This window comes from Pseudomonas arvensis, from assembly GCF_056688935.1.
The window spans coordinates 575,315-632,985 of record NZ_CP162038.1; the positions used below are offsets into that span (position 1 = coordinate 575,315).

Annotated in this window: 48 protein-coding genes, 2 tRNA genes and 1 pseudogene (2 of these 51 running past the window's edge); 38 read left to right on the forward strand and 13 right to left on the reverse strand. The window is 60.7% G+C overall.

Going from position 1 to position 57,671, the window contains the following annotated elements:
• Positions 1-424, reverse strand: partial view of an HDOD domain-containing protein gene (locus AB3G88_RS02535; RefSeq protein ID WP_480453086.1) — the start only. It extends 1,112 nt beyond the left edge of the window; the window shows 424 of its 1,536 coding nt (coding positions 1-424); its start codon is at positions 422-424; the stop codon falls past the left edge of the window.
• 167 nt (positions 425-591) lie between these two features.
• On the opposite strand from AB3G88_RS02535, the gene motA reads away from it, so the two are divergent.
• The gene (gene motA, locus AB3G88_RS02540; protein WP_099583685.1) at positions 592-1,443 is read left to right on the forward strand and encodes a flagellar motor stator protein MotA; all 852 of its coding nucleotides are present in this window, start codon (positions 592-594) and stop codon (positions 1,441-1,443) included.
• 3 nt (positions 1,444-1,446) lie between these two features.
• Positions 1,447-2,463: a flagellar motor protein MotB gene (gene motB / locus AB3G88_RS02545; RefSeq protein WP_099583684.1), complete on the forward strand. Its 1,017-nt coding sequence runs from the start codon at positions 1,447-1,449 to the stop codon at positions 2,461-2,463.
• Between the two features lie 62 nt (positions 2,464-2,525).
• Here motB and AB3G88_RS02550 read toward each other — a convergent pair whose 3' ends face one another.
• The gene (locus tag AB3G88_RS02550; protein WP_480453088.1) at positions 2,526-2,921 is read right to left on the reverse strand and encodes a type II toxin-antitoxin system PemK/MazF family toxin; all 396 of its coding nucleotides are present in this window, start codon (positions 2,919-2,921) and stop codon (positions 2,526-2,528) included.
• A 284-nt stretch (positions 2,922-3,205) separates the two neighbouring features.
• A complete protein-coding gene (gene rsgA / locus AB3G88_RS02555; protein WP_003171340.1) occupies positions 3,206-4,237 on the reverse strand; it encodes a small ribosomal subunit biogenesis GTPase RsgA in 1,032 nt (343 codons plus the stop codon).
• Positions 4,238-4,345: 108 nt separating this feature from the next.
• Here rsgA and orn point away from each other — a divergent pair, with 108 nt between their 5' ends.
• The gene (gene orn / locus AB3G88_RS02560; RefSeq protein ID WP_099583682.1) at positions 4,346-4,888 is read left to right on the forward strand and encodes an oligoribonuclease; all 543 of its coding nucleotides are present in this window, start codon (positions 4,346-4,348) and stop codon (positions 4,886-4,888) included.
• A gap of 180 nt (positions 4,889-5,068) precedes the next feature.
• A complete protein-coding gene (locus AB3G88_RS02565; RefSeq protein ID WP_170827587.1) occupies positions 5,069-5,686 on the forward strand; it encodes a trimeric intracellular cation channel family protein in 618 nt (205 codons plus the stop codon).
• Here the strand turns inward: AB3G88_RS02565 and queG are convergent.
• Positions 5,683-6,747, reverse strand: a complete 1,065-nt coding sequence (gene queG, locus AB3G88_RS02570) for a tRNA epoxyqueuosine(34) reductase QueG (protein WP_112193117.1) — start codon at positions 6,745-6,747, stop codon at positions 5,683-5,685. The genes AB3G88_RS02565 and queG overlap by 4 nt on opposite strands.
• Before the next feature lie 63 nt (positions 6,748-6,810).
• Between queG and AB3G88_RS02575 the strand changes: the two genes are divergently transcribed.
• From AB3G88_RS02575 to AB3G88_RS02630, 12 genes are all read left to right on the forward strand, one after another.
• Positions 6,811-7,671, forward strand: a complete 861-nt coding sequence (locus tag AB3G88_RS02575) for an NAD(P)H-hydrate dehydratase (protein WP_099583680.1) — start codon at positions 6,811-6,813, stop codon at positions 7,669-7,671.
• Positions 7,659-8,129, forward strand: coding sequence for a tRNA (adenosine(37)-N6)-threonylcarbamoyltransferase complex ATPase subunit type 1 TsaE (gene tsaE / locus AB3G88_RS02580; protein WP_400530418.1), 471 nt, complete (start codon positions 7,659-7,661; stop codon positions 8,127-8,129). The genes AB3G88_RS02575 and tsaE overlap by 13 nt, the downstream gene beginning before the upstream one ends.
• A 15-nt stretch (positions 8,130-8,144) precedes the next feature.
• Positions 8,145-9,566: an N-acetylmuramoyl-L-alanine amidase gene (locus tag AB3G88_RS02585; RefSeq protein ID WP_099583678.1), complete on the forward strand. Its 1,422-nt coding sequence runs from the start codon at positions 8,145-8,147 to the stop codon at positions 9,564-9,566.
• Complete coding sequence (gene mutL / locus AB3G88_RS02590; RefSeq protein WP_112193121.1) at positions 9,566-11,479, forward strand: DNA mismatch repair endonuclease MutL; 1,914 nt, start codon at positions 9,566-9,568, stop codon at positions 11,477-11,479. Before AB3G88_RS02585 ends, mutL begins: the two co-directional genes overlap by 1 nt.
• On the forward strand, positions 11,479-12,450 hold the full coding sequence (miaA, locus tag AB3G88_RS02595) for a tRNA (adenosine(37)-N6)-dimethylallyltransferase MiaA (protein ID WP_099583676.1): 972 nt from the start codon (positions 11,479-11,481) through the stop codon (positions 12,448-12,450). Before mutL ends, miaA begins: the two co-directional genes overlap by 1 nt.
• 94 nt (positions 12,451-12,544) lie before the next feature.
• Positions 12,545-12,805: an RNA chaperone Hfq gene (gene hfq, locus AB3G88_RS02600; RefSeq protein WP_071482778.1), complete on the forward strand. Its 261-nt coding sequence runs from the start codon at positions 12,545-12,547 to the stop codon at positions 12,803-12,805.
• Positions 12,806-12,817: 12 nt separating this feature from the next.
• On the forward strand, positions 12,818-14,119 hold the full coding sequence (gene hflX, locus AB3G88_RS02605; RefSeq protein ID WP_099583675.1) for a ribosome rescue GTPase HflX: 1,302 nt from the start codon (positions 12,818-12,820) through the stop codon (positions 14,117-14,119).
• A 96-nt stretch (positions 14,120-14,215) separates the two neighbouring features.
• Positions 14,216-15,391, forward strand: coding sequence for an FtsH protease activity modulator HflK (gene hflK / locus AB3G88_RS02610; protein ID WP_099583674.1), 1,176 nt, complete (start codon positions 14,216-14,218; stop codon positions 15,389-15,391).
• On the forward strand, positions 15,391-16,257 hold the full coding sequence (gene hflC / locus AB3G88_RS02615) for a protease modulator HflC (protein ID WP_010213607.1): 867 nt from the start codon (positions 15,391-15,393) through the stop codon (positions 16,255-16,257). The genes hflK and hflC overlap by 1 nt, the downstream gene beginning before the upstream one ends.
• A gap of 293 nt (positions 16,258-16,550) precedes the next feature.
• On the forward strand, positions 16,551-17,738 hold the full coding sequence (locus AB3G88_RS02620; protein ID WP_099583673.1) for an ATP phosphoribosyltransferase regulatory subunit: 1,188 nt from the start codon (positions 16,551-16,553) through the stop codon (positions 17,736-17,738).
• A 54-nt stretch (positions 17,739-17,792) separates the two neighbouring features.
• A complete protein-coding gene (locus AB3G88_RS02625; RefSeq protein ID WP_032890489.1) occupies positions 17,793-19,082 on the forward strand; it encodes an adenylosuccinate synthase in 1,290 nt (429 codons plus the stop codon).
• Between the two features lie 139 nt (positions 19,083-19,221).
• Positions 19,222-21,156: a methyl-accepting chemotaxis protein gene (locus AB3G88_RS02630; RefSeq protein ID WP_112193125.1), complete on the forward strand. Its 1,935-nt coding sequence runs from the start codon at positions 19,222-19,224 to the stop codon at positions 21,154-21,156.
• A gap of 84 nt (positions 21,157-21,240) precedes the next feature.
• Here the strand turns inward: AB3G88_RS02630 and AB3G88_RS02635 are convergent, their stop codons facing one another.
• The 4 genes from AB3G88_RS02635 to AB3G88_RS02650 all read right to left on the reverse strand — a co-directional run bounded on the left by AB3G88_RS02635 (position 21,241) and on the right by AB3G88_RS02650 (position 24,289).
• A complete protein-coding gene (locus AB3G88_RS02635; protein WP_480453093.1) occupies positions 21,241-22,794 on the reverse strand; it encodes an ABC transporter permease in 1,554 nt (517 codons plus the stop codon).
• Positions 22,794-23,819 carry an iron ABC transporter substrate-binding protein gene (locus AB3G88_RS02640; RefSeq protein WP_112193129.1) on the reverse strand — a complete coding sequence of 342 codons (1,026 nt, stop codon included), beginning with the start codon at positions 23,817-23,819 and terminating at the stop codon, positions 22,794-22,796. Before AB3G88_RS02640 ends, AB3G88_RS02635 begins: the two co-directional genes overlap by 1 nt.
• 144 nt (positions 23,820-23,963) lie before the next feature.
• Positions 23,964-24,050 (reverse strand) — tRNA-Leu (locus tag AB3G88_RS02645).
• Between the two features lie 152 nt (positions 24,051-24,202).
• Positions 24,203-24,289, reverse strand: a tRNA-Leu gene (locus tag AB3G88_RS02650).
• Positions 24,290-24,513: 224 nt separating this feature from the next.
• Between AB3G88_RS02650 and rnr the strand changes: the two genes are divergently transcribed.
• The 13 genes and pseudogenes from rnr (at position 24,514) to AB3G88_RS02715 (ending at position 42,771) form a co-directional block, all read left to right on the forward strand.
• Entirely contained in the window at positions 24,514-27,147 is a 2,634-nt protein-coding gene (gene rnr, locus AB3G88_RS02655; RefSeq protein WP_112193131.1) for a ribonuclease R, read from the forward strand.
• Positions 27,144-27,899, forward strand: a complete 756-nt coding sequence (gene rlmB, locus AB3G88_RS02660; protein WP_099583668.1) for a 23S rRNA (guanosine(2251)-2'-O)-methyltransferase RlmB — start codon at positions 27,144-27,146, stop codon at positions 27,897-27,899. The genes rnr and rlmB overlap by 4 nt, the downstream gene beginning before the upstream one ends.
• A gap of 309 nt (positions 27,900-28,208) precedes the next feature.
• Positions 28,209-28,631 (forward strand): 30S ribosomal protein S6, encoded by a 423-nt coding sequence (gene rpsF / locus AB3G88_RS02665; RefSeq protein ID WP_003171371.1) that lies wholly within the window; start codon positions 28,209-28,211, stop codon positions 28,629-28,631.
• Positions 28,632-28,660: 29 nt separating this feature from the next.
• The gene (rpsR, locus tag AB3G88_RS02670; protein ID WP_003171373.1) at positions 28,661-28,891 is read left to right on the forward strand and encodes a 30S ribosomal protein S18; all 231 of its coding nucleotides are present in this window, start codon (positions 28,661-28,663) and stop codon (positions 28,889-28,891) included.
• A 36-nt stretch (positions 28,892-28,927) separates the two neighbouring features.
• Positions 28,928-29,821, forward strand: a complete 894-nt coding sequence (locus AB3G88_RS02675; RefSeq protein ID WP_099583667.1) for a YybS family protein — start codon at positions 28,928-28,930, stop codon at positions 29,819-29,821.
• Between the two features lie 18 nt (positions 29,822-29,839).
• Positions 29,840-30,286: a 50S ribosomal protein L9 gene (rplI, locus tag AB3G88_RS02680; RefSeq protein WP_003171376.1), complete on the forward strand. Its 447-nt coding sequence runs from the start codon at positions 29,840-29,842 to the stop codon at positions 30,284-30,286.
• 110 nt (positions 30,287-30,396) lie between these two features.
• Positions 30,397-31,791, forward strand: coding sequence for a replicative DNA helicase (gene dnaB / locus AB3G88_RS02685; protein WP_064450415.1), 1,395 nt, complete (start codon positions 30,397-30,399; stop codon positions 31,789-31,791).
• 98 nt (positions 31,792-31,889) lie between these two features.
• Entirely contained in the window at positions 31,890-34,193 is a 2,304-nt protein-coding gene (locus AB3G88_RS02690) for a YgiQ family radical SAM protein (protein ID WP_099583666.1), read from the forward strand.
• A 209-nt stretch (positions 34,194-34,402) separates the two neighbouring features.
• Positions 34,403-35,323, forward strand: coding sequence for an Ssp4 family T6SS effector (locus AB3G88_RS02695; protein ID WP_112193135.1), 921 nt, complete (start codon positions 34,403-34,405; stop codon positions 35,321-35,323).
• Complete coding sequence (locus AB3G88_RS02700; protein WP_480453098.1) at positions 35,320-35,769, forward strand: hypothetical protein; 450 nt, start codon at positions 35,320-35,322, stop codon at positions 35,767-35,769. The genes AB3G88_RS02695 and AB3G88_RS02700 overlap by 4 nt, the downstream gene beginning before the upstream one ends.
• Positions 35,770-35,956: 187 nt before the next feature.
• A complete protein-coding gene (locus AB3G88_RS02705) occupies positions 35,957-39,247 on the forward strand; it encodes a transglutaminase family protein (RefSeq protein WP_480453100.1) in 3,291 nt (1,096 codons plus the stop codon).
• A 148-nt stretch (positions 39,248-39,395) separates the two neighbouring features.
• Positions 39,396-41,882, forward strand: a complete 2,487-nt coding sequence (locus AB3G88_RS02710; protein ID WP_099583662.1) for a circularly permuted type 2 ATP-grasp protein — start codon at positions 39,396-39,398, stop codon at positions 41,880-41,882.
• Positions 41,882-42,771, forward strand: a pseudogene (locus AB3G88_RS02715) (transglutaminase family protein). The gene AB3G88_RS02710 and the pseudogene AB3G88_RS02715 overlap by 1 nt, the downstream one beginning before the upstream one ends.
• Positions 42,772-42,817: 46 nt before the next feature.
• Here AB3G88_RS02715 and AB3G88_RS02720 read toward each other — a convergent pair.
• The gene (locus AB3G88_RS02720; protein ID WP_099583660.1) at positions 42,818-43,000 is read right to left on the reverse strand and encodes a hypothetical protein; all 183 of its coding nucleotides are present in this window, start codon (positions 42,998-43,000) and stop codon (positions 42,818-42,820) included.
• 332 nt (positions 43,001-43,332) lie between these two features.
• Here AB3G88_RS02720 and azu point away from each other — a divergent pair, with 332 nt between their 5' ends.
• Entirely contained in the window at positions 43,333-43,779 is a 447-nt protein-coding gene (gene azu / locus AB3G88_RS02725) for an azurin (RefSeq protein ID WP_158879120.1), read from the forward strand.
• Between the two features lie 135 nt (positions 43,780-43,914).
• Here the strand turns inward: azu and nadE are convergent, their stop codons facing one another.
• The 3 genes from nadE to AB3G88_RS02740 all read right to left on the reverse strand — a co-directional run bounded on the left by nadE (position 43,915) and on the right by AB3G88_RS02740 (position 47,058).
• The gene (gene nadE / locus AB3G88_RS02730) at positions 43,915-44,742 is read right to left on the reverse strand and encodes an NAD(+) synthase (protein ID WP_480453103.1); all 828 of its coding nucleotides are present in this window, start codon (positions 44,740-44,742) and stop codon (positions 43,915-43,917) included.
• A gap of 3 nt (positions 44,743-44,745) precedes the next feature.
• A complete protein-coding gene (pncB, locus tag AB3G88_RS02735; protein WP_480453105.1) occupies positions 44,746-45,960 on the reverse strand; it encodes a nicotinate phosphoribosyltransferase in 1,215 nt (404 codons plus the stop codon).
• A gap of 207 nt (positions 45,961-46,167) precedes the next feature.
• Positions 46,168-47,058 carry a LysR family transcriptional regulator gene (locus AB3G88_RS02740; protein WP_480453107.1) on the reverse strand — a complete coding sequence of 297 codons (891 nt, stop codon included), beginning with the start codon at positions 47,056-47,058 and terminating at the stop codon, positions 46,168-46,170.
• A gap of 153 nt (positions 47,059-47,211) precedes the next feature.
• Between AB3G88_RS02740 and amaB the strand changes: the two genes are divergently transcribed.
• From amaB to AB3G88_RS02780, 8 genes are all read left to right on the forward strand, one after another.
• Positions 47,212-48,702 carry an L-piperidine-6-carboxylate dehydrogenase gene (gene amaB / locus AB3G88_RS02745; RefSeq protein ID WP_191959633.1) on the forward strand — a complete coding sequence of 497 codons (1,491 nt, stop codon included), beginning with the start codon at positions 47,212-47,214 and terminating at the stop codon, positions 48,700-48,702.
• Between the two features lie 170 nt (positions 48,703-48,872).
• Entirely contained in the window at positions 48,873-50,156 is a 1,284-nt protein-coding gene (gene amaA, locus AB3G88_RS02750; RefSeq protein WP_480453110.1) for an L-pipecolate oxidase, read from the forward strand.
• 374 nt (positions 50,157-50,530) lie between these two features.
• Positions 50,531-51,667, forward strand: coding sequence for a branched-chain amino acid ABC transporter substrate-binding protein (locus AB3G88_RS02755; protein ID WP_099583653.1), 1,137 nt, complete (start codon positions 50,531-50,533; stop codon positions 51,665-51,667).
• A gap of 183 nt (positions 51,668-51,850) precedes the next feature.
• The gene (locus tag AB3G88_RS02760; RefSeq protein WP_003188099.1) at positions 51,851-52,765 is read left to right on the forward strand and encodes an ABC transporter permease subunit; all 915 of its coding nucleotides are present in this window, start codon (positions 51,851-51,853) and stop codon (positions 52,763-52,765) included.
• A 2-nt stretch (positions 52,766-52,767) separates the two neighbouring features.
• Positions 52,768-54,045 carry a high-affinity branched-chain amino acid ABC transporter permease LivM gene (livM, locus tag AB3G88_RS02765; protein ID WP_099583652.1) on the forward strand — a complete coding sequence of 426 codons (1,278 nt, stop codon included), beginning with the start codon at positions 52,768-52,770 and terminating at the stop codon, positions 54,043-54,045.
• Positions 54,042-54,917, forward strand: coding sequence for an ABC transporter ATP-binding protein (locus AB3G88_RS02770; protein WP_099583651.1), 876 nt, complete (start codon positions 54,042-54,044; stop codon positions 54,915-54,917). The genes livM and AB3G88_RS02770 overlap by 4 nt, the downstream gene beginning before the upstream one ends.
• Positions 54,914-55,630: an ABC transporter ATP-binding protein gene (locus AB3G88_RS02775; protein ID WP_078740437.1), complete on the forward strand. Its 717-nt coding sequence runs from the start codon at positions 54,914-54,916 to the stop codon at positions 55,628-55,630. Before AB3G88_RS02770 ends, AB3G88_RS02775 begins: the two co-directional genes overlap by 4 nt.
• A gap of 727 nt (positions 55,631-56,357) precedes the next feature.
• Complete coding sequence (locus tag AB3G88_RS02780; protein WP_112193157.1) at positions 56,358-57,122, forward strand: SDR family oxidoreductase; 765 nt, start codon at positions 56,358-56,360, stop codon at positions 57,120-57,122.
• 310 nt (positions 57,123-57,432) lie between these two features.
• On the opposite strand, the gene AB3G88_RS02785 is transcribed toward AB3G88_RS02780, so the two are convergent.
• On the reverse strand, positions 57,433-57,671 hold the 3' portion of the coding sequence (locus AB3G88_RS02785; RefSeq protein ID WP_480453113.1) for an AGE family epimerase/isomerase. It continues 871 nt past the right edge of the window; only the last 239 of its 1,110 coding nucleotides appear in the window; the start codon falls outside the window, past its right edge; its stop codon occupies positions 57,433-57,435.

Here is a 57,671-nt window from a genome sequence, read left to right on the forward strand (position 1 = left end):
GCCAGAGCCGCGCCAGACGGCTGCCGAACAAGCCGTTGGCCTGCTGCGACGCGTGCTGGCTCACCAGCAGCAGCTGGCGCAATGCCACGGGAATTTCTTGAGCGGGCAACGAGGGCAGGCGTGCGAGCAGTTCTTCGGCGCGCTTGAGGCCCAGGCGGTTAAGCGCCACTTCAAGGTTTTCCGCCGGTTCCGCCAGGCTGCCATGGGTGTGGCTGTTGGCCTCGCGCATCACGCTGAGCACCAGGGCGGGGCTGTTCTGCATCAGTTCGGCAATATCTCGCAACGAACTGCGACTGTCGCGGATGGCTTTGCACACTCGGTCATGGCTGGCCTGAGGAACGGGCAGCAGTACGTCGTCCAGACGCTTGATCCAAGCGGCGAGAGAGGAAGGTCTTACAGATGGGACTGTCGTTTCATTAGCCATGATTGGGGCGCGATCATCACTTGCGGTCAACACGCCCGGAGCGGGCCGAACTGGCTTTTCGCCTTAACGGGCTATAGTCTGGCGCAGTTTTGCCGATAAGAGGAACAAGAGTTTTCCAGTTCCCCCAAATATGTCCATGAACCCGACGGCGCAAGTACTCATCTCCTATGGCTAAAATTATCGGCATCATCGTCGTCTTCGCGAGCGTGCTCGGCGGGTACGTCCTGTCCCACGGTAAAATTGCGGCACTGATCCAGCCTTTCGAAGTGCTGATCATTGGTGGTGCGGCACTGGGCGCCTTCCTGCAGGCCAACCCCGGCTACATGACCATGCACGTGGTCAAGAAATCGCTGGCCATGTTCGGTTCGCGCTTTACCCACACCTTCTACCTGGAAGTGCTGGGCCTGGTGTACGAGATCCTCAACAAGAGCCGCCGCGAAGGCATGATGGCCATCGAGGCCGACATCGAGGACGCCGCCGCCAGCCCGATTTTCGCCAAATACCCGGCCGTGCTCAAAGATGAGCGCATGACCGCCTATATCTGCGACTACCTGCGCATCATGTCTTCCGGCAACATGGCCCCCCACGAGCTGGAAGGCCTGTTCGACATGGAATTGTTCAGCCTTAAAGAAGAGCTGGAACACCCTTCCCACGCCGTGACCGGCATCGCCGACGGCATGCCTGGCTTCGGTATTGTTGCGGCGGTGCTCGGTATCGTGGTGACCATGGCATCCCTGGGCGAAGGTGACCAAGCGGCCATCGGCATGCACGTAGGTGCGGCGCTGGTGGGTACGTTCTTCGGTATTCTCGCGGCCTATGGTTTCTTCGGCCCGCTGGCCACCTCCCTGGCTCACGATGCCAAGGAAGAAATCAACCTGTACGAATCGATCAAGGCCAGCCTGGTAGCGTCCGCGTCCGGCATGCCGCCATCGCTGGCGGTCGAGTTCGGTCGCAAGGTGTTGTACCCGAAGCATCGCCCAAGCTTCGCCGAGCTGGAACAAGCGGTTCGCGGTCGCTAAGCCATGGAAAACAACCAGCCGATAATCATCAAGCGCGTCAAGCGCTTCGCTGCGGGGCACCATGGTGGCGCCTGGAAAATCGCCTTCGCCGACTTTGCGACGGCGATGATGGCGTTCTTCCTGGTGCTGTGGCTGATGTCTACCGCCACGCCCGAACAGAAGATCGCCATCGCCGGCTACTTCAAAGACCCGATTGGCTTCTCGGAAAGTGGCACGCCGTTTGTGATCGACCTGGGCGGCTCGCCGCAGTTGGCGCCTGAGCGCACCATCAACCCAGAGGTCAAGACCGAGGCCCCGCAGGAAAAAATCCCGATCGAGCGTGACACGGTCGAGAGCATGGCCGAGCAGGTCGAGCAGGAACGCCTGGAGTTGTTGCTGCAAGAGTTGCAGACCAAGGTGGATGAAAATCCGCAGCTGCTCAAATTCAAGGATCAGATCTCGTTCGAGATCACGCCCGAAGGCCTGCGCATCCAGATTACCGATGCCGCCAACCGGCCGATGTTCGATTCCGGCAGCGCGCGGCTCAAGCCTTACTTCGAAGACATCCTGCTGGCCATGGCTGACACCATCAAGGCGGTGCCGAACAAGATCAGCATCAGCGGCCACACCGACGCCAAGCCGTATGCCGGCCAGGGTGATTTCGGCAACTGGGAACTCTCGGCCAACCGCGCCAACGCCGCCCGCCGTGCGTTGGTGGCAGGCAGCTACCCCGACCCGCAAGTGGCGCGCGTGGTGGGTTTTGCCTCCTCGCAGCTATTCGAGCCCAAGGATCCGTTCAATCCGATCAACCGGCGTATCGACATCGTGGTGCTGACCAAAAAGGCCCAGCGTGCGATTGAAGGTGATCAGCCGCCCGTTGTGCCAACCCCAGGCGCGGGCGCACCCGGCGAAGTGCCGACTGACCCGAACGCCATCCCGCCGGGGCAGGAGCCGTTGCCGGCCCACGAACTGCGGCAGAAGCTGAACCTGTTTGATGATGGTGGGATGAAGGATCCTACGGTGCCTAAGGCGGGTTCCTAAGGTTCATGCCGTGCGCCGCACCAATGAAAACGCCCCGATGAACGGGGCGTTTTCATGTGTGCTCAGAGTGGCAGGTACGCTTTAACACCGCTGATCACCCCCCGCATATCGTCGGAGCACAATCGAGGTACGAAGTACTCTCGCCCTTTGGACCGAGTCTTTCTGTGGAGTTTGTCGAGCCGTTCGAAGCTGACTGTGTAAATCATGTCGCACTTCACCCACAGCTCTTTGTAGCCGTCGGATTGAAGCGGATTGGTGCGTAGCAAATGATGCCAGTCGTGTTGAATTTCTGGTGCGGTAGATGAGATCGGTACGACGGTGCACAGTTTTCGATTGTGAGTGGCGGTAGGAGATATCACGACGACTTTACGGATTTTCAGCATTTCCGGTGCCACGAAGCCTCGGGTGAAATCGCACAGAAGAACATCGCCTTGTTTCGGGTGATAGTAGAGAGCCACTCGTGAATGTCCCACAAAAAGCAAAGCCGCCCGAAGGCGGCTTCATTCGACACGCAGTGGAGCTTGCTTCGCCCCTTCTGCGCCGCTGGATCAACCCGAAAGGATCCAGACTCCTGCCAGCTTTCGCTGGTGACGGAGCGATTATGGGCATCAGAAATTCCGAATTCAAGCTGGCTTGTGTCGACGAGCCACCCAGTTATGCTGAATTCTTGATGCCAACTCCCATTAAATCAATGGAATAGGGCGCTCTGCATTGGCATTTATATGTATCAAGGCATGCCTGCTCAGTAACTGCTCTCCGGGAGACTCGCAATAATCGACCGATAGCTGTTCATCCGCTGCTGCTGCACGCGCCCATCTTCCAAGGCCTTGAGCAACGCACAGCCCGGCTCGCGATCATGCTTGCAATCGCGAAAACGGCATGTACCGATCAGGTCGTTGAATTCGATGAAGCCCGCTTCCACATCGCTGCGGCTGACGTGGCCCAAGCCGAATTCACGGATGCCAGGGGAGTCGATCAGCTCACCGCCGCCGGGGAAGTGAAACAGTCGCGCGGTGGTGGTGGTGTGGGTGCCCTGGCCGGACAGTTCCGACAGCGGGCCGACACGGGTGTCGACTTCCGGCAGCAAGCTGTTGACCAGCGATGACTTGCCTACGCCGGACTGGCCGACAAACACACTGATGCGCCCGTCCAACTGCTGTTGCAGCTGTTCCATGCCGTTACCGTGGTGAGCCGAGACTTCCAGCACCGGGTAACCCAGGGTTCGGTAGACCGCCAGCAAGGCATTGAGCGCCGGAGCGTTCTGCTCGTCGATCAGGTCGAATTTGTTCAGCAGCAGCAGCGGGCGAATGCCGGCGTGCTCGGCGGCTACAAGGTAGCGATCGATCAGGTTGGCATGGGGCTCGGGCAGCGGCGCGAACACGATCACGATCATGTCGACGTTGGCCGCTACCGGCTTGAGCTGGCCGCGGCTGTCGGGCCGGCGCAGTTCGGTGGTGCGCGGCAGCTGGGCGACGATCACGCCGATGCCCTGGTTGCCTGCACGCCACACGACCTTGTCGCCGGTGACCAGCGCCGGCAGGTTGGCGCGCAAATGGCAGCGGGACACAGAGCCTGCCAGTTCGCCTTCCAGCGCCTCGACTTCGACCTGCACACCAAAGTGCGCGATCACCAGGCCCGTTTGCTCGGGGCCCAGGTCGCCGCCCTCAAGCGCTTCCACGGCGGAGGATTCACGTTTGGCGGCGCGAGCGGCGCGTTCGCCTTGAATCTTTTCGATGCGCCAGTTTTGGCGACGGTTGAGCTGGCGTTTGGCCATTGGTGTTCCGTGTTGATAATGCAAAGGTTGGGTAAAACGGTCGCGAGTCTAGCACGGCCCCGCCTGCTAAACTGCGCAGCTACGCCAAGGTGCCAAGAGAATCAAGCCATGCAAAACCCACAGAACCTGATTTGGATCGATCTGGAAATGACCGGTCTGAACCCCGACACCGACGTCATCATCGAGATGGCGACCATTGTCACCGACAGCAACCTCAACACCTTGGCCGAAGGTCCGGTGATCGCCATCCACCACAGCGACGCCGTTCTCGCCACCATGGACGAGTGGAACACCCGCACCCACGGTAACTCCGGCCTGACCCAGCGTGTGCGCGACAGCCGCATCAGCATGGCCGAGGCCGAAGCCGAAACCATCGCCTTCCTGGAAAAGTGGGTGCCCAAGGGCAAATCGCCGATCTGCGGCAACAGCATCTGCCAAGACCGCCGCTTTCTTTATACCCACATGAAGGAGCTGGAAAGCTACTTCCACTACCGCAACCTGGATGTGTCGACCTTGAAGGAACTGGCCGCGCGTTGGGCGCCGGAAGTCAAAGACAGCTTCCACAAAGGCAGCACCCATTTGGCGCTGGACGATATTCGCGAGTCGATCGCCGAGTTGCAGCATTACCGCAAGCACTTCATCAAGGCTTGAAACGGTTTCTTACCGTGTCCGGGCTTCCTGTGGTGAGCGGGCTTGTCCCGCGTTGGGCTGCGTAGCGGCCCCACTACCGTCGCCGCATTCCTCCCGATAAATATCATCGCCAACTATTTGGGGCTGCTGCGCAGCCCAGCGCGGGGCAAGCCCGCTCACTACAACTTTACAAGGATCGCCATCATGCTGCTGATGCTTTACCTGATCGCCATCACCGCCGAAGCCATGACCGGTGCCCTCTCTGCGGGGCGTCGCGGCATGGATTGGTTCGGCGTGGTGCTGATTGCCTGTGTAACGGCGCTGGGTGGCGGTTCGGTGCGGGATGTGTTGCTGGGGCATTACCCGCTGACATGGGTCAAACACCCGGAGTACCTGGTGCTGACCTCGGTGGCGGCGCTGGTGACAATCTTTATCGCGCCCCTGATGCGCCGCCTGCGCTCGTTGTTCCTGGCGTTGGATGCCTTGGGCCTGGTGGCCTTCACGCTGATCGGTTGCATGACTGCCCTGGAAATGGGGCACGGTATGTTGGTGGCGTCAGTGAGCGGCGTGATCACCGGGGTTTTTGGCGGCATCCTGCGGGATATTTTCTGCAACGACATTCCGCTGATCTTCCGCCGCGAGCTCTACGCCAGCGTGTCGTTCCTAGCCGCTTGGTTCTATTTGCTCTGTTTGTATCTGCAATTGCCCAGCGAGCAAGCGATCCTGCTGACCCTGTTCAGCGGCTTTCTATTGCGCCTGTTGGCGATCCGTTTTCACTGGGAAATGCCCAAGTTCGTCTACAACGACGACGTGCACTAGCGCGTAGCGTGCTGGTTCAGCGCCCATTCCACATGCTCGCGTACCAGCTCCGAGGGGTAATCCCGGCGCGCCTTCAAGGCTTCCAGCACCGGAATGCTCGACGGCGCATTGCCCAGGCCCACCGCCAGGTTGCGCAGCCAGCGCTCGTAGCCGGCGCGGCGCAGGGGCGAGCCCTCGGTGCTGCTCAGGAATTTATCCTCGTCCCACATAAACAGTTCGGCCAGTTCTGCGTTATCCAAGTTATGCCGAGGCTTGAAATCGCCCTCGGTGGTGGCGCGGGCGAAACGATTCCACGGGCAAACGATCTGACAGTCATCGCAGCCGAACACGCGGTTGCCAATCAGCGGGCGCAGGTCTTCAGGAATGGCGCTCTTGAGTTCGATGGTCAGATAGGAAATGCAGCGCCGGGCGTCCAGCACGTAAGGGCCGACAAAGGCGTTGGTCGGGCAAATATCCAGGCACGCCGTGCAACGGCCGCAGTGTTCGGTGCTATGGGGCTCATCCACCGGCAGCGGCAAATCGACAAACAGCTCGCTGAGGAAGAAATAACTGCCAGCCTTGCGGTTGAGTACCAGGGTGTTTTTACCGATCCAGCCCAGGCCGGCCTTTTCGGCGATGGCTTTCTCCAGTACAGGAGCGCTGTCGACAAAGGCGCGGAAGCCAAACGGGCCGATCTGCGCCTGAATTCGGTCGGCCAGTTGCTGTACGCGCTTGCGGATCAGCTTGTGATAGTCACGGCCCAGGGCGTAGCGCGAGATGTAGGCTTTTTCCGGCTGGGCCAGTAGTTGCGCCATTTGAGTGTCGCCGGGTAGATAGTCCATGCGCAGCGAGACCACGCGCAAGGTGCCGGGAACCAGCTCGTCAGGGTGCGAGCGTTTGCTGCCATGGGCGCCCATGTAGTCCATTTCGCCGTGGTAGCCCGCGTCGAGCCAGCGTTGCAGGTGCTGTTCATGCTCAGCCAGGTCCAGGCCGCTGATGCCGACTTGTTGAAAGCCCAGCTCGCGGCCCCAGTCTTTGATCGATTGGGCGAGGGCGGGCAGATCGGAGGTAATAGCGGGCATGAGACACGGGAAACCACAGGTTAGATGCGTATAATTCTGCCAGACATCGGAGCTTGAAGACGCATGCCGCAGACAAAACACGAAATAACCGACGTTCAGTCCTTGTTGCACGGCCATTTGCCGCAACTGGCTGCGCGTTCCCCGGACGCCCATAAAGGCCAGTTCGGCCACTTGCTGGTCATTGGTGGCGATCGCGGCTTTGGCGGCGCAGCGCTGTTGAGCGCGCAAAGTGCCTTGCGCAGCGGGGCGGGCATGGTGTCACTGGCGACTCGCCTTGAGCACGTGCCTGCCGCGTTGGCTCGCATGCCGGAAGTCATGACCGTAGGCGTGAGCTCAGCCAACCAGCTTATGGGCTTGCTGGAAAAAATCTCGGTCATCGTCATTGGTCCGGGCCTGGGTGAGGCGTCCTGGGGTAAAAGCCTGATATCGGTTGCCGCCAACGCGCAGCTGCCGCAGGTGTGGGACGCAGACGCGTTGAATCAGTTGGCGGCCGGTACTGTGAGTCTTCCGAGCGGTAGTGTGATTACGCCGCATCCGGGCGAGGCCGCGCGCTTGTTGGGCATTTCGACAGCCGAGGTACAGGCCGACCGCCTTAAGGTAGCGCGCGCGTTGAGCCAGAAATTCAAGGCAGTGGCTATCCTCAAGGGTGCTGGCAGTTTGATTGCCAGCCCCGATGGCCGTGTTTCCCGTTGTGATCAGGGCCATCCGGCAATGGCGACGGCAGGTTTGGGCGACGTATTGGCCGGCCTGGTGGGTGCGCTGATGGCCCAAGGCATGCCGGCTTATGAAGCAAGCTGCCTGGCCGTGTGGTTGCACGCCACGGCGGGGGATCGCCAGGGCAGCCTGGGGCGCGGCCTGGCGGCCAGCGACCTGATACCGGCCATTCGTCAATTGTTGGAGGAGCAGTCGCCGTGCCTGAAGTAATCCTTTTCCTGGCCGATGAAGACGCCATGGTCGCGTTCGGTTATCGCATTGCGCAGGTCACGGGCGGCGCGGGATTGATCTTTCTCGAAGGCGATCTGGGGGCGGGCAAGACCACGCTGTCACGGGGCATCATTCGTGGGTTGGGCCACACGGGGGCGGTGAAAAGCCCGACGTTCACCTTGGTCGAGCCTTACGAGATCGGTGCGGTGCGTGCTTTTCACTTCGACCTCTATCGCCTGGTCGATCCTGAAGAGCTGGAGTACATGGGCATCCGTGATTACTTCGATGATGACCCACTGTGCCTGATCGAGTGGCCAGATAAAGGCACAGGCTTTTTGCCAAAGCCGGACCTGACCATTACCATTACGCCGCATGAATCAGGACGTCAGCTGAAGTTGTTGCCCCAGAGCCCACGCGGTGAATCGTGGTGTGCTGCTCTGGTATTGGAATTCAAATAATTGGTGGGGTTAGGTATGCGCTTTCGCGCGTTGGTTGCTGTCGTAGGGGTGTTGCTTGCGGCAATGACTGTCAATGCTCTGGCTGCTTCACAGGTGAAGAGTGTTCGCCTGTGGCGAGCGCCGGATAACACGCGACTGGTGTTCGACCTGTCTGGCCCGGTCCAGCACAGCGTCTTTACCCTCACGGCGCCTGATCGCCTGGTGATCGACATCAACGGCGCGACCCTGGCCGCGCCGCTGAAGGTGTCCACCGCCAACACCCCGATTACCGCCATGCGCTCGGCCCAGCGCACACCGACCGACTTGCGTGTGGTCATCGACCTGAAAAAAGTCGTGACCCCGAAAAGCTTCTCCCTCGCGCCGAATGCCCAGTATGGCAACCGCCTGGTGGTCGACCTGTTCGACAACGCCGCCGATGCCGCACCGCCGCCTGCGCCGACACCGGCCGTGGCGACTGTGCCCGCCGTGCCGGTCAACCCGTCGCAGCCCCAAGTCAAGTTGCCGCCACCGCCGCCTGCCCCGGCGGGCAAGCGCGACATTATCGTAGTGATCGACGCCGGCCACGGCGGTGAAGACCCCGGTGCATCCGGCTCGCGGGGCCAGCATGAAAAAGACGTGGTACTGGCCATCGCCCGTGAACTGCAACGCCAGGTCAACGGCATGAAAGGCTATCGCGCCGAGCTGACCCGTACTGGCGACTACTTCATTCCGCTGCGCGGCCGTACCGAAATCGCCCGCAAGAAGGGGGCTGACCTGTTCGTGTCGATCCACGCTGATGCGGCGCCCTCGACCGCTGCGTTCGGTGCCTCGGTGTTTGCGTTGTCGGATCGCGGCGCTACGTCCGAGACCGCTCGTTGGCTGGCCGACAGCGAAAACCGTTCCGACTTGATCGGCGGTGCCGGCAACGTGTCCCTGGACGACAAGGACAAGATGCTCGCGGGTGTATTGCTCGATCTGTCGATGACGGCCTCGCTGACCTCCAGCCTGAACGTCGGCCAGAAGGTCCTGAGCAACATCGGTCGCGTGACTTCGCTGCACAAACAGCGTGTTGAACAGGCCGGGTTCATGGTGCTGAAGTCACCGGACATCCCGTCGATCCTCGTGGAAACCGGGTTTATCTCCAACGCAAACGAAGCGTCCAAGCTCGCCAGTGCCAGCCACCAACAGGCCTTGGCGCGCTCCATCAGCGCCGGTGTGCGTCAGTTCTTCCAGCAAAACCCGCCGCCTGGCACCTACATCGCCTGGCTGCGGGACTCCGGCAAGATCGCCCAAGGCCCGCGTGACCATCGTGTGCAGCCCGGCGATACCCTGGCGATGCTGGCGGTGCGCTTCCAGGTCTCGGCCGCGACGTTGCGCAGTGCCAACAACCTGAAGACCGATGAGTTGAAAGTTGGCCAGGTGTTGACCATCCCAGGCACTGAATTGGCGGCGCAGTAATGAGCGAATCTACCTTGAACAGCGGGTCGCGCATTGAGTTGCTCAGCCCGCGCCTGGCTAACCAGATTGCAGCGGGCGAGGTTGTTGAGCGCCCTGCATCGGTGATCAAGGAGCTGCTGGAAAACAGCATCGACTCCGGTGCCAAGCGCATTGATGTCGACGTGGAGCAGGGGGGCGTCAAGTTACTGCGGGTACGTGACGACGGCAGCGGCATTTCTTCCGATGACCTGCCGCTGGCCCTGGCCCGTCACGCCACCAGCAAAATCCGCGACCTGGAAGACCTCGAACGGGTCATGAGCCTGGGCTTTCGCGGTGAGGCCTTGGCTTCGATCAGTTCCGTGGCCCGCTTGACCCTGACTTCCCGCACCCGTAATGCCGAGCAGGCCTGGCAAGTGGAAACCGAAGGCCGGGACATGGCGCCGCGGGTCCAGCCGGCGGCACACCCGGTGGGCACGTCGGTGGAAGTGCGCGACCTGTTTTTCAACACCCCGGCGCGGCGCAAATTCCTCAAGGCCGAGAAAACCGAATTCGATCACCTGCAAGAAGTCATCAAGCGCCTGGCCTTGGCCCGCTTCGACGTGGCATTCCACCTGCGGCACAACGGTAAGACCATCCTCAGCCTGCACGAAGCCCATGACGACGCCGCGCGCGCTCGGCGAGTGTCGGCGATTTGCGGCGGTGGGTTCCTGGAGCAGGCGCTGCCGATCGAGATCGAGCGCAATGGCTTGCGGCTCTGGGGCTGGGTTGGCTTGCCGACTTTCTCTCGTAGCCAGGCGGACTTGCAGTACTTCTTTGTGAATGGCCGTGCGGTGCGCGACAAGCTGGTGGCCCACGCGGTGCGCCAGGCGTATCGCGATGTGCTTTTCAACGGGCGGCATCCGACATTTGTCTTGTTCTTTGAGGTTGACCCTTCGGTGGTCGACGTCAACGTGCACCCGACCAAGCACGAAGTACGCTTCCGTGACGGGCGCATGGTGCATGACTTCCTCTATGGCACCCTGCACCGCGCGCTGGGCGACGTGCGCCCGGATGATCAATTGTCGGCGCCGATAGTGACGGCGGTGGTGCGTCCGAGCGGTCCCGAAGCTGGCGAGTTTGGGCCTCAGGGCGAAATGAGCCTGGCGGCCAACCTGCTGCAATCGCCGCAGTCGCAACCTGCGTATACCGCGCCGGGCTCCGGTGCGGGCGCGGGCTATCAATACCAATACACACCGCGACCGCAGTCGACTGTGCCTGTGGCCGAGGCCCAGGCGGCCTACCGCGAATTTTTCGCGCCGCTGCCGGGTGCCGAGCCGGGCGCAGTGGCCTTGCCGGAAGGTGGCGGTGATATTCCGCCGCTGGGTTATGCGCTGGCGCAGCTCAAAGGTATCTATATCCTCGCGGAAAACGCCCACGGCCTGGTGCTGGTGGACATGCACGCCGCGCACGAGCGGATCATGTACGAGCGCCTGAAGATCGCCATGGCCAGCGAAGGCCTCAGCGGCCAGCCGCTGCTGGTGCCGGAGTCCCTGGCCGTCAGTCAGCGTGAAGCCGATTGCGCCGAAGAGCACCACAGCGTGTTCCAGAAACTGGGCTTCGAACTGCAACGCCTGGGGCCGGAAACCCTGGCAATCCGCCAGATTCCGGCGCTGCTCAAGCAAGCCGAAGCCAACCGGCTGGTGGCCGACGTGCTGGCAGACCTGATGGAGTACGGCACCAGTGACCGTATCCAGGCGCACATCAACGAGCTGCTCGGCACCATGGCCTGTCACGGCGCCATTCGCGCCAACCGCCGTCTGGCCCTGCCGGAAATGAATGGCCTGCTGCGTGACATGGAAAACACCGAGCGCAGCGGCCAATGCAACCATGGCCGACCGACCTGGACCCAAATGGGCCTGGACGATCTGGACAAACTGTTCCTGCGCGGCCGTTGATGAGTATCTTGCCCCCCGCGATTTTTCTGATGGGCCCAACGGCCGCCGGCAAGACCGACCTGGCCATCGAGCTGACCAAGGTGTTGCCATGCGAGCTGATCAGTGTCGACTCTGCCCTGGTTTACCGGGACATGGACATCGGTACGGCCAAGCCGTCTAAAGCGCTATTGGCTGAGCATCCGCACCGTTTGATCGACATCATCGACCCGGCCGAGAGCTATTCGGCCGCGGATTTTCGCACCGACGCCCTGGCCGCCATGGCCGAGATCACCGCACGGGGCAACATTCCGCTGCTGGTGGGCGGCACGATGCTCTACTACAAGGCTTTGCAGGAAGGTCTGGCGGATATGCCGCCGGCTGATGCCCAAGTGCGTGCCGAACTCGAAGAAGAGGCTGCACGCCTTGGTTGGCAAGCCTTGCACGACCAGTTGGCGGCGGTGGATCCGGTCTCGGCCGCGCGCATTCACCCCAACGACCCCCAGCGTCTCAGTCGTGCTCTGGAAGTCTGGCGTGTCAGCGGCCAGACCATGACTGAACTACGCCTGAAACAAAGTGCGCAAAGTGCTGACGCAGGCGCTTCTGGACAGTCACAATTGCCCTATACTGTGGCGAATCTGGCCATCGCTCCGGCAAATCGTCAGGTGCTGCATGAACGAATTGCACAAAGATTCACAATTATGTTGGAACAGGGGTTTATCGACGAGGTCGTAGCACTGCGTTCCAGAGGTGACCTGCATCCAGGGTTACCTTCGATACGCGCTGTAGGCTATCGCCAAGTCTGGGATCATCTGGATGGCAAGCTGACGTCAGCCGAAATGCAGGAGCGCGGCATCATTGCCACGCGCCAATTGGCGAAACGCCAGTTCACCTGGCTGCGCAGCTGGAGCGATTTGCACTGGTTGGACAGCCTGGACAGCGACAATCTGTCACGCGCCTTGAAATACTTGGGAACGGTCTCCATATTGAGCTGAGTCCTTGCAATTGCCGTCTATCCTTGGGGGTGTGACGGCCATGAGCTATCTATTTTCCGATTTTTTATTATTGATCCTTAAAGGAGTGCGGCACATGTCAAAAGGGCATTCGCTACAAGACCCTTACTTGAATACTTTACGTAAAGAGAAAGTGGGGGTTTCCATCTATCTGGTCAACGGTATCAAGCTGCAAGGCACGATCGAGTCGTTCGACCAGTTCGTGATCCTGCTGAAAAACACCGTCAGCCAGATGGTTTACAAGCACGCTATCTCGACAGTCGTTCCAGTTCGTCCAATCCGTCTGCCTAGCGCAGCAGGTGACGAAGTCGGTGACGCTGAGCCAGGTAACGCCTGATAGGAGTCTCCTTTGTTCTTTGAGCGCCACGGTGGTGGTGAGCGGGTAATCCTCGTTCACTTGGATGGACAGGACCCTGAGGCGCGCGAAGATCCGCAGGAGTTTCAGGAGTTGGCAAATTCGGCCGGCGCCGAGACCGTTGCGTTTTTTAACGTGCCGCGTCATCGGCCAACCGCCAAATTTCTGATTGGCAGCGGCAAGGTCGAGGAACTGCGCGACCTGGTCCACGCCGAAGAAGCCGATCTGGTGATCTTCAATCACACCCTCACGCCCAGTCAGGAACGTAACCTCGAACGTGTTTTCGAGTGTCGCGTGATCGACCGTACCGGCCTGATCCTCGATATTTTCGCCCAACGCGCCCGTACCCATGAGGGCAAGCTCCAGGTAGAACTGGCCCAGCTTGACCACATGAGCACCCGGCTGGTTCGCGGCTGGACTCACCTTGAGCGTCAGGGTGGTGGCATCGGCATGCGTGGCCCGGGTGAAACCCAGCTCGAAACCGACCGGCGCCTGCTGCGGGTTCGCCTGCGCCAGATCAAGGGCCGCCTCGAAAAAGTACGCAGCCAGCGCGAGCAATCGCGACGCGGGCGTTCTCGCGCGGATATCCCTACCGTGTCCCTGGTGGGCTATACCAACGCCGGCAAGTCAACGCTGTTCAACAACGTGACCCAATCCGACGTGTACGCCGCCGATCAACTCTTCGCCACTCTCGACCCGACCCTGCGCCGCCTGGACATTGGCGACCTCGGGCCGATCGTCCTGGCCGACACCGTGGGTTTCATTCGTCACTTGCCCCACAAGCTGGTCGAGGCATTTCGGTCTACGCTCGAAGAGTCGAGCAATTCCGACCTGTTGTTGCACGTGATCGATGCGGCTGAACCGGATCGCATGTTGCAAATTGAACAGGTGATGGTGGTGCTGGGCGAGATTGGCGCCCAGGACTTGCCGATCCTTGAGGTCTATAACAAACTCGATTTGCTTGAAGGCGTTGAGCCACAAATCCAGCGCGACGAGAACGGCAAACCCCAGCGGGTATGGCTGTCGGCGCGAGATGGCAGTGGCTTGGAGCTGCTTGAACAAGCCATCGCCGAGTTGCTCGGCAGCGATTTGTTTGTCGGCACCTTGCGCTTGCCTCAGCGTTTTGCTCGACTGCGTGCACAGTTTTTCGAGCTGGGCGCGGTACAGAAAGAAGAACACGACGAAGAAGGTGTCAGCTTGCTGGCCGTTCGGTTGCCGCGCTCGGAGCTCAATCGGCTGGTCAGCCGTGAGGGTGTAGTCCCGACAGAGTTCATCGAACAACACACTTTGCAATAAAAGCCTCCGAAAGCGGTTGTGCCGCAGTAGCAGGCATTCTGTAGCATTGGTCGGCGCGCCGTGGGTGCGTCTTTGCTTTATCAGATGGAGAGCGCTATGGCTTGGAATGAGCCGGGTGGCAACTCGAATAATCAGGATCCTTGGGGTGGTAAGCGCCGCAATAATGGCGACCGCAAGGGGCCACCAGATCTCGACGAGGCCTTCCGAAAGCTGCAGGAAAGCCTGAATGGGTTGTTCGGTGGTGGAAAAAAACGTGGTGGTGACGACGGTGGTCGTACCAGCAAGGGCGGTGGCTATGGCCTGCTGGGCCTGGGTCTTGTCGTGCTGGCGTCGGTATGGCTGTACAGCGCCGTCTACGTCGTGGATGAGCAGGAGCAGGCCGTGGTGCTGCGCTTCGGCAAGTACTACGAGACTGTCGGCCCGGGCCTGAATATCTACTTCCCGCCGATCGACAAGAAGTACATGGAGAACGTCACGCGTGAGCGTGCCTACACCAAGCAGGGCCAGATGCTGACCGAAGACGAGAACATCGTCGAAGTGCCGCTGACCGTGCAGTACAAGATCAGCAACCTGCAGGACTTCGTGCTGAACGTTGATCAGCCGGAAATCAGCCTGCAGCACGCGACCGAAAGCGCCCTGCGCCATGTGGTGGGTTCCACTGCGATGGACCAGGTACTGACCGAAGGTCGTGAATTGATGGCCAGCGAAATCAAGGAGCGCCTGCAACGGTTCCTCGATACCTATCGCACCGGTATCACCGTTACCCAGGTGAACGTACAAAGCGCAGCGGCACCGCGTGAAGTGCAGGAAGCCTTCGATGACGTGATCCGCGCCCGTGAAGACGAGCAGCGTTCGCGCAACCAGGCTGAAACCTATGCTAACGGCGTCGTGCCGGAAGCCCGTGGTCAGGCCCAGCGCATCATCGAAGATGCCAACGGTTACCGCGATGAAGTGGTCTCCCGCGCCAAGGGTGAGGCAGATCGCTTTACCAAGCTGGTCGCCGAGTACCGCAAGGCCCCTGAAGTCACCCGCGAGCGTCTGTACCTGGACACCATGCAGGAAGTCTTCAGCAACACCAGCAAGGTCCTCGTGACCGGCAGCAAGGGTGGGCAGAACAACCTGCTGTACCTGCCGCTGGACAAGATGATCGAAGGTGGTCGTAGCAGCACCAGCGCCCCGGCCTCCGGCTCCAATGCCGCTGCCAACGAAGCGAGCGCTCGTGCAGCCGCTGACTTGCTGCAACAGCAATCACGTACCAGGGAGAGTCGTTGATGAGCAATAAATCGCTGACCGCCCTGATTGTGGGCGTCGTCGTGGTCATCGCTGCCTGGAACTGCTTCTACATCGTGGCTCAGACCGAGCGTGCGGTGCTGCTGCAATTCGGTCGCGTGGTCCAGGCAGATGTCCAGCCGGGCCTGCATGTGAAAGTCCCCTACGTCAACCAGGTGCGCAAGTTCGACGCCCGCCTGATGACCCTGGATGCACCGACACAACGCTTCCTGACCCTGGAAAAGAAAGCCGTGATGGTTGACGCCTACGCCAAGTGGCGCGTCAAGGATGCCGAGCGCTTCTACACCGCGACCTCCGGCCTCAAGCAGATTGCCGACGAGCGTTTGTCCCGTCGTCTGGAATCGGGCCTGCGTGACCAGTTTGGTAAGCGCACCCTGCACGAGGTGGTATCCGGTGAACGTGATGCGCTGATGGCTGACATCACGCGTTCGCTGAACACGATGGCGGAAAAAGAGCTGGGCATCGAAGTTGTCGATGTGCGGGTCAAGGCCATCGACCTGCCGAAGGAAGTGAACCGCAGCGTGTTCGAGCGCATGAGTACCGAGCGTGAGCGTGAAGCCCGTGAGCACCGCGCCAAGGGTAACGAGCTGGCTGAAGGTATCCGTGCGGATGCAGACCGTCAGCGTCGCGTACTGCTGGCTGAAGCCTATCGCGAGTCTGAAGAGGCGCGTGGTGATGGTGATGCCCAGGCTGCGGCGATCTACGCCAAGGCTTACGGCCAGGACCAGGAGTTCTATGCGTTTTACCGCAGCCTGCGCGCCTACCGTGAGAGCTTCGCGAACAAAACCGACGTCATGGTGCTGGACCCAAGCAGCGACTTCTTCCGCTACCTGGAAAAGTCCAAGTAACCAGCCTGTGATTCTGTAGGGCGCACTCCGTCGGGCGGCTAAAATGCCTGGCGGGGTGATCCTTTCAGAAAACGGGTGTATGATGCGGCAGCCGGGAAATTCCCGGCTTTTTTGCGTCTGCATGTTTGATTCGGCAGGCGTGACAGGTTTTTCGAGGAAAGTGCCCGACGAGGCCGTTTGCAGGCCGTTCGTCACGTCGCTCTTGCGCGTGGTTTATGCAGGGGGCGGGTGTTTTCTGCTTCACTCAAGGCTCGGCCGAGGGCTGGCCGCCCGGATCAAAGGGGAATGGCGTAATGGCAACGGTAGACCGCTGGCTGCTGCCAGATGGCATCGAAGAAGTACTGCCACCAGAAGCTGCGCGCATTGAAGTAGCGCGTCGCCAGGTGTTGGATCTGTTCCAGAGCTGGGGTTACGAGTTTGTCGTAACGCCTCATATCGAGTACCTGGAATCCCTGCTGACCGGCGCGGGCCAGGACCTGGATCTGCGCACCTTCAAGGTTATCGACCCGCAATCGGGTCGGCAAATGGGCTTCAGGGCAGACATCACGCCACAAGTGGCGCGCATCGATGCGCACACCCTGCGCCGCGAAGGTCCGAGCCGCCTGTGCTACGCCGGCAGCGTGCTGCATGCTCAGCCGCGGGCCTTGTCGTCCTCCCGGAGCCCGATCCAGTTGGGCGCCGAGTTGTACGGTGATGCCAGTCCGAGCAGTGACGTTGAAGTGATCAGCTTGATGCTGGCCATGCTGCAACTGGCTGACGTGCCCGATGTCCACATGGACCTGGGTCACGTTGGTATCTACCGTGGCCTGGCCCGTGCGGCCGGTTTGTCTGGTGAGGTCGAGCAGCAGTTGTTCGATGCCCTGCAGCGCAAGGCTATCGATGAAGTCATCGCGTTGACCGACGGCGTGCCTGCGGATCTCGCCGGCATGCTGCGCGCGCTGGTGAACCTGTGCGGCGGTCGTGAAGTGCTGACGGCTGCGCGTGAGCGCCTGGCCAATGCGCCAGCGCCGGTATTGGCTGCGCTGGATGACGTGCTGGCGATTGCCGAGCAGTTATCGGCGCGCTTCCCCGATTTGCCGCTGTACTTTGATCTGGGCGAGCTGCGCGGTTACCACTATCACACCGGTGTGGTGTTCGCAGTGTTTGTCCCGGGTGTTGGACAGGCCATCGCCCAAGGCGGTCGTTACGACGATATCGGCGCCGACTTCGGTCGCGCCCGTCCGGCGACTGGCTTCTCCACCGATTTGAAAACCCTGGTGACCCTGGGGCGTGCTGAGGTCGAGCTGCCGTCTGGTGGCATCTGGATGCCCGACAGTACGGACGCCGCACTCTGGCAGCAGGTATGCCAGTTGCGCAGTGAGGGTCAGCGTGTTGTCCAGGCTTTGCCTGGCCAGCCATTGGCCGCCGCCCGTGATGCGGACTGCGACCGGCAATTGATTCTGCAGAACGGGCTTTGGCAAGTATCGCCACTGGCTTCTTGAGTTTTCCTGCCGGCCATCGCCGGCACCAAGTTTGCGCGAATGAGGACAAGTGTTATGGGTAAGAATGTCGTAGTCCTGGGCACCCAATGGGGTGATGAGGGCAAAGGCAAGATCGTTGATCTGCTGACCGAACATGCTGCCGCCGTAGTGCGCTACCAAGGTGGCCACAACGCTGGCCATACCCTGGTCATCGATGGCGAAAAAACCGTCTTGCACCTGATCCCGTCGGGCGTCCTGCGCGAAGGCGTGCAGTGCCTGATCGGCAACGGCGTGGTAGTTGCACCTGACGCCCTGCTGCGCGAGATCATCAAGCTGGAAGAGAAAGGCGTACCGGTGCGCGAGCGCCTGCGTATCAGCCCGTCCTGCCCGCTGATCCTGTCCTTCCACGTTGCGCTGGACCAGGCCCGTGAAAAGGCCCGTGGCGAGCTGAAGATCGGTACGACCGGTCGCGGCATCGGCCCAGCCTACGAAGACAAGGTTGCGCGTCGTGGCCTGCGTGTGGGCGACCTGCTCAACATGCCGCGCTTTGAAGACAAGCTGCGTGAGTTGGTGGATTACCACAACTTCATGCTGGTCGGTTATTACAAAGAGCCAGCCATCGAGTTCGACAAGACCCTGGCCGAGTGCAAGGAATACGCCGAGCTGCTCAAGCCGCTGATGCTGGACGTCACGGCCGAGCTGCACGACCTGCGTCGCGCTGGCAAAGACATCATGTTCGAAGGCGCCCAAGGTTCGTTGCTGGACATCGACCACGGCACCTACCCGTACGTGACCAGCTCCAATACCACCGCTGGCGGCGTTGCGACCGGTTCGGGCGTTGGCCCGATGTTCCTGGACTACATCCTGGGCATCACCAAGGCTTACACCACCCGCGTAGGTTCGGGTCCCTTCCCGACTGAACTGTTCGACGAAGTCGGTGCGCACCTGGCCAAGCAAGGTCACGAGTTCGGTGCTACCACCGGCCGTGCCCGTCGTTGCGGCTGGTTCGACGCCGTTATCCTGCGTCGCGCTATCGATGTGAACAGCATCTCGGGCATCTGCTTCACCAAGCTGGATGTGCTCGACGGTCTGGAAACCATCAACATCTGCGTCGGCTACAAAGATGCAGAAGGCAACGATGTTGCTCCGACTGACGCTGACAGCTACGTAGGCCTGCAGCCTGTGTACGAAGAAGTGCCGGGCTGGACCGAATCGACCGTGGGCGCCAAGACCCTGGAAGAACTGCCGGCCAACGCCCGTGCCTACATCAAGCGTGTCGAAGCACTGATCGGTGCGCCGATTGACATTATTTCGACGGGTCCTGACCGCAACGAAACTATCGTTCTGCGTCATCCGTTCGCTTAATAAGCTGTTGATGTAAAAAGAAAAGGGCTCCTTCGGGAGCCCTTTTTCGTTTCTGTTCGCCAAGCGGCACGACCCTTGCTGTGTTTCTTTCTTTCGCGGTGCCATCAAATTAATGGCACCCGTGGTGGAGGGATTCTTGATGTCTGCCGTTCTTTCGTTGTTACAAAGTCGTCTGTTGCGACCGGTGTTCGTTACCTTGGGTATCGCCCTTTTGGTGCAAGTGCTGGTGGCCGTCGCTCTAACCCGGAGCACTGTCACTGCGCTGGAGGCTGATTTGGGCAGTCGCCTGGGGATCGATAGCCAGAAGCTGTCTGGTGAGTTGGCCCAGGCAGGCAAGGAAGTCACTTCAAGCCTCGACAGTTTGTCTGCCAGCACCCGCCAGCGCCTGACGGCAGGCCTTTCCACACGCCTGCAGGAAGAACAGAAGCAGCTGCGTGCGACCCTGGAAAAAGACCTGAAGGACTCCGCCAATGACATGGCGCAACTGCTGGCCTCGGTGGCGCCCCGCGCCATGTGGGACAGCGACGTGCCCACATTGTCCGAGTTTGCTCGGCGCGCCCAGCGCAATCCCAACGTGCTGTTTGTGGTCTACGACGATGCGGCGGGTGAGCACCTGACCCGTTACCTGAACCGCGAAAATCCGATCAACAAGGCGCTGCTGGAAAAAGGCCAGGGCGACCGCGCCTTGGACAAAGTCCTGAATGCCGCGAAGAACGATCCTTCGGTGTTCTACGTTGAGGCCTCCATCAGCCCCAATGGCGTAGAAATCGGCAAGGTGCTCATGGGCGTATCGACTGCGTCGGTCGAGGCTGACCTGCAAGCACTGGACAAGCGTTTTGCCGCGCTGATTGCCAGCGGTGATCAGTTGGTCGGCGACAGTCTCAAAGGCGCAGCTGCGGACAGCGCTGCGGCAATGGGCGCGCGCCTGCAGTCGGCGCAAGCCACCGCAACCGAAATGACCGCCAACACCACTGGCGCCGTGCAGGAGGCTGCGGGCACGCTGCGCTGGCGTATCGGCATGGGACTGGCGCTGGTTGGTTTCGGCGTATTGGCATTGATCGCGGTCGTGCTCGGTCGCCGTGTGGTCAATCGCCTGAAGCTGCTGATTGCGGCCATGGACGACCTGGCTGCGGGGGAGGGCGACCTCACCAAGCGTGTGCAGATAAGTAGCAAGGACGAGATTGGCGACATGGCCTCGGCGGTCAATCGCTTTGTGGATAAGTTGCAGCCCATCGTGCGCGAGGCCGGGGACGTGGCCCAGCGTACCGGCGTGGAAATCGGCGCCATGACCTTGCGCAATGCCGGTGCCGATGCGGCCGCTGGCTTGCAGCGCGATGAAGTGGCCGAGAGCTTGCGTGCGCTGTCCCAAATGGCCGACGAGGCCCAGGCCGAAAGCCATGCCATGCAAGCGGCATTGCAACAGGTCGTTGATATTCGCCAGGCCACCGATGAAAACTCGCGAACGTCGGCCGAAGTCGGCAGTTTGATTGAGGCGCTGGCGGGGCAAGTCCAGGCCGGCTCCCAGGTGATCGAGCGGCTGGCTCAGCAAAGCGAGCAGATCGAGGTGGTGTTGACGGTGATTCATGGTATCGCCGAGCAAACCAACCTGTTGGCCCTCAACGCGGCCATCGAGGCGGCGCGTGCCGGCGAGACCGGGCGCGGCTTTGCCGTGGTGGCGGACGAAGTACGTGCGCTGGCCAGTAAAACTCAAAGCTCCACCGGGGACATCCAGGCGCACATCGTGGCGTTGCAGCAGGGCGCGCGTGAGGCGGTGGAAACCATCGGCAAGGCCGGGCGCCAGGCGAATGAAGGGTTGCTGGTGCTGCGTGACAGCGTGCGCTTGCAGCAGACGGTCCAGGCTTCGGTTGAGCAAGTGCACGCAGCGATTGGCCTGGCCACCCGTGCCGCTGAGCATCAGGCCCAGGGCGCCCATGCAGTGCGTGGGCGGGTGGAGGTGATTCATGCCCAGGCGGAGCGTGCCGCGCAGGCGGTGGTTGAAACGACCGCCAGTGGCAAGGTGCTGGATGGGTTGGCGGCGCAGTTGAAGGCGAGTTTGGGGCAGTTTCGGGCCTAGTGTCGACTGTTCGGGCCTCATCGGGGGCAAGCCCCCTCCCACCTGTTGACTGTATTTCAACCTGTGGTGGGGGCGATAGCGATCTCAGCGGCTCAAGTACATCCGAGTGGTTAACAGATAGACCGGCAGCCCCGACACCAGAATCAACAACGCCGCATAAGGCGCCGCGGCCGCGAATTCCACATTCGACGTATGCGACCACACTGCCGTGGCCAGTGTGTTCAGTCCCGTCGGACTGAGTAGCAGGGTCGCCGTCAATTCCTTCATCGCATCCAGGAACACCAGCGCAAACGCGGCCCCCAGTGCCGGGAAGATAATCGGCAAGGTCACCCGGCAAAACGCGCTGAACGACGAAGCGCCCAGCGTGCGCGCAGCCTCTTCCAATTGCGGCGCGGCCTTGTTCAATGCGGTGCGGATCGGCGCCTGGGCCAACGGCAAAAACAGCAACGCATAGGCGATCAGCAGCAGGGCCGACGTCTGGTACAGCGCGGGCACGTAATGCAGGGCGAAATACACCAGCGTCAGCGCAATTACCAGGCCGGGCAGGGCGTGCAGCAGATACGGCAGGCGCTCAGCCCAGATCGCCAATTGACCTTTGTAGCGCACCACCAGCAACCCGACCGGTACGGCGAGTACCAGACACAATGCTGCGCCGCCGAGCGACAGGGCCAGAGAAGACAGCAGCGCCTCACTGATCTCGGCCACCGGAAACGCTGCCGACGAACCGACGGCCAACCAATAAGCGAGCATTCCCAGGGGGATGCCGCTGCCAATGATTGCCAGCGCCAGGCAATACACCTGGCCCAGCGGTGCCCATTTACCCAGCTTGACCTGCTCGGCATGCCGCGCCGCGCCCTGGCCGATACGTACGTGTCGGCCCTTGCCGCGCACGCGCAGCTCCAGCCATAGCAGGGTCAGGCACATCACCAGCAGCACTGCTGAAAGCATCGCGGCGTTGGCGTTACTGAATTCCAGCTCGAATTGCTGGTAAATCGCGGTGGTGAAGGTTTGCAGGCCGACGATCGACAAGGCGCCGAATTCCACCAGCATATGCAGCGCAATCAGCAATGCCCCCGCCAGCAGCGATGGCCACAGCAGCGGCAGCGTGACGCGCAAAAACACACCCCAGCGATTGAGTCCCAGCGTGCGAGCGGACTCTTCCAGGGAAGGGTCAAGGTTGCGCAATGTCGCCGCCACAGGCAGAAACACCAGCGGGTATTTGGACAGGCTCATCACCAGGATCGCTCCGCCCAGCCCTTCGAAGTTGGCGCTCAGCGACACCCAGGTAAAGCTGCTGACAAACGCAGGCACCGCAAACGGCAGGCACAGGATCACGCCCCAGATGCGTCGTCCAGGCAGGTTGCTGCGTTCCAGCAGCCAGGCCAGGGACAGGCCGATCACGCCGCAGGTCACCGTCACCCCAACCATCAGCGCCAGGGTGTTGCGCAGCAGCCCGAACACATAAGGCCGCCACAGCAGATGCACAGCCTCCGCCCACCCGGCCTGCCAGGCTTTCAGGCCGACATAGGCCAGCGGCAACAGGCTCAGGCCAACCAGGAACAGTACCGGCAGCAGCAGCCAGATCGACGGGCGTTTGCGGCGGGGGCTGAACCCCGCAGCGGAGAGCGATGGGGTCATCAGTTCAAGCCAACGTCACGTTCCAGCTCCAGGGCTTCTTCGGCGTTGCCCAGGTCCGCAGGGGTGACTTTCGGCGGTTGCAGCTCGCTGAAAGGCTTTAGGCCGCGATTGGATTCCATGCCTTTGCGCAACGGATATTCCGCCGACGTATTGGTGATGACTCGCTGGCCTTCTTCACTGGCCATGAACGCCAGCAATTGCTGGGCTTCCTTGGGGTGCTTGCTGGATTTCAGCGCGGCAGCGGACGACACGGTAATCAGGCCGCCAGCGTCGCCGTCGGTGAAATAGTGCAGTTGGGAGTCCAGGTTGGTTTTTTCTTTCTTCAGGGCGAACCAGTAGTAGTTGTTCACCAGGACGGTGGCGACTTCGCCGTTTTCCACGGCCTTCAGGGCGACCATGTTATTGCTGTACACCTTGCCGAACGCGCGCAGGCCGGTGAGCCATTCTTCAGCCGCTTCACGGCCGTGCAGCTTGATGATTGCCACGGCCTGTTCCTGGAACGCGCCGCTGGTCGGCACGAAACCGACTTTGCCTTGCCACTCGGGGCCGGCGAAATCCAGTACGGATTTGGGCAGGTCTTTCTCGGCAATCAATTTGGGGTTGAAGGCTACGACACGAGTGCGCGCAGTCACGCCCATCCAGTCGCCATTGCTGCCGACGTAATCCTTGGGCAGTACGTCGAGGGTGCTGGCATCGATCTTGGCCAGCAGGCCTTGCTCGCCGAGTTTGTTCAGTGGCGGAGATTCTTCGGTATAGATCACATCGGCGGGGGAGCGGTCGCCTTCTTCCACGACCTGGCTGGCCAGCTGGTTGCTGCTGCCTTTGCGCACATTGACGTGGATGCCGGTCTTGGCTTCGAAGGCCTTGGCGAGCTCATCGCCGACTTCTTTGTGCTGGCCGTTGTACAAGGTCAGGGAAACTTTGTCGGCAGAGTAAGCGACGGGCGAGAGCAGGGCCAGGCCGAGCAGAGTGATGGTCAGGCCACGCAGAAGGGATGTCTTGGGACGGGTATCGCGGATCATCATCCGGGGTTTTCCTCACTTGAGATGCAACAAATCATTGCAAGGATAAACGATAAAGTTTCTCAGGTGCGGCGTAGCAGCAGACGCTGGCAGAGTTTTTAAACCCCAGAAACGAAAAAACCCGCTTTCGCGGGTTTGATCTGAATTTGGTGCCCAGGAGAAGACTCGAACTTCCACGACCTTGCGATCACCAGCACCTGAAGCTGGCGTGTCTACCAATTTCACCACCTGGGCTTATCAAGCAACGTTGCCGCTGTTGATGGGGCGAACTATACGGCGGGCTTTTTGATCTGTAAACCCCTGATTCAAAAAAATAAAACGGGTTTTGCGTTAAAAATCAAAAGCCTGAAACGAAAAAACCCGCTTTCGCGGGTTTGATCTGAATTTGGTGCCCAGGAGAAGACTCGAACTTCCACGACCTTGCGATCACCAGCACCTGAAGCTGGCGTGTCTACCAATTTCACCACCTGGGCAGCATCAACAACGTTGCCGTCGTCGATGGCGCGCACTATACGGAGAGGCTTGTAGGCTGTAAACCCCTGCCATGAAAAAAGCCTGGAAAATTTCGCCAATGGTCGTGCAAGGTGCGCACCGAGGGCTATAAAGGGCTTTTAAACGCTTGTTGATGCCTGAAATTTCCCGTTTCAATACGCGTATGCCAAACTAACCCGCATATAGACAAGGTGAAAACTCTCTAATGGCCGATTGGCAGTCCCTCGATCCCGAGGCCGCTCGTGAAGCGGAAAAATATGAAAACCCTATTCCTAGCCGCGAACTGATCCTGGCGCACCTCGCCGATCGGGGTTCGCCTGCTAGCCGCGAGCAGTTGGTTGAAGAATTCGGTCTGACCACCGAAGACCAGCTCGAAGCCCTGCGCCGCCGTTTGCGTGCCATGGAGCGCGACGCTCAACTGATCTACACCCGCCGTGGCACTTATGCGCCTGTGGACAAGCTCGACCTGATCCTCGGCCGCATTGCCGGCCACCGTGATGGTTTCGGCTTCCTGATCCCGGATGACGGCAGTGACGACCTGTTCATGAGCCCAGCGCAAATGCGCCTGGTGTTCGATGGCGACCGTGCCCTGGCGCGCGTTTCCGGCCTGGACCGTCGCGGTCGCCGTGAAGGCGTGATCGTCGAAGTGGTGTCCCGTGCCCACGAGTCCATCGTCGGCCGTTATTTCGAAGAAGGCGGTATCGGCTTTGTGGTGCCGGATAACCCGAAGGTCCAGCAGGAAGTGCTGATCACCCCGGGCCGCAATGGCGCAGCCAAGGTCGGCCAGTTCGTCGAGGTGAAAATCACCCACTGGCCAACTGCGCGCTTCCAGCCTCAGGGCGATATCGTTGAAGTGGTCGGCAACTACATGGCGCCGGGCATGGAAATCGACGTCGCGCTGCGCACCTACGATATTCCTCACGTCTGGCCTGAGGCCGTGCTCAAGGAAGCCGCCAAGCTCAAGCCTGAAGTGGAAGAGAAAGACAAAGAAAAACGCATCGACCTGCGCCATCTGCCGTTCGTCACCATCGACGGCGAAGATGCCCGCGACTTCGACGATGCGGTCTACTGCGAAGCCAGGCCTGGCAAGCTGCGCCTGTTCTCCGGCGGCTGGAAGTTGTTCGTCGCGATTGCCGACGTGTCCAGCTACGTGAAGATCGGTTCGGCCCTGGATAACGAAGCCCAGGTGCGCGGCAACTCCGTGTACTTCCCTGAGCGCGTGATCCCGATGCTGCCCGAGCAGCTGTCCAACGGCCTGTGCTCCCTGAACCCGAAAGTCGACCGTTTGGCCATGGTATGCGAGATGACCATCTCGAAAACCGGTGAAATGACCGATTACCAGTTCTACGAGGCGGTGATTCACTCCCAGGCGCGCCTGACCTACAACAAGGTCAGCACCATCCTGGAAACGCCGAAGACCAGCGAAGCCAAGGCCCTGCGTACCGAATACGCTGGCGTCGTGCCGCACCTCAAGCAGCTCTACTCGCTGTACAAGGTGCTGTTGGGTGCTCGTCACGTGCGTGGCGCGATCGATTTTGAAACCCAGGAAACCCGGATTGTCTTTGGTTCCGAGCGCAAGATCGCCGCAATCACCCCGACCACACGTAACGATGCACACAAGCTGATCGAGGAATGCATGCTGGCGGCCAACGTGGCCACTGCTGAGTTCCTGAAGAAGCATGAGATTCCTGCGTTGTACCGCGTGCACGATGGTCCGCCGCCGGAGCGTCTGGAAAAACTGCGTGCCTTCCTTGGCGAGCTCGGCCTGTCCCTGCACAAAGGCAAGGACGGCCCGACGCCGAAGGACTACCAGGCCTTGCTGGCCAGCATCAAGGACCGTCCGGATTACCACGTGATCCAGACCGTGATGCTGCGCTCCCTGAGCCAGGCGGTGTACAGCGCTGACAACCAAGGCCACTTCGGCCTGAATTACGAGGCGTACACCCACTTCACCTCGCCGATCCGTCGTTACCCGGACCTGCTCACGCACCGCGCAATCCGCAGTGTGATCCACTCCAAGCAGAACACCCCGCACGTTAAGCGCGCCGGTGCCATGACGATTCCGAAGGCACGGATCTATCCGTACGACGAAGCGGCCCTGGAACAGTTGGGCGAGCAGTGCTCCATGAGCGAGCGCCGCGCCGACGAAGCCACTCGTGACGTGGTGAACTGGCTCAAGTGCGAGTTCATGAAAGACCGCGTTGGCGAGACCTTCCCGGGTGTGATCACCGCCGTGACCGGCTTTGGCCTGTTCGTCGAGTTGACCGACATCTACGTCGAAGGCCTGGTGCATGTCACGGCCTTGCCGGGTGACTACTATCACTTCGATCCTGTGCATCACCGCCTGGCGGGCGAGCGCACCGGTCGCAGCTTCCGTCTGGGCGATACCGTGGAAGTGCAGGTCATGCGCGTCGATCTCGATGAGCGCAAGATCGACTTCGGTATGCCAGACAAGCCAGCCGAACCAGTGGGTCGTAAAAAACGTGGCAGCGAAACCGCCGCGCCGGCTACCAAGGGCAAAGGCGCTCCTGCGAAAGCAGCGACCGCCGAGCCTGCGCCGGCCAAGGCCGGTCGCCGTTCCTCCGTCAAGGAAAAGGCCCCCGAAGCCTACCGCCCAAGCGACGCAGCGGCGAAAAACGCCGAACTGCGCAAGAGCCGCGAGTTGAAGCAGCAGTTGCTCAACGAAGCCAAAAGCGGTGGTAAAGCGGCGTCTGGGGGAAAGTCCCACGGGGCGGAAAAGCCGTCGAGCAAGCCAAGTAAACACCGTAAAGGCCCGCCAAAAGCGGGTTCGGCCCCTGCGAAAAGCGGCGGGTCGCGCAAACCTAAGGCCAAGTCATGAGTCTGGAAAAAATCTACGGCGTCCATGCCGTAGAAGCACTGCTGCGTCATCACCCTAAGCGTGTCAAGCAAGTGTGGTTGGCAGAAGGTCGCAGCGAGCCGCGCGTACAAGCGCTGGTCGAGTTGGCGACCCAGAACAAGGTCGCCATCGGCCAGGCCGAGCGTCGTGAAATGGACGTTTGGGTTGAAGGCGTTCACCAAGGCGTGGTCGCGGACGTAAGTCCGAGCCAGGTCTGGGGCGAAGCCATGCTCGACGAGCTGCTCGACCGCACCGAAGGCGCGCCGCTGTTGCTGGTGCTGGACGGCGTAACCGACCCGCACAACCTCGGCGCTTGCCTGCGTTCGGCCGACGCTGCCGGTGCGCTGGCGGTGATCGTGCCTAAAGACAAGTCCGCTACCCTGACGCCCGTCGTGCGTAAAGTCGCCTGCGGGGCGGCGGAAGTGATTCCGCTGGTGGCCGTGACCAACCTGGCGCGTACCCTGGAGAAACTCCAGCAGCGTGGCCTGTGGGTCGTGGGTACGGCGGGAGAGGCCGAGGTCAGTATTTATGACCAGGATCTCACCGGCCCGACTATCTTGATCATGGGTGCTGAAGGCAAGGGTATGCGTCGCTTGACCCGCGAGCATTGCGACTATTTGGTACACCTGCCGATGGCCGGTAGCGTCAGCAGCCTGAACGTGTCGGTGGCGACGGGCGTATGCCTGTTCGAAGCCCGGCGTCAGCGTGGCGTCAAGGTCAAGGCCAAGAAGTAATTCTGAGCCTGGCATAGATGCAAAATGTGGGAGGGGGCTTGCCCCCGATAGCGGTGGTTCAGTTACAGATGATGTGACTGACCATCAGCTATCGGGGCAAGCCCTCTCCCACATTTGGTTTGTGGTGTTCGGAAGGTTGTTCAAATAATCACCAATCACCTTGCGCCCGTTCTTCCCCTTCTCTACAATTGCGCCCCTTGCCCGCCTGGCAGGCACGCATGTGCCTCCCCTGCGGCAAGATCCATAAGTGTCATTCACTCCTTGTCTGACCGTTTTTGAGCGGCAGGCTACAACCCGTAAGGAGCATTCATGCGTCATTACGAAATCATCTTTTTGGTCCACCCGGATCAAAGCGAGCAAGTCGGCGGCATGGTTGAGCGTTACACCAAGCTGATCGAAGAAGACGGCGGCAAAATCCACCGTCTGGAAGATTGGGGCCGTCGTCAACTGGCCTACGCAATCAACAATGTTCACAAGGCTCACTACGTGATGCTGAACGTTGAGTGCACTGGCAAGGCCTTGGCCGAGCTGGAAGACAACTTCCGCTACAACGATGCAGTGATCCGTAACCTGGTCATCCGTCGCGAAGAAGCCGTTACCGGCCAATCCGAGATGCTCAAGGCTGAAGAAAACCGCAGTGAGCGCCGTGAGCGTCGCGACCGTCCTGAGCACGAAGGCGCTGATAGCGCTGACAGTGATGACAGCGACAGCAGCGATAACGCTGACGAGTAATCCACGGACCTTATTAAGGAGCCTATCAAATGGCACGTTTCTTCCGTCGTCGTAAGTTTTGCCGCTTCACCGCTGAAGAAGTGAAGGAGATCGATTACAAAGATCTCAACACTCTGAAAGCCTACGTATCCGAGACCGGCAAAATCGTTCCAAGCCGTATCACCGGTACCAAAGCACGTTATCAGCGTCAGCTGGCCACCGCTATCAAGCGCGCCCGCTTCCTGGCCCTGCTGGCCTACACCGACAGCCACGGCCGCTGAGACCGGGCAGTCGACAAGTAGTAAGGGATTGAATGCATGCGCGCCTTAGCTGAGTTCATCATGCGCGGTCGTGTGCAGGCCACTCTGGTAGTGGCTGGATGTGCGGCATTGCCGTTGCTTTATTGGTTGGGTGCTGCCGCAGGTTGCCTTGTGCTGCTGCGGCGCGGTTTGAAGGACGCTCTTGGCGTTCTTGCCCTGGGTTTGTTGCCTGCCTTGATCTGGTGGCTGCAAATGGGTGATCCACGGGTACTTCTGGTACTGCTGGGGTCATCGAGCCTTGCGTTGGTTTTACGCGCAAGTGAGTCCTGGGTCCGCACGCTGCTGGTCAGCGTGGCATTGGGGTTGGTGTACTCAGTGATGCTTGGCGCGGCTTTCCGCCCGCAAATCGAGGCGCTGGCGCAGGAGATCGTCAAGATCCTGCCGCTGGCCCTCGGGGATCTCTACCAGCAATTGTCGGTAGATGAGCGAGCGCGGTTTGCATCACTGATTGCCCCGGTCCTGACCGGCCTGATTGCGGCTTTGTTGCAGGTCGTCAGCGTGCTGAGCCTGATTCTTGGGCGTTATTGGCAGGCGTTGTTGTACAACCCGGGTGGTTTTGGTCGCGAGTTTCGCAGTATCAGAATCCCCGCGGGACCAGCGATGTTGCTGCTGGCGTGCATGGTTATCGGACCGAACTTCGGGACCCAGATGGCCTTGTTAGCGCCGATTTGCAGCGTACCGCTGGTGTTTGCCGGGCTAGCCCTGATTCATGGGCTTGTTGCGCGCAAGCGCCTGGCCAGGTTCTGGCTGGTGGGGTTGTACGTCACGCTGTTGCTGTTCATGCAGCTGATCTATCCGTTACTCGTGGTCTTGGCCATTGTCGACGGCCTGATTGATTTTCGCGGTCGTCTGGCGCCGAAAGACGCCGATAACGCGAACGGTGAAGGTTAAAAGTTAGAGGATTTTCACATGCAACTGATCCTTCTGGAAAAAGTCGCCAACCTGGGCAACCTGGGCGACAAAGTGAACGTTAAGGCCGGTTACGGTCGTAACTACCTGCTGCCATACGGCAAAGCCACCGCTGCAACCGCTGCCAACCTGGCTGCGTTTGAAGAGCGTCGTGCTGAGCTGGAAAAAGCAGCAGCAGACAAAAAAGCTTCGGCCGAAACTCGCGCTGCCCAACTGGCTGAGCTGGAAGTGACTATCACTGCCACCGCCGGTGACGAAGGCAAGCTGTTCGGTTCGATCGGCACCCACGACATCGCTGATGCACTGACCGCCTCCGGCGTTGAAGTGCAGAAGAGCGAAGTTCGTCTGCCGAACGGCACCATCCGCAACGTAGGCGAATTCGACGTAGCCGTGCATCTGCACGCTGAAGTTGAAGCCACCGTACGCGTTGTAGTGGTAGCAGCTTAAGCAGCACCTAACTGACTGGCACCTCGCGTGTCAGCCAGTTAACATCGGGCACGATCCTGTTTACAGGTCGTGCCTTTTGTTTTTTTACGATCCCCAAATTCCAAGTGGCCATGAACGATATCTCCGCTCCTGAGCAATACGATCTGCAAACCGCTGCCCTGAAGGTGCCGCCGCATTCCATCGAGGCCGAACAGGCCGTGCTCGGTGGTTTGATGCTGGACAACAACGCCTGGGAACGCGTGCTGGATCAAGTCTCGGATGGCGATTTCTACCGTCATGATCACCGCCTGATCTTCCGCGCCATCGCCAAGCTGGCCGACCAGAACTCGCCGATCGACGTGGTGACCCTGGCCGAGCAGTTGGACAAGGAAGGCCAGACCTCCCAAGTGGGTGGCCTGGGTTACCTCGGTGAGCTAGCGAAGAACACGCCATCGGTCGCCAACATCAAGGCCTATGCGCAGATCGTCCGTGCGCGGGCCACGTTGCGCCAGTTAATCGGCATCGCCACCGAAATCGCCGACAGCGCCTTCAACCCGGAAGGTCGTACCGCTGAAGAAATTCTCGACGAAGCCGAACGGCAGATCTTCCAGATCGCCGAGGCACGGCCGAAAACCGGTGGCCCGGTCAGCGTCAACGACCTGCTGACCAAGGCGATCGACCGTATCGATACCTTGTTCAACACCGACAACGCGATCACTGGCCTGTCCACCGGCTACACCGACCTGGATGGCATGACCAGCGGCCTGCAGCCGTCTGACTTGATCATCGTCGCCGGCCGTCCGTCCATGGGTAAAACCACATTCGCCATGAACCTCGTGGAAAACGCCGTGTTGCGCAGCGACAAGGCAGTGTTGGTTTACTCCCTGGAGATGCCAGGCGAATCGCTGATCATGCGTATGTTGTCGTCCCTCGGTCGCATCGACCAGACCAAGGTACGTGCCGGTCGCCTGGAAGACGACGATTGGCCGCGCCTGACCTCGGCGGTCAACCTGCTCAACGACCGCAAGCTGTTTATCGATGACACGGCGGGCATCAGTCCGTCGGAAATGCGCGCACGGACCCGACGCCTGGTGCGTGAGCACGGCGATATCGCCCTGATCATGATCGACTACCTGCAACTGATGCAGATCCCAGGTTCCAGCGGCGACAGCCGTACCAACGAGATTTCCGAGATTTCCCGCTCGTTGAAAGCCCTGGCCAAGGAATTCAACTGCCCGGTGGTTGCCCTGTCGCAGCTCAACCGTTCCCTTGAGCAGCGGCCGAACAAGCGCCCGATCAACTCCGACTTGCGCGAATCCGGAGCGATCGAGCAGGATGCTGACGTAATCATGTTCGTTTACCGGGACGAGGTGTATCACCCGGAAACTGAGCATAAAGGCATCGCTGAAATCATTATCGGTAAGCAGCGTAACGGCCCGATCGGTACCACGCGCCTGGCCTTCATTGGCAAATACACCCGCTTCGAAAACCTGGCGCCGGGCAGTTACAACTTCGACGACGAGTAAAAACGTCGTCGCCAATTCCGACTGCAAAGGTCGGAATTGGTCAAAATTTGTGCTATATTCCGCGCCCGCGATTTTTCATCTCAACACCGGTCACCGTCATGCAAACAGCCAAGCCGTTATTTGACTATCCCAAGTACTGGGCCGAATGTTTCGGTCCTGCGCCATTCCTGCCGATGAGCAGGGAGGAGATGGATCAGCTTGGCTGGGATTCATGCGACATCATCATCGTCACCGGTGATGCCTACGTTGACCATCCGTCGTTCGGCATGGCGATCATCGGCCGGCTGCTGGAGTCCCAAGGCTTCCGCGTCGGGATCATTGCCCAGCCGAACTGGCAGTCCAAAGACGACTTCATGAAGCTCGGCGAGCCGAACCTGTTCTTCGGCGTCGCGGCCGGCAACATGGACTCCATGATCAACCGCTACACCGCCGACAAGAAAATCCGTTCCGACGACGCCTACACCCCTGGCGGCATGGCGGGCAAACGCCCGGACCGTGCGAGCCTGGTGTACAGCCAGCGTTGCAAGGAAGCCTACAAGAACGTGCCGATCGTGCTGGGCGGCATCGAAGCCTCCCTGCGCCGCATCGCCCACTACGACTACTGGCAGGACCGCGTGCGCAACTCGATCCTGATCGACGCCACCGCCGATATCCTGCTGTACGGCAATGCCGAACGGGCCATCGTCGAGGTTGCCCAGCGCCTGTCGTGGGGCCACAAGATCGAAGACATCACCGACGTGCGCGGCACCGCGTTTATTCGCCGTGACACGCCTGCCGGCTGGTACGAAGTGGACTCCACGCGCATCGACCGGCCGGGCAAGATCGACAAGATCATCAACCCGTACGTGAATACCCAGGACACCCAGGCCTGCGCCATCGAGCAGGAAAAAGGCCCGGTGGATGACCCGGAAGAAGCCAAGGTCGTACAGATCCTGGCCAGCCCGCGCATGACCCGCGACAAGACCGTGATTCGCCTGCCGTCGGTGGAAAAGGTCCGTGGCGATGCGGTGCTCTATGCCCACGCCAACCGCGTGTTGCACCTGGAAACCAACCCGGGCAACGCTCGTGCCCTGGTGCAGAAACACGGCGAAGTGGACGTGTGGTTCAACCCGCCGCCCATTCCAATGACCACCGAAGAAATGGACTACGTGTTCGGCATGCCTTACGCACGTGTTCCGCATCCTGTTTACGGCAAGGAAAAGATCCCGGCCTACGACATGATCCGCTTCTCGGTGAACATCATGCGTGGCTGCTTCGGCGGTTGCACCTTCTGCTCGATCACCGAGCACGAAGGCCGCATCATCCAGAACCGTTCCGAAGAGTCGATCATTCGCGAAATCGAAGAGATCCGCGACAAAGTCCCTGGCTTTACCGGCGTCATCTCCGACCTCGGCGGCCCGACCGCGAACATGTACCGCATCGCCTGCAAGAGCCCGGAAATCGAATCCGCGTGCCGCAAGCCGTCCTGCGTGTTCCCGGGCATCTGCCCGAACCTGAATACCGACCATTCGTCGCTGATCCAGCTGTACCGCAGCGCCCGTGCGTTGCCGGGTGTGAAGAAGATCCTGATCGCTTCCGGCCTGCGCTACGACCTGGCTGTCGAGTCGCCGGAATACGTCAAAGAGCTGGTAACGCACCACGTCGGTGGTTACCTGAAGATCGCCCCGGAACACACCGAGGAAGGTCCGCTCAACCAGATGATGAAACCGGGCATTGGCAGCTATGACAAGTTCAAGCGCATGTTCGAGAAGTACACCAAGGAAGCGGGTAAGGAGCAGTACCTGATTCCGTACTTCATCGCCGCCCACCCTGGCACCACCGATGAAGACATGATGAACCTGGCCCTGTGGCTCAAGGGCAACGGCTTCCGTGCCGACCAGGTGCAGGCGTTCTACCCGTCGCCGATGGCCACCGCCACCGCGATGTACCACTCGGGCAAGAACCCGCTGCGTAAGGTCACCTACAAGAGCGACGCGGTGACCATCGTCAAGAGCGAGGAGCAACGCCGCCTGCACAAGGCGTTCCTGCGTTACCACGACCCGAAAGGCTGGCCGATGCTGCGTGAAGCGCTGACCCGCATGGGCCGTGCCGACCTGATCGGGTCGGGCAAGGACCAACTGATCCCGCTGCACCAGCCGTCCACCGACAGCTACCAGAGTGCCCGGCGCAAGAACTCGACGCCGGCCGGCAGCCACAAGGTCGCCAAGGAAACCACCACCAAGATTCTCACCCAGCACACCGGCCTGCCGCCCCGTGGCAGCGACGGCAGCAACCCGTGGGACAAGCGTGAGCAGGCCAAGGCTGCGGCCCAGGCGCGTAACAAGCAGGCGGCCAAAGAGCGCACCGATGCGGCCAAGGGCAAGGGCGGCAAGCCTGCGCGCAAGCCGGTTGTGCCGCGTTGATCGCTGCTTGAATATGCAGAACGCCAGCCTTGAGCTGGCGTTTTGCTTTCTGGTCGGGGGTGAGCCTGTTTGGTAAGGTGGCGCCCATTAGATCGCTATCGGGGGCAAGCCCCCTCCCACACTGACGGTGTTTACAGACCCAAATGAGGGAGGGGGCTTGCCCCCGACGAGGCCCGATCTGCCACCCTCACTTTCAAGGACGAACAACCATGGGCAACCCCCTGGCCGGCATCGGCATGGACTCCAACCGCTCCCAGTTCATGGCGCGCCAGCGCATCGAAAGCCAGATCAACCTGCCGCGCCTGTTCGCCGCCATCGACGCCGACCCCGGTATCGTCGGCGCGGGCGTGGTGTACATCGACGCCGACTTCAACATCATCACCCTGCGCGAGTTCAAGCCGATCTGCAGCATCAAGCCCAAGCGCATCATCTTGCGCGAGGCGCAGAAGTACATTGCGCCGACGCAGTTTGCTCAACATGTCGTGAGCAATCCTCGAGAGTCCCGACTGATTGGCGAATCCGTAAATACCGGAATCTCCTGCTTGGGCGCTGTCATCAGTTGGGTTGCGATCGCCAGTGGAACGATTCTGGTGCCTTTCAGTGCCGGCGCCAGTTCCGTCATCGTTGTGGTGGGGTATGCGGCTGCCGGTGCAAGTTCGCTTCAGTGTTTCAACGGCATTGCTCGAACAGCGCTGGAGGTAGCCAAACCTGAGGTAAAGGATTGGCTCGACAGTGAAGGTTGGTATCAGAATGCTTCCATTGTGCTGGACGCAGTATCACTGGCAGGCGTGGGCGCTTCGGCCCTGACGACGGTCAAGCTGGTCAGTGCCGCCAAAGCATCGACGGGTAAGAGCCTGCGTGACGTGCTTCGCGGGTTGAATCGACAGGAAAGAGCCAAGCTCACGAAAGAGCTACTGAGCATCAACCATCCTAGCTTGAGCGCAAAAATGCTCAAGTTGAAGCAGGCGTCGGGTGAACTCACCAAGCGTTTCACCCCTGCGCAGCTCAAGCACAGCACCACTACCCAGATCAAAGAAGTCCTGGGCGCCAGCGTAGGGTTTGGCGGGAGCGCGTACTCCGGAAACGTCAATACCATTGCGATAGGGGTGTACGAGGAAATAAATGAATGAACGACTTGATGACGTTGCGAGACTTTTTCAGGCATTACTTTCTGACGTTTCTGGGCGGCGTATTCGCTGCGTACTTCTCGTTGGCGTTGGCTGTGGCGCTGGCGTTCGTCACCTATTTTCGGGATGTGCCGCTGGCTCAAGTGGGGCTCAAGATCCTAGTGGTCGGGGCGCTGCTCATTCTGTTGACGGTCCATAGCAACTTTATGATTTTGCGGGGCCGACCCTCCTGGGTATGGGTGATGGTCGGTATCTACGTCGCCTGTCTACTGTTTGTATTTCCAATGGTTCAGTATCAGCCTCATAAAGTTCTCTATGGGTTGGCGCTGTTATTCCCATCCCTCGGATTGTTGACACTTAACAGCAAGGTTCAACGAGAGATGCGTACAAAACTCGTTGGAATCCGCCGCCTGCGCCAAGCCGTCATTGCACAACGCAAAGCTCACTGACTGGGTAGATTCACCACCTACGTTCGCACGTGCGCCACAAATATGTGCAACCCTCGCACCACGGCACCTGCGATGGCGCCGTTTTGGTGCTGTACTGCACCGGGTCTTACGATAAAGCGCAATGACCGCCGCAGTGGCATAAGTCTTGCGCGCGTTGTGTCCATGCCCTGGCTCGCAGGAGGCCGCCGTGTCGATTCATGTCGCGTTGCACCATGTTACGCATTACCGCTATGACCGGGCTGTCGAACTCGGCCCGCAGATCGTGCGTTTGCGCCCGGCTGCTCATAGCCGCACGCGGATTTTGTCCTACGTGCTGAAAGTGCTGCCCGAGCAGCACTTCATCAATTGGCAGCAAGACCCCCAAGGCAACTACCTGGCGCGCCTGGTGTTCCCGGAAAAGACCGATGAACTGCGGATCGAAGTGGACCTGGTCGCTGAGATGGCAGTCTTCAACCCGTTCGACTTCTTTCTCGAACCCTATGCCGAAAAAATCCCCTTCAGCTACGCCGCCGATGAGCAGCGTGAGCTGGCGCCGTACCTGGAAACCCTGCCGCTGACGCCGAAGTTTGCTGCCTACCTGGCCGGCATCGACCGCACGCCGTTGCCCGCCGTGGACTTCCTGGTGGGGCTCAACCAGCGCCTGGCCAATGACATTGGCTACCTGATCCGCATGGAACCGGGCGTGCAAACCCCGGAGTTCACCCTGGACAACGCCTCCGGCTCCTGCCGTGACTCGGCCTGGCTGCTGGTGCAATTGCTGCGCAACATGGGGTTGGCGGCGCGGTTTGTCTCCGGTTATCTGATCCAGCTCACCGCCGACGTCAAAGCTCTCGACGGCCCGTCCGGCACGGAGGTGGACTTCACTGACCTGCACGCCTGGTGCGAAGTGTATTTGCCCGGCGCGGGCTGGATTGGCCTGGATGCCACCTCCGGGCTGTTCGCCGGTGAAGGGCATATCCCGTTGGCCTGTAGTCCTGATCCATCGTCTGCCGCGCCAATCAGTGGGCTGGTGGAACCGTGCGAGTGCGAATTCACCCACGAAATGTCGGTAGAGCGCATTTGGGAAGCCCCACGGGTGACCAAGCCCTACACCGAAGAGCAGTGGCTGGCGATTCAGGCGCTGGGCCGGCAGATCGATGGCGACCTGCTCAAGGACGACGTGCGCCTGACCATGGGCGGCGAGCCGACTTTCGTATCCATCGACGACCCCGACGGCGCAGAGTGGAACACCGCTGCCCTTGGCCCGGACAAACGTCGCCTGTCCGCCGAGCTGTTCCAGCGCATGCGCAAGCACTACGCGCCCAAGGGCTTGGTGCATTTTGGCCAGGGCAAGTGGTACCCCGGCGAGCAACTGCCGCGCTGGTCGCTCAACTGTTACTGGCGTCGAGACGGTGTGCCGATCTGGCATAACAGCGCGCTGATTGCCGATGAGCAAGAGGACTACGGTGCGGATGGCGTGATGGCCGGGCGTTTCCTGGCCAGTGTGGCCGAGCGCCTCAAGTTGCCGGCGCGTTTTGTGTTCCCGGCCTTTGAAGACAATTTTTACTACCTGTGGCGTGAAGGTGCGTTGCCACAGAACGTCACCGCCCAAGACCCTCGTTTGAGTGATGACCTGGAGCGTGAACGCCTACGCAAAGTGTTCAGCCAGGGCCTGGATAAAATCATCGGCCAAGTGTTGCCGCTGGCGCGCACCGCCGCCAATGACCGCTGGCAGAGCGGGCGCTGGTACCTGCGCGATAATCACTGCCGCCTGGTGCCGGGGGATTCGCCATTAGGCTATCGCCTGCCGCTGGCGTCGCAGCCGTGGGTGACGGCGGCGGAGTATCCGTTCGTGCATCCCACCGACCCCAATCAGGATCAACCGCAGCTGCCGACCACTGCGCAACTGCAAAGCCACGGCGAACCCGCGCCGAGCGAGGACCGTGTGCCAGAGGTGGATGAATCCGCCGACTGGCTGACCCGTACCGCGCTGTGTGCCGAAGCCCGTGAAGGGCGGCTGTACCTGTTTATGCCGCCCCTGGAGCGCGTCGAGGATTATCTGGAGTTGGTGGCCGCCATCGAAGCCACCGCTGAAGAGCTGCACTGCCCGGTGCTGCTGGAAGGCTACGAGCCGCCGTTCGATATGCGCCTGAGCAACTTCCGGGTCACGCCGGACCCAGGCGTGATTGAGGTCAATGTGCAGCCGTCTGCGACCTGGGATGAGTTGGTCGAGCGCACCGAGTTCCTCTACGAAGAGGCGCGTCAGACTCGCCTGACCACCGAAAAATTCATGATCGACGGCCGCCACACCGGTACCGGCGGCGGTAACCACTTTGTGCTCGGCGGCGCCACGCCCAAGGATTCGCCGTTCCTGCGCCGCCCCGATTTGCTGCGCAGCCTGATCAGCTATTGGCATAACCACCCATCGTTGTCCTACCTGTTCTCCGGCCTGTTTATCGGCCCGACCTCCCAGGCGCCGCGGGTGGATGAAGCGCGCAACGATGCGCTGTATGAGCTGGAAATCGCCTTCGCACAAATGCCCGAGCCTGGTGAAGAATGCCCGCCATGGCTGGTGGATCGCCTGCTGCGTAACCTGCTGATCGACGTGACGGGCAATACCCACCGCGCCGAATTCTGTGTCGACAAGCTGTACTCGCCCGACGGCGCTACTGGCCGCCTGGGCCTGCTGGAGCTGCGCGCCTTTGAAATGCCGCCCCATGCGCGCATGAGCCTGACCCAGCAATTGTTGCTGCGGGCGCTGGTGGCGCGGTTCTGGCGTGAGCCTTACGCGCCGCCGAAACTGGCGCGCTGGGGCACCGAGTTGCATGACCGTTTCCTGCTGCCGCATTTTATCGAGCAGGACTTTGCCGACGTGATCGTCGAACTCAACGCCGCCGGTTACCCGCTGCGCGCCGAATGGTTCGCCGCACATCTGGAGTTTCGTTTCCCCAAGGTCGGCGATTACGCCGTCAGCGGTATCGAGCTGGAACTGCGCCAGGCCCTGGAACCCTGGCACGTGCTGGGCGAGGAGGGCGCAGTAGGCGGCACGGTGCGTTATGTGGATTCGTCCCTGGAGCGCCTGCAAGTGAAGTTGAGCGGGTTGCCACCGCAACGCTATCTGCTGACCTGCAACGGCATCCCGGTGCCGCTGCAACCCACCGGGCGCGTCGGCGAGTTTGTCGCGGGCGTGCGTTACCGCGCCTGGCAACCGGCCAACTGTCTGCAACCGACCATCCCGGTGCACGCGCCGTTGGTGTTTGACCTGCTCGACACCTGGATGCAACGCTCGTTGGGCGGTTGCCAGTACCACGTCGCGCATCCGGGCGGACGCAATTACGACAGCTTGCCGGTGAATGCCAACGGCGCTGAGAGCCGGCGGCAGGAGCGGTTTTTCCGCTTGGGGCATACGCCTGGAAAACTGCCGGTACCAAACCTGGAGATTAATGACGAGCTGCCGATGACTCTGGATCTACGACGTTTCTCCAATAAAAAAGACTGAATGCGATTTCACTGTGCCCTGGGCTTTTGTGGTGAGCGAGCTTGCCTCGCGCGGGGCAAGCCCGCTCACCACAAAAGCCCGGCGACCACAGGGGATTTGCAGTGTTTGTTGAGTTAATCTGAGCCCCTTTGCCTCTGCCGAGCGTTCCATGTCCGACTTGCTCGACCGTTACCCGCTGACTGCGGGCACTTATCACGAACTGCTGGATGGCAGTGGCGCGGTGCGTGCCCATTGGCAGCGCCTGCTTGATCACCTGCAACGCAGCACCCCCGCGCAACTGGCCCAGCGCCAGGCGCTGCTGACTCGGCAGATCCAGGAAAACGGCGTGACCTACAACGTCTACGCCGATCCCAAGGGCGCCGATCGTCCGTGGGAACTGGACCTGCTGCCCCATGTGCTGGCCGCCGATGAGTGGCAGCACCTGTCGGCCGGTATCGCCCAGCGGGCACGCCTGCTCAATGCGGTGCTCGCCGATCTGTATGGCCCGCAACGCTTGATCAAGGAAGGCCTGCTGCCGGCGGAGCTGGTGTTCGGGCATAACAATTTCCTCTGGCCGTGCCAGGGTATCCAGCCACCCGACGGTGCCTTCCTGCACCTGTACGCGGTGGACCTGGCGCGCACACCGGATGGGCGTTGGTGGGTGACGGCCGATCGTACCCAGGCGCCGTCGGGCGCCGGCTATGCGCTGGAAAACCGCACCATCGTGTCCCGCGCCTTCCCGGACTTGTACCGCGACTTGCAGGTGCAGCACCTCACCGGCTTCTTCCGCACGCTCCAGGAAACCCTGGCCCGCCAGGCTCCCGGCGATGACCAGCCACCGCTGATCGTGCTGCTCACGCCTGGCCGTTTCAACGAAAGCTATTTCGAACACCTCTACCTCGCGCGCCAGCTCGGCTACCCGCTGGTGGAAGGCGGCGACCTCACCGTGCGCGACAGCACCGTGTTCCTCAAGACGCTCAGCGGCCTGCGCCGGGTGCACGCGATCATGCGGCGCCTGGACGATGACTTCTGTGACCCGCTGGAACTGCGCACCGACTCGGCCCTCGGCGTGCCGGGCCTGCTGGATGCCGTGCGCCAGGGTAATGTGCTGGTGGCCAATGCCTTGGGCAGCGGCGTGCTGGAATCCCCTGGGTTGCTCGGCTTTTTGCCGAAGATCAACGAATTCCTGTTCGGCGAAACACTGATCCTGCCGTCCATCGCCACCTGGTGGTGCGGCGAAGCGCCGGTGCTCGCCGAAGCCTTGGAGAAACTGCCGGAGCTGCTGATCAAACCCGCGTTCCCCTCGCAGAGTTTCGCCCCGGTATTCGGTCGCGATCTGAACGATGAACAACGCGACGCCCTCGCCGAACGCATGCGGGCGCGGCCGTACGCCTATGTCGCCCAGGAGCTGGCGCAACTGTCCCAGGCGCCGGTGTGGCACACCGTGGATGACCACCTGCAGCACCGCGCCATCGGCATGCGTGTGTACGCGGTGGCCAGTGACGAGGGCTATCGCGTATTGCCCGGTGGCCTGACCCGCGTGGCCGCCGAGGCCGATGCCGAAGTGGTGTCGATGCAGCGCGGCGGTGCGAGCAAGGACACCTGGGTGCTCGGCGAGCGCGCCGCCGGTGGCGAGCAGTGGCGTGCCCAGCGCACGATTGGTGCCCACGACCTGGTGCGCCGCGATCCTTATCTGCCGTCACGGGTGGTGGAAAACCTGTTCTGGTTTGGCCGTTATTGCGAGCGCTGCGATAACAGCGCGCGCTGGTTGCGTATCGTGCTGGCGCGTTACGTCGACGGCGACGATCCCTTGGCGTTGCAGGCGGCGGTGGAGTTGGGCGAAAACCTGCGCCTGCTGCCCGAAGAGGGCGAATTGCCTGAGCGTCTGCTTGGCGCATTGCTCGGCGACGACTGGCCATCGAGCCTGCGCGCCAACCTGCAACGCTTGCAGTGGGCGGCGTCCCAGGTGCGTGGCAAGTTGTCCCGCGAGAACTGGCAGGCGCTGGTGGAGCTGCAACGCGAAGCCATGGAGCTGGAACGTGAAGCGCCGGACTTTGGCGAGTTACTCGATTTTCTCAACCGCCTGGTGATGTCCCTGGCGGCGCTGTCCGGCTTTGCCCTGGACGACATGACCCGTGACGAAGGCTGGCGTTTCCTGATGATGGGGCGGCGCATCGAGCGCCTGCAGTTCTTGAGCAGTAGCCTGGCAGCGTTCCTGCGGGGTATGGCGGTGTTCGATCAGGCGGGGCTGGAGTGGTTGCTGGAGCTGGGTAACAGCAGCATCACCTACCGCTCGCGCTACCTGGCGGTGCCGCAGTTGATCCCCGTGCTCGACCTGCTGCTGTTGGACGAGCAGAACCCTCATGCGGTGCTGTTCCAGCTCAAGCTGGTCAGCCGCACCGTGCGTCGCCTTAATGACGACTTCGGTGTCCCACGGGAAACCGGGCTGGCGCCCTTGGTGGAGCGTTTGGCGCGTTTCGACCTGGGCTGCCTGGAGAACCCGCTGTTTGGCGAGTCCGGCGTACGTGCCGCCTTGGACGGTTTGGCCGACCTGCTGCAAGCGGTGGCCGACGAAAGCGGTCAAGTGTCGGATCGCCTGGCCCTGCGCCATTTTGCCCATGTGGATGATGTCAGCCAGCAAACGGTGTCGGTGTAATGAGCGCGCGCTATCAGATTTTTCACGATACCCACTACCACTACGATAGCCCGGTGTCCCTGGCCCAGCAGTTGGCGCACTTATGGCCACGGCCCTGTGCCTGGCAGCGCTGTACCTCGCAGCAACTGGATATCAGCCCGGAGCCGACCTCGCGCCGCGATGAGCTGGACGTGTACGGCAACCCGATCACTCGCCTGGCGTTCGAACGGCCCCATGATGAACTACTGGTCAACGCCGGGCTGACCGTGGAAGTACTGGCGCGGCCCGCGCTGGATTTCCAGCAGTCACCGGCCTGGGATCAGACCCGTGACAGCCTGACCTACAGCAGCCAGCCGATGACGGCTGAGCGAATCGAAGCCTGTCGGTATCGCTTTGAATCGCCCTACGTGCACCTGAAAAAAACCTTCGTCGAGTTCTCCGAAAGTTGCTTCCCGCCCGGTGAGCCGTTGCTGTTGGGCGTGCAGGCGTTGATGGAAAAGATCTTCAGCGAATTCACTTTCGATGCCGAAGCCACCCAGGTCGCCACGCCGCTGGTGGAAGTGCTGGAGCGCCGTCGTGGCGTGTGCCAGGACTTCGCCCACCTGATGCTTGCCTGCCTGCGCTCGCGGGGGCTGGCGGCGCGGTATGTCAGCGGTTACCTGCTCACCCAGCCACCGCCCGGCCAGCCACGGCTGATCGGCGCCGATGCGTCCCATGCGTGGGTCTCGGTGTTTTGCCCGGTGTCAGGCTGGGTCGATTTTGATCCGACGAACAATGTGCAGCCGGCACTGGAGCACATCACCCTGGCCTGGGGCCGGGACTTTTCCGATGTGTCGCCGTTGCGTGGGGTGATTCTGGGGGAGGGAGCCATGACCCGGAGGTGCGGGTGACGGTGATGCCGCTGGAGTAGCGGTTGAGGAGGGTGAGCAGGGTGGGCCTGCTCACCACAAAAGAAATTATTCAGCCGGATCCTTTGGTGTTTCAGTCTCGTCGCTCGTTTCTTCAGCATCGACGTCCGGGTTCAGTGCGCCGGCTTCTTCGTCTGCAGCGGCTTTCTTGCGTTGCAGTTTTTCCTCTTTCTTCTGTTCCTTGGCCAAGTCTCTCTGACGTTTGGCGAAGGAGTAATTAGGTTTGGCCATGGGCGATCCTCTAGGGTCGAAGGTGAGGGTGGCGGCGCGCAGCTGCCTTGGGTCGCTATGGTAGCAGCTTAGCAGCGCGCTTTGCCTTCACTTACCGCAGGCGTACGCGGCCAGCAGGCCGTTGAACAGGTGATTGAGGCGCATGGTTCGGACTCCAGTGGGTAATGGGCCGATCATAGGGAGGTACTGCGACTTTGGCTGGTAGATTGTGTTGATAAGTCTGATAGCCTAAAGTTGTATACAATCTGTTGATTCAGATCATAAGAATTCAAGCCTGTTTGATGCACCCTTATCGCAATCCGCGTTTTTTAAACCCTGCCTTGGAGATTCACATGTTTGCCAAACTCGTTGCTGTTTCCCTGCTGACTCTGGCGAGCGGCCAGTTGCTTGCCGCAGAGTGCAAGGTCACCGTCGACTCCACTGACCAGATGTCCTTCAATACCAAGGAAGTCGTGATCGACAAGAGCTGCAAGACGTTCACTGTCGAACTGACTCACTCCGGCAACCTGCCGAAAAACGTCATGGGCCATAACTGGGTGCTGACCACTGCCGCCAACATGCAACCCGTTGCCACTGAAGGCATGGCCGCTGGCATCGACAAGAACTACCTGAAAGAAGGTGACGACCGCATCATCGCCCACACCAAGATCATCGGTGCCGGCGAGAAAGATTCGGTGACGTTCGATGTGTCGAAGCTGGCAGCCGGGACCGACTACGCGTTCTTCTGCTCGTTCCCAGGCCACATCTCGATGATGAAAGGCACGGTGGTCGTCAAGTAACACCGCGTTATCGTTCATCGGGGGCAAGTCGAATTGTCGCACCGCCCCTCCCACATTGGATCGCATTTCAAAAGGTGGGAGGGGGCTTGCCCCCGATGACTATCTGACAGTCACTACAAAACTGCCCGACTCACCTCAAGGCGCAAACGGCATCACCCGCTTGTGCTCAGTCTTGCGATACGTCTCGCAGATAATCCTGAACGCTTCCTCGCGCACCGCTTCACCGTGCAGGAACGCGTCAATCTCCGCATAGGTCACGCCATGTGACGCTTCATCCGGCTTGCCTGGCGACAGGTCTTCGAGGTCGGCAGTCGGGATCTTCTCCACCAACGATTCCGGCGCGCCAAAGTGCCGTGCAATCGCACGCACCTGGTTCTTCACCAGCCCGCTCAAAGGCGCCAGGTCGCACGCACCGTCACCGAACTTGGTGAAAAAGCCCATCACCGCTTCCGCCGCGTGGTCGGTGCCGATCACCAGGCCACCGGCCGCGCCGGCGATGGTGTATTGCGCCACCATGCGCATGCGCGCCTTGGTGTTGCCCAGTACGAAATCGCGGGACACCGCCGCCTTGCCTTCGAACGCAGCCACTTCACTGGCCAGGGCTTTCACCGCCGGGCCGATGTTCACGGTGTGGCGCTCGTCCGGCTCGATAAAGTCCACCGAGGCCTGGGCGTCGATTTCGTCGAACTGGGTGTCGTAGGGCAGGCGCACCGCGATAAAACGGTAAGCCTCATCACCGGTGTTGGCGCGCAGTTCCTGCATCGCACGTTGGGCCAACAGGCCGGCGGTCAGGGAATCGACGCCGCCGCTGATGCCCAGTACCAATGCCTTGAGCCCGGAGTTGCGCAGGCAATCCTGGATAAAAGCCACGCGGCGGGCCACTTCGGCCTCAAGGTCGGCCTGGTTGTTGAACGGCGCTTGCACCTTGAGTTGCTGCGCAATCTCACGCTGTACGGCTTGCATGATTCACTCCTTGCTGGAAATGGCAGGTACTTTGAAAACATGACGCAAATAGGCGACAAAATTCGGGTCGGTGCAGTGGGTCTTGCCCGCTTCATCGGAGATTTTGGCGACGGGCTGGCCATTGCACGCGGTCATTTTAAGCACGATGCTCATCGGCTCCACCCCTGGAATATCGCAGGTCAGGTTGGTGCCGATGCCAAAGCTCACATTAATGCGACCGCGCAGCGCCCGGAAAATCTCCAGGGCCTTGGGCAGCGACAGGCTGTCGGAGAACACCAGTGTCTTGCTCATCGGCTCGATCCCCAGCTTGTGGTAGTGGGCGATGGCTTTTTCGGCCCATTGCACCGGGTCACCGGAGTCGTGGCGCAGGCCGTCGAACAGCTTGGCGAAGTACAAGTTGAAGTCACCGAGGAATGCATCGGTCGTGATGCAGTCGGTCAGGGCAATGCCCAAAAGGCCCCGGTATTCGCGGACCCAGCAATCGAGGGCGGCGATCTGGCTGTCGATCAGGCGCGGGCCGAGTTGCTGGTGGGCCATGATCCATTCGTGGGCCATGGTGCCCAGGGGCTTCATGTCCAGCTCGCGGGCCAGATGCACGTTACTGGTGCCGACGAAGCGCCCTGGGAAGTCGTGCTTGAGTACAGTGACCACTTCTTCCTGCACCCGGTACGAGAAGCGCCGGCGCGTGCCGAAGTCGGCCACTTGCAGTTCCGACAGTTCCTCGCTGCTGGCATTCGCCGTCAGCCAGTCGAACTTGCGGTACAGCTGCTCGCGGGCCTGTTCGAGGATCACGGTCTGGTAGCGGTAGCGGTTACGCACTTCGCTGACGATGGCCAGCATCGGCACTTCAAACAGGATCACATGCAGCCACGGGCCGCGCAGGCGGATAAACAACTCGCCGTTTTCGATGCCGGTCTGCACATAACGCAGGTTGAAGCGGAACAGCCCGAGGAAACGCAGGAAGTCCGGCTTCATAAAACTGATGCGTTCCAGGAAGCCCAATTGGTCCGGGCTCAGGCTCAGCTCGGCGAGGCGCTCGATCTGGTAGCGGATCTCCGCCAGGTAGGGGCGCAGGTCTTCACTGTTACGGCAACGAAACTCCCATTCAACTTCCACGTTCGGGTAGTTGTGCAGCACCGCCTGCATCATGGTCAGCTTGTAGAAGTCGGTGTCGAGCAGGTTCTGCACGATGCGATCGGCAAACACACTCTCGCTCATAACGGGAATCTCCAGACGGGTCGGCGTTGGGCGCCGGCCTTTACGCACAATTAAGGAAGGGGGCTAGTGGCGCATAGACCCGTGGGGTTTTGCCAGTGATTTTTTTGGGTGTGGCTACTGGCCTCATCGGGGGCAAGCCCCCTCCCACACTTGGAATGCATTCCAAATGTGGGAGGGGGCTTGTCCCCGATGGCTATCTTTCAGGCACTAAATAACCTGCTCCATCATCCACTTCACAAAATCGCGCACCTTGGGCACCTCTGCCGAATGCTCCGGATACGCCAGGTAATACGCATCCTGGCTCGGCATCGCATGCTGCCAGGGAATCACCAGCTTGCCGTCGGCCAGTTCTTCCTCCACCAGAAACCGCGGCAACAGCGCCACGCCACAGCCGACCTGCGCTGCACGAATGCACATATAAAAGGTGTCAAAACGCGGCCCGTGGTAGCTGTGTTCAGTCTGGTAACCCTGGCTGGCGAACCAGTCATGCCAGCCCTGGGGGCGCGAGGCGTTTTGCAGCAGCACCAGTTCGCTCAGTTGCGTGGGGTCGGTGAAGGGCTTGGCGGGCAGGCTCTCGGGTGCGCACACCGGCACCAGTTCTTCACTGAACAGCTTCAGGCTCTCGGTGCCGGGGCGTGCGCCCTGGCCGAAGTAGAAGGCCAGGTCGGCCTTGCCTTGCAGCAGTTCGTCCGGCTCCTGCTCGTTGCACAGGTCCAGATGGATCTGCGGGTGACGCAGCCGCCAGCCCTTGAGGCGCGGCACCAGCCAGCGCGCGCCGAAAGTGTAGGGCGTGGACACGCGCAACACTTCGGTCTCGCCGCCGTAGGAGCGCAGGTAATGGGTGGACATCTCCACTTGCGTGAGGATCTTGCGCACTTCCACCAGGTACAGGTCGCCTGCCGGGGTCATCTGCAGGCGGCGACGCACGCGGCGAAACAGCAGGTGTTGCAGCAGTTCTTCCAGCTGCGCCACTTGCTTGCTGACCGCGCTCTGCGTGAGGTTCAGCTCTTCGGCGGCGCGGGTGAAGCTCAGGTGGCGGGTGGCGGCTTCGAAACACTGCAGGGCGGTGATCGAGGGCAAATGTCTTTTGTTCAGCACGGCGTGCCTCTTTTTATGCTTTGCATGAATAAACGGAATGATATCTCGCCTAATCGTCGTTTGTTGGCAAGTCTTGGGCCAGCTACAAATAAGGCCTGGATCGCCGTGCGTGGCGCGGTGCGATTTTTTGTCTGCAGATTGAAGGAGTGACCCATGGTTGCCGCATTGCTTGATCGTCTCGGGGTAAACCCGGCGCTGTACCAGGCGGGTAAACAGCCCGTGCATTCGCCGATTGATGGCAGCCGTATCGGCAGTGTGCACTGGGAAGGTGCCGCCGAGGTGGAGCAACAGGTCAGTCGCGCCGAGCATGCATTCGACGCCTGGCGCAAAGTGCCGGCGCCGCGTCGGGGTGAGCTGGTGCGTCAATTCGGCGACGTGCTGCGCGAATACAAGGCCGACCTGGGCGAGTTGGTGTCCTGGGAAGCGGGCAAGATCACTCAGGAAGGCCTGGGTGAAGTGCAGGAAATGATCGACATCTGCGACTTCGCCGTCGGCCTGTCGCGCCAGCTGTACGGCTTGACCATCGCCTCCGAACGCCCGGGCCACCACATGCGTGAAACCTGGCACCCGCTGGGCGTGGTCGGCGTGATCAGCGCTTTCAACTTCCCCGTTGCGGTGTGGGCGTGGAACACCACTCTGGCGTTGGTGTGCGGCAACGCCGTGATCTGGAAACCCTCGGAAAAGACCCCGCTCACCGCCCTGGCGTGCCAGGCGCTGTTCGAGCGCGTGCTGAAGAAATTCGACGGTGCCCCTGAGTATTTGAGCCAAGTGATCATCGGTGGCCGCGATGCCGGCGCCGCGCTGGTGGATGACCCGCGTGTCGCGCTGATCAGCGCCACCGGCAGCACGCGCATGGGGCGCGAAGTGGCGCCTAAAGTCGCCGCACGTTTTGCCCGCAGCATCCTCGAACTGGGCGGCAACAACGCCATGATCCTCGGCCCAAGCGCCGACCTGGACATGGCCGTGCGCGCCATTCTGTTCAGCGCCGTCGGCACCGCCGGCCAGCGTTGCACCACCCTGCGCCGCCTGATCGCCCATGAGTCGGTCAAGGCAGAGATCGTCACCCGCCTCAAGGCCGCGTATTCCAAAGTGCGCATCGGCCACCCGCTGGAAGGCAACCTGATCGGCCCGCTGATCGACAAACACGGCTTCGATAACATGCAGGACGCCCTGGAGCAGGCCTTGAGCGAAGGCGGCAAGGTGTTCGGCGGCAAGCGCCAGTTGGAAGATAAATTCCCCAACGCCTACTACGTGTCGCCAGCGATTGTGGAAATGCCCGAGCAAAGCGACGTGGTGTGCACCGAAACCTTCGCGCCGATCCTCTACGTGGTTGGCTACAGCGATTTCGCCGACGCCCTGCGCCTGAACAACGCCGTGCCCCAAGGCCTGTCGTCGTGCATCTTCACCACAGACGTGCGCGAGGCCGAGCAATTCATGTCGGCCGTGGGCAGTGACTGTGGCATCGCCAACGTCAACATTGGCCCGAGCGGCGCGGAGATTGGCGGCGCGTTTGGCGGCGAGAAAGAGACCGGTGGCGGGCGTGAGTCGGGTTCGGATGCGTGGCGTGGGTATATGCGTCGGCAGACCAATACGGTGAACTACTCGCTGGAATTGCCGCTGGCCCAGGGCATTACCTTCGACTAAACCACTGTCGAAACGCGGTTAAAAATGTGGGAGGGGGCTTGCCTCCGATTGCAGTGTGTCAGTCAACAGATGTACAGCTGATCCACTGCTATCGGGGGCAAGCCCCCTCCCACATGTGACCGCATTGCACATCAAGATTGTTGTTTGTTAGGTCTCACCGGAGTCTGGCAATGGCACTACGCGAAACATGTTTGTGGGAACACCTCACCCCCAGCCGGCCGGATCGCGCCGCGCTCAAGGGCGAGTTGAAAGTGGACGTGTGCGTGATCGGCGCCGGTATTACCGGACTTTCGGCCGCCATTCACCTGCTGGAGCAGGGCAAAAGCGTCGCCGTGCTGGAAGCCCATCGCACCGGCCACGGCGGTTCAGGTCGTAACGTCGGGTTGGTGAACGCCGGGTTGTGGATCCCGCCGGATGACATCGAGGCCGGTTTCGGCGAAGCGGTGGGCAGTCAGCTCAACCGCATGCTTGGCGCAGCACCTTCGCTGGTGTTCAGCCTGATCGACAAATACAACATCGATTGCCAACTGCGCCGCGAGGGCACCTTGCACATGGCGCACAACGCCCGTGGCGAGGCGGATTTGCGCAGTCGTGAAGACCAATGGAAGCGTCGCGGCGCGCCGGTCGAGCTGCTTACCGGCCAGGCCTGCGAGCACGCCACCGGCACCAAAAAGATTGCAGCCGCCTTGCTGGATCGGCGGGCGGGTACCTTGAACCCGATGGCCTACACCTCTGGGTTGGCCAATGCTGCGGTCGGGCTTGGTGGGCAACTGTTCGATCATTCGCCGGTCACCCGATTGGAACGCCAGGGTGCGCAGTGGTCGGTGCAGACCCAGCACGGTGCAGTGCAGGCAGCGCAGGTGGTGATTGCCTCCAATGCCTACACCGAAGGCGAATGGACCGAGCTGCGGCGTAACTTTTTCCCCGGTTATTACTACCAGGTCGCCTCGGCCCCGCTCACCGATGACGCCGCCCGGCAGATACTCCCCGGCGGCCAGGGTTCGTGGGACACGCGCCAGGTCTTGAGCAGCATCCGCCGCGATGCCGAGGGTCGTTTGTTGCTTGGCAGCCTGGGCAATGGCAACCAGAAACCGGCGTGGTTTCTCAAGGCGTGGGCCGATCGGGTGCAGCAGCACTACTTCCCCTACCTCAAATCGGTGCAGTGGGAGTTCACCTGGACCGGCTGCATCGCCTTCACTCCCGATCACCTGATGCGCTTGTTCGAACCGGCCCCTGGCCTGGTCGCCGTCACCGGTTATAACGGGCGTGGCGTGACCACCGGCAGTGTGGTCGGCAAGGCGTTCGCCGACTACTTGTGTCACCAGGATCCCCAGGCCCTGCCGATTCCCTTCGCGCCGATGCAGCCGCTGGCCGGCGTGGGCTTGCGCAGTTGCCTGTATGAGGCTGGGTTCTCGCTGTATCACGCCGGGCAATGCCTGAGGATCGTGATCTGATCAGCGAAATACCGCTCAGAAGCCTGCATTTTCTTAGCCGGCTACTAATCTGTATTGGTGCAGGTCGTAGCAGTTGCGCACTGTAAATGTGCAGTTCCGTTACGCATGCTGTTACAGGTGCAGGGGCTGCGGTTTATCCATCCGGTTGCAGGTGGCACCTGTCAGGGTTGTACTTTTTAAGGGGGTTGGTTGCACCTCTGTAGGCTAGACGGTTGCACGTGCTGGCGAGTCGAGTCGAAACGCCAGTAATAACAATGACACGGTGTCTTTTTGAAGAATAAAAACGTAATGGCACGGGGCTTGCTCTGAGCTTTCAGTGAAAAGTTTGAATGCAAGTTGTCGTGCCAAAAATCAAAAATATCGGAGCACCACTCATGTCCCAGACGTTTTACAAGAAAGGTTTTCTGGCCCTCGCCGTTGCAGCGGCGCTGGGTGTTTCTACGTTTGTTCAAGCTGATGTGAAGATTGGCGTAGCGGGGCCCATGACGGGCGCCAACGCCGCTTTCGGTGAGCAGTACATGAAGGGTGCCCAAGCGGCAGCCGATACGATCAACAAGGCTGGCGGCATCAACGGCGAGAAAATCGTGCTGGTTGCCGGTGACGATGCGTGTGAGCCAAAACAAGCCGTGGCCGTGGCCAACCGCCTGGCTGACCAGGACAAAGTGATCGGCGTGGTCGGGCACTTCTGCTCGTCCAACACCATCCCAGCCTCCGAGGTGTATGACGAAGCGGGCATCATCGCTATCACCCCAGGCTCCACCAACCCACAAGTTACCGAACGCGGCCTGGGCGCCATGTTCCGCATGTGCGGGCGTGACGACCAGCAGGGCATCGTCGCCGGCGACTACATCGTCGATGTGCTCAAGGGCAAGAAAGTCGCGGTCATCAATGACAAGGACACCTACGGCAAAGGCCTGGCCGACGCCACCGCTGCCCAGTTGACCAAGCGCGGCGTCAAGCCGGTGCTCGAAGAAGGCCTGACCCGTGGCGAGAAAGACTTCAGCGCCCTGGTGACCAAGATCCGTTCCACCGGCGCGGACGTCGTGTACTTCGGCGGCCTGCACCCGGAAGCCGGCCCGCTGGTTCGCCAGATCCGTGAAGCCGGCCTCAAGGACGTCAAGTTCATGTCCGATGACGGCATCGTGACTGACGAACTGGTGGCCACCGCTGGCGGCAAGCAGTACGTCGATGGCGTGTACATGACCTTCGGCGCCGACCCGCGCCTGCTGCCGGACAGCAAGGCTGTGGTGGAAGAGTTCCGCAAAAATGGCACCGAGCCCGAAGGCTACACCCTGTATGCCTACGCGTCGGTCCAGGCCCTGGCTGCCGGCTTCAATGGTGCCAAGTCCAACAAAGGCGAAGACGCCGCCAAATGGCTCAAGGCCAACCCGGTCCAGACCGTGATGGGCAAGAAGGAATGGGACGGTAAAGGCGACCTGAAAATCTCCGACTACGTGGTTTACCAGTGGGATAAAGAAGGCAAGTACCACCAGTTGGAAAAGCAGAAGTAATCCATGTGGGAGGGGGCTTGCCCCCGATAGCGGAGTGTCAGTCAACAGTTGTTCAGCTGACCCACCGCATCGGGGGCAAGCCCCCTCCCACAAGGGGACAGTGTTGTTATTGATGTCTGTCTTTTCCTCCAGAAGCGCCGCACACCCACCGGTGTGCAGGTGCTCACCGCGTGAGATTGCGTTATGGATGGTATTTTCCTGCAGCAACTGGTCAACGGCCTGACCCTCGGGTCGGTCTATGGCCTGATCGCCATCGGCTACACAATGGTCTATGGCATCATTGGCATGATCAACTTCGCCCACGGCGAGGTTTATATGATTTCCGCTTACCTCGCGGCGATCAGTCTGGCACTGCTGGCTTACTTCGGCATCGAATCCTTCCCGCTGCTCATTCTCGGCACTCTGATCTTCACCGTGGTCGTCACCGGCGTGTACGGTTGGGTCATCGAGCGTGTCGCCTATAAACCACTGCGTAACTCCACCCGACTGGCCCCGCTGATCAGCGCCATCGGGATCTCCCTGATCCTGCAGAACTACGCGCAGATCGCCCAGGGTGCGAAACAACAAGGCATTCCAACCCTGCTGGCTGGCGCCTGGCGCGTCGACATCGGCACCGGCTTCGTGCAACTCACGTACACCAAGGTATTCATCCTCGTGGCGGCCTTCGCCGGTATGGCGTTGCTCACCTACATCATCAAGTACACCAAGCTCGGTCGCATGTGCCGCGCAACCCAGCAAGACCGCAAGATGGCTTCGATCCTGGGCATCAACACCGACCGCGTGATCTCCTACGTGTTTGTCATCGGTGCCGCCATGGCCGCATTGGCCGGCGTGCTGATCACCCTCAATTACGGCACTTTCGACTTCTATGCCGGCTTCATCATCGGCATCAAGGCATTTACCGCAGCGGTACTCGGCGGCATCGGCTCCCTGCCTGGGGCGATGTTGGGCGGGATCATCCTGGGTATTTCCGAGTCGCTGTTCTCGGGGTTGATCAACTCTGACTACAAAGACGTATTCAGTTTCTCCCTGCTGGTGGTGATTCTGATTTTCCGTCCCCAGGGCCTGCTGGGTCGCCCGCTCGTGGCTAAGGTGTAAACATGTCTGCTGCCAAACCTATCGATATCAAGAAAAGTGTCGTCGATACGATCCTTGCCGGGCTGATTTCGCTGATCGTGTTCGGTCCGATCGTCGGCGTGGTCCTCGACGGCTACAGCTTCAACCTGGAACCCGCGCGCGTGGCCATCCTGGTCGCCATCGTGATGGTCGGGCGCTTTGCCCTCAGCCTGTTCCTGCAAACCCCCAAGGGCGTGAAGATTCTGCAGGGCTTCGAGAGCAGTGGTTCCGGCGTGCATGTGCTGCCACCGGACTACAAGTCGCGGCTGCGCTGGATCATCCCGGCATTGATCGTGATCGCCATCGTGTTCCCGATCTTCGCCAACAAGTACCTGCTGACCGTGGTGATCCTCGGCCTGATCTACGTGTTGCTCGGCCTGGGCCTGAACATCGTGGTCGGCCTGGCGGGCTTGCTCGACCTGGGTTACGTGGCGTTCTACGCCATCGGCGCCTACGGCCTGGCGCTGGGTTATCAGTATCTCGGCCTGGGTTTCTGGAGCGTGCTGCCCCTGGCGGCCATCGCGGCGGCGCTGGCGGGGTGCATACTCGGCTTCCCGGTATTGCGAATGCACGGTGACTACCTGGCCATCGTGACCTTGGGTTTCGGTGAGATCATCCGTCTGGTGCTCAATAACTGGCTGTCGTTCACCGGTGGCCCGAACGGCATGCCGGTGCCTTCACCGACGTTCCTCGGCCTGGAGTTCGGGCGCAAGGCGAAGGAGGGCGGGATTCCGTTCCACGAATTCTTCGGCCTCGATTACAACCCCAACATCAAGTTCATGTTCATCTACATCGTGCTGTTCCTGGTGGTGCTGGCTGTGCTGTACATCAAGCACCGCCTGACGCGCATGCCGGTCGGCCGCGCCTGGGAAGCCCTGCGTGAAGATGAAATCGCCTGCCGCTCCATGGGCCTGAACCACGTGCTGGTCAAGCTCTCGGCGTTCACCATCGGCGCTTCCACGGCGGGGTTGGCCGGGGTGTTCTTTGCCAGCTACCAGGGCTTCGTCAACCCGTCGTCGTTCACGTTCTTCGAGTCGGCGCTGATCCTGGCCATTGTGGTCCTGGGCGGCATGGGCTCGACGGTCGGCGTGGTGATCGCGGCGTTCGTGCTGACCGTGGCGCCGGAGTTGCTGCGCAGCTTCTCGGAGTACCGCGTACTGCTGTTTGGCGTGTTGATGGTGGTGATGATGATCTGGCGGCCACGCGGCTTGATCCGGATCAGCCGTACCGGTGTGACACCACGTAAAGGAGTGGCGCCATGAGCAAGGAAGTCGTCCTGTCCGTGGAACATTTGATGATGCACTTTGGTGGCATCAAGGCCTTGAGCGATGTGAGCCTCAAGGTCGAACGCAACTCGATCTTCGCCCTGATCGGCCCTAACGGCGCCGGCAAAACCACGGTGTTCAACTGCCTCACCGGGTTTTACAAAGCCAGCGGCGGCAAGATCGAACTCAACGTGCGCGGCAAGCAGACCAACGTGATCCAGTTGCTGGGCGAGCGCTTCAAGGCCGTCGACTTTGTGTCGCCGAAAAGCTTCCTCAGCCGCGTGTACTACAAGATGTTCGGCGGCACCCATCTGGTCAACCGTGCAGGTTTAGCGCGGACGTTCCAGAACATTCGCCTGTTCAAGGAAATGTCGGTGCTGGAAAACCTGCTGGTGGCCCAGCACATGTGGGTCAACCGCAACATGCTCGCAGGCATCCTCAACACCAAGGGCTACCGCAAGGCCGAAAGTGACGCGCTGGATTGCGCGTTCTACTGGCTGGAAGTCGTCGACCTGGTGGACTGCGCCAACCGCCTGGCCGGTGAGCTTTCCTACGGCCAGCAGCGCCGCCTGGAAATCGCCCGCGCCATGTGCACCCGGCCGCAGATCATCTGCCTGGACGAACCCGCCGCGGGCCTCAACCCCCAGGAAACCGAAGCCCTCAGCGCGATGATTCGCCTGCTGCGCGACGAACACGACCTCACGGTGGTGCTGATCGAACACGACATGGGCATGGTGATGAGTATTTCCGACCACATCGTGGTGCTGGACCACGGCAACGTAATCGCCGAGGGCGGGCCGGAAGCGATCCGCAACGACCCGAAAGTGATTGCCGCTTACCTGGGCGCCGACGAAGAGGAGCTGGTATGAGCGGGCCTATCCTCGAAATGAAAGACCTGGACGTGTTCTACGGCCCGATCCAGGCCCTGAAAAAAGTCTCGCTGCACATCAATGAAGGCGAAACCGTCAGCCTGATCGGCTCCAACGGCGCGGGCAAATCCACGCTGCTGATGTCGATTTTCGGCCAGCCTCGCGCCGAGTCGGGGCAGATTCTGTACAACGGCGTCGACATTACCCACAAGTCGTCCCACTACATCGCCTCCAATGGTATTGCGCAGTCGCCGGAAGGGCGGCGGGTGTTCCCTGACATGACCGTCGAGGAAAACCTGCTGATGGGCACCATCCCGATTGGCGACAAGTATGCCCAGGAAGACATGCAGCGCATGTTCGAGCTGTTTCCAAGGCTCAAGGAGCGGCGTACCCAGCGGGCCATGACCATGTCCGGCGGCGAGCAGCAAATGCTCGCCATCGCCCGTGCACTCATGAGCCGGCCCAAGCTGTTGCTGTTGGACGAGCCAAGCCTGGGCTTGGCGCCGATTGTGGTGAAGCAGATCTTCGCCACCCTGCGCGAACTGGCGGCCACCGGGATGACCATCTTCCTGGTGGAGCAGAACGCTAACCACGCACTGCGCTTGTCGGACCGGGCGTATGTGATGGTCAACGGCGAGATTCGCCTTACAGGCACGGGTAAGGAGCTGCTGGTGAACGAGGAAGTGCGCAACGCCTACCTCGGCGGGCACTGATCTAAATCACAACGCAGTACCTCTGTGGGAGGGGGCAAGCCCCTCCCACATTTGTTTTGTGGGTGTTCACAAGGCCGATCCCAAATTGTGGAAAACAAATCCAGCCCTCCTCCAAAGCGCGACATATAGCCGCCGCAAATCCCTGTTTTGTCACACTTTTGACTTGTCCCCATCCACTGTGGAACCGGCTGTGGGTAACGTGGGAGTAGCTGGCTGAACGCCTTTAAAACCGTGGCCTGCAGCGCGTCGGTTGTTTTTTGATCAGGCGCTTTTTGGCGACCGGCCAAGGGGTTTGTCAACCTGTTTAAAGACACAGGTATATGACCGAAATATGACCCTTCAGCCTGTGGATAAGTCTGTGATTAAACTCTGGAAAGACCTCCGCAGAGGCCGGAACGACTGGCCTGGAGCCATCGTCTGAATTTTCCCTGTGTCGATAGGCCTACATACGCCCTCGTCAAGGTCAAGCAAAAAACTTTCTAAAACCGCCTGAAAGCCTTGTACACAGCGGCTTGCGGTGTTTTGCACTTGCCCCCAAAGACTGTGGGCGCAGTTGTGGATAACCTGCGCGTATATGGCTACAGGCCACGGTTCATATAGCGTTGCTTGAAGTGATCAAAAAACGATCAGTTGTAGATTGGGCGGTGCGCTTAGCGGTTGCCGCGAAGGCGGTGTAAGGGCATTCTGCTGGCTGTTTTTTTTTTCCGATGCCCGCAAGGAGAACACCATGTCCGACACGCTGTTTATTACTGGCGCAACCTCAGGTTTTGGCGAAGCCTGCGCCCGTCGTTTTGCTGACGCCGGTTGGAAACTGGTGCTCACTGGCCGTCGTGCCGAACGTTTGAATGCCTTGGTTGAAGAGCTTTCCAAGCAGACTGAAGTGCACGGCCTGGTCGTGGACGTGCGTGACCGCAAAGGTATGGAAGACGCTATCGCCAGCCTGCCGCCGTCGTTCGCCACACTGCGTGGCCTGATCAACAACGCCGGCCTGGCCGTGGGCACTGATCCTGCGCCCAAGTGCAGCCTCGACGATTGGGAAACCATGGTCGACACCAACATCAAAGGGCTGCTGACCACGACCAATCTGCTGCTGCCGCGCTTGATCGCTCACGGGCGTGGCGCCGGGATCATCAACCTGGGGTCTATCGCCGGTAACTACCCTTACCCTGGCAGCCACGTATATGGCGGCTCCAAGGCGTTCGTGAAGCAGTTCTCGCTGAACCTGCGTTGCGACCTGCAAGGCACCGGCGTGCGCGTGACCAATATCGAGCCAGGCCTGTGTGAGAGCGAGTTCTCGCTGGTGCGTTTCGGTGGCGACCAGGCGCGTTACGACGCCACCTACGCTGGCGCTGAGCCGATCCAGCCGCAGGACATTGCCGACACGATCTTCTGGGTGATGAACACCCCGGCGCACGTCAACATCAACCGCTTGGAGCTGATGCCGGTGAGCCAGACCTGGGCTGGTTTTGCGATTGAGCGGGGCGGTAAGTAAGTAGGACTTTAAGTCGAGGCGAGGCTATCGGGGGCAAGTCGAATCGTCGCACCGCCGATGAGCATGGGCATCTACACAACTTCCGGAGGATGCTCAATCTATGGCAAATGGGCTGTTGTGGTGAGCGGGCTTGTCCCGCGCTGGGCTGCGCAGCAGCCCCAAAACCTTCACCTTGATTGGTTCTGGCACTCTGCGGTGACCTTATTGGGGCTGCTTCGCAGCCCAGCGCGGGCAAGCCCGCTCACCACAGGATTCTGTGTCAGCCTTTAAGAGTTGTGTAGATACTCATGCCCCGATGAGGCTCTGAAGGTCAGCGCAGATGCTGAATCAGGCCCTGATAGCAGGTCGCCAAGTGATAAGGCGTCGTCGACGGCATGTCCCGTCGGCTCACGGCACCGTTGGCATCCAGGCATTCATGCCAACCTCTGTCATGCAGGAAATGCTCTTGCAGCGCCAGCAACTGGCGCTGTAACACCGCCTCACTGCCCGGCCGCAAGGTCAGCGCCCGCAGGTATTCCGCCTGGGCCCAGATGCGCTGGGTGGCGTCAC

Bases quoted from the DNA above. Each gene is read 5' to 3' on its own strand.
- mutL (WP_112193121.1), top strand. From the start codon at position 9,566: ATGAGCGAATCTACCTTGAACAGCGGGTCGCGCATTGAGTTGCTCAGC.
- rsgA (WP_003171340.1), bottom strand. From the start codon at position 4,237: ATGGCCAAACGCCAGCTCAACCGTCGCCAAAACTGGCGCATCGAAAAG.
- AB3G88_RS02690 (WP_099583666.1), top strand. From the start codon at position 31,890: ATGCAAACAGCCAAGCCGTTATTTGACTATCCCAAGTACTGGGCCGAA.
- AB3G88_RS02760 (WP_003188099.1), top strand. From the start codon at position 51,851: ATGGATGGTATTTTCCTGCAGCAACTGGTCAACGGCCTGACCCTCGGG.
- AB3G88_RS02620 (WP_099583673.1), top strand. From the start codon at position 16,551: ATGGCAACGGTAGACCGCTGGCTGCTGCCAGATGGCATCGAAGAAGTA.
- azu (WP_158879120.1), top strand. From the start codon at position 43,333: ATGTTTGCCAAACTCGTTGCTGTTTCCCTGCTGACTCTGGCGAGCGGC.
- rlmB (WP_099583668.1), top strand. From the start codon at position 27,144: ATGAGTCTGGAAAAAATCTACGGCGTCCATGCCGTAGAAGCACTGCTG.
- rnr (WP_112193131.1), top strand. From the start codon at position 24,514: ATGGCCGATTGGCAGTCCCTCGATCCCGAGGCCGCTCGTGAAGCGGAA.
- queG (WP_112193117.1), bottom strand. From the start codon at position 6,747: ATGCCCGCTATTACCTCCGATCTGCCCGCCCTCGCCCAATCGATCAAA.
- motA (WP_099583685.1), top strand. From the start codon at position 592: ATGGCTAAAATTATCGGCATCATCGTCGTCTTCGCGAGCGTGCTCGGC.
- motB (WP_099583684.1), top strand. From the start codon at position 1,447: ATGGAAAACAACCAGCCGATAATCATCAAGCGCGTCAAGCGCTTCGCT.
- AB3G88_RS02585 (WP_099583678.1), top strand. From the start codon at position 8,145: ATGCGCTTTCGCGCGTTGGTTGCTGTCGTAGGGGTGTTGCTTGCGGCA.
- nadE (WP_480453103.1), bottom strand. From the start codon at position 44,742: ATGCAAGCCGTACAGCGTGAGATTGCGCAGCAACTCAAGGTGCAAGCG.
- pncB (WP_480453105.1), bottom strand. From the start codon at position 45,960: ATGAGCGAGAGTGTGTTTGCCGATCGCATCGTGCAGAACCTGCTCGAC.
- AB3G88_RS02630 (WP_112193125.1), top strand. From the start codon at position 19,222: ATGTCTGCCGTTCTTTCGTTGTTACAAAGTCGTCTGTTGCGACCGGTG.
- AB3G88_RS02775 (WP_078740437.1), top strand. From the start codon at position 54,914: ATGAGCGGGCCTATCCTCGAAATGAAAGACCTGGACGTGTTCTACGGC.
- AB3G88_RS02635 (WP_480453093.1), bottom strand. From the start codon at position 22,794: ATGACCCCATCGCTCTCCGCTGCGGGGTTCAGCCCCCGCCGCAAACGC.
- rpsF (WP_003171371.1), top strand. From the start codon at position 28,209: ATGCGTCATTACGAAATCATCTTTTTGGTCCACCCGGATCAAAGCGAG.
- AB3G88_RS02575 (WP_099583680.1), top strand. From the start codon at position 6,811: ATGCCGCAGACAAAACACGAAATAACCGACGTTCAGTCCTTGTTGCAC.
- AB3G88_RS02675 (WP_099583667.1), top strand. From the start codon at position 28,928: ATGCGCGCCTTAGCTGAGTTCATCATGCGCGGTCGTGTGCAGGCCACT.
- hflC (WP_010213607.1), top strand. From the start codon at position 15,391: ATGAGCAATAAATCGCTGACCGCCCTGATTGTGGGCGTCGTCGTGGTC.
- AB3G88_RS02780 (WP_112193157.1), top strand. From the start codon at position 56,358: ATGTCCGACACGCTGTTTATTACTGGCGCAACCTCAGGTTTTGGCGAA.
- AB3G88_RS02755 (WP_099583653.1), top strand. From the start codon at position 50,531: ATGTCCCAGACGTTTTACAAGAAAGGTTTTCTGGCCCTCGCCGTTGCA.
- rplI (WP_003171376.1), top strand. From the start codon at position 29,840: ATGCAACTGATCCTTCTGGAAAAAGTCGCCAACCTGGGCAACCTGGGC.
- hfq (WP_071482778.1), top strand. From the start codon at position 12,545: ATGTCAAAAGGGCATTCGCTACAAGACCCTTACTTGAATACTTTACGT.
- AB3G88_RS02720 (WP_099583660.1), bottom strand. From the start codon at position 43,000: ATGGCCAAACCTAATTACTCCTTCGCCAAACGTCAGAGAGACTTGGCC.
- livM (WP_099583652.1), top strand. From the start codon at position 52,768: ATGTCTGCTGCCAAACCTATCGATATCAAGAAAAGTGTCGTCGATACG.
- dnaB (WP_064450415.1), top strand. From the start codon at position 30,397: ATGAACGATATCTCCGCTCCTGAGCAATACGATCTGCAAACCGCTGCC.
- amaA (WP_480453110.1), top strand. From the start codon at position 48,873: ATGGCACTACGCGAAACATGTTTGTGGGAACACCTCACCCCCAGCCGG.
- AB3G88_RS02770 (WP_099583651.1), top strand. From the start codon at position 54,042: ATGAGCAAGGAAGTCGTCCTGTCCGTGGAACATTTGATGATGCACTTT.
- AB3G88_RS02700 (WP_480453098.1), top strand. From the start codon at position 35,320: ATGAACGACTTGATGACGTTGCGAGACTTTTTCAGGCATTACTTTCTG.
- AB3G88_RS02710 (WP_099583662.1), top strand. From the start codon at position 39,396: ATGTCCGACTTGCTCGACCGTTACCCGCTGACTGCGGGCACTTATCAC.
- AB3G88_RS02640 (WP_112193129.1), bottom strand. From the start codon at position 23,819: ATGATGATCCGCGATACCCGTCCCAAGACATCCCTTCTGCGTGGCCTG.
- hflK (WP_099583674.1), top strand. From the start codon at position 14,216: ATGGCTTGGAATGAGCCGGGTGGCAACTCGAATAATCAGGATCCTTGG.
- AB3G88_RS02625 (WP_032890489.1), top strand. From the start codon at position 17,793: ATGGGTAAGAATGTCGTAGTCCTGGGCACCCAATGGGGTGATGAGGGC.
- miaA (WP_099583676.1), top strand. From the start codon at position 11,479: ATGAGTATCTTGCCCCCCGCGATTTTTCTGATGGGCCCAACGGCCGCC.
- rpsR (WP_003171373.1), top strand. From the start codon at position 28,661: ATGGCACGTTTCTTCCGTCGTCGTAAGTTTTGCCGCTTCACCGCTGAA.
- amaB (WP_191959633.1), top strand. From the start codon at position 47,212: ATGGTTGCCGCATTGCTTGATCGTCTCGGGGTAAACCCGGCGCTGTAC.
- orn (WP_099583682.1), top strand. From the start codon at position 4,346: ATGCAAAACCCACAGAACCTGATTTGGATCGATCTGGAAATGACCGGT.
- AB3G88_RS02695 (WP_112193135.1), top strand. From the start codon at position 34,403: ATGGGCAACCCCCTGGCCGGCATCGGCATGGACTCCAACCGCTCCCAG.